The organism is Candidatus Thiothrix sulfatifontis (assembly GCA_022828425.1).
In the GTDB taxonomy this organism is placed as follows: Bacteria; Pseudomonadota; Gammaproteobacteria; order Thiotrichales; family Thiotrichaceae; genus Thiothrix; species Thiothrix sulfatifontis.
This window is the reverse complement of sequence record CP094685.1, coordinates 2,525,635-2,583,305: the sequence shown is the minus strand read 5'-3', so window position 1 is coordinate 2,583,305 and position 57,671 is coordinate 2,525,635. Positions and strand designations below refer to the sequence as shown.

Annotated in this window: 52 protein-coding genes (2 of these 52 only partly in view); 23 read left to right on the top strand and 29 right to left on the bottom strand. The window is 52.2% G+C overall.

The features are described 5' to 3' along the window. A protein-coding gene (locus L3K52_12860; GenBank protein ID UOG91087.1) for a DEAD/DEAH box helicase family protein crosses the window boundary here: on the bottom strand, nt 1-2,832 show its 5' portion. It extends 708 nt beyond the left edge of the window; the window shows 2,832 of its 3,540 coding nt (coding positions 1-2,832); its start codon is at nt 2,830-2,832; the stop codon falls past the left edge of the window. Nucleotides 2,833-2,989: 157 nt separating this feature from the next. On the opposite strand from L3K52_12860, the gene L3K52_12855 reads away from it, so the two are divergent. The 3 genes from L3K52_12855 (at nt 2,990) to L3K52_12845 (ending at nt 3,951) form a co-directional block, all read left to right on the top strand. Next, entirely contained in the window at nt 2,990-3,316 is a 327-nt protein-coding gene (locus tag L3K52_12855) for a UPF0175 family protein (protein UOG91086.1), read from the top strand. Continuing rightward, complete coding sequence (locus L3K52_12850; GenBank protein UOG91085.1) at nt 3,313-3,501, top strand: hypothetical protein; 189 nt, start codon at nt 3,313-3,315, stop codon at nt 3,499-3,501. The genes L3K52_12855 and L3K52_12850 overlap by 4 nt, the downstream gene beginning before the upstream one ends. A gap of 210 nt (nt 3,502-3,711) precedes the next feature. Continuing rightward, nucleotides 3,712-3,951, top strand: coding sequence for a DUF433 domain-containing protein (locus tag L3K52_12845; GenBank protein ID UOG91084.1), 240 nt, complete (start codon nt 3,712-3,714; stop codon nt 3,949-3,951). 24 nt (nt 3,952-3,975) lie between these two features. Here the strand turns inward: L3K52_12845 and L3K52_12840 are convergent, their stop codons facing one another. Both L3K52_12840 and L3K52_12835 read right to left on the bottom strand, forming a co-directional pair. After that, entirely contained in the window at nt 3,976-5,136 is a 1,161-nt protein-coding gene (locus L3K52_12840; GenBank protein UOG91083.1) for a restriction endonuclease subunit S, read from the bottom strand. Next, nucleotides 5,133-6,647 carry a type I restriction-modification system subunit M gene (locus L3K52_12835; protein UOG91082.1) on the bottom strand — a complete coding sequence of 505 codons (1,515 nt, stop codon included), beginning with the start codon at nt 6,645-6,647 and terminating at the stop codon, nt 5,133-5,135. The genes L3K52_12840 and L3K52_12835 overlap by 4 nt, the downstream gene beginning before the upstream one ends. A 149-nt stretch (nt 6,648-6,796) precedes the next feature. Between L3K52_12835 and L3K52_12830 the strand changes: the two genes are divergently transcribed. Further along, a complete protein-coding gene (locus L3K52_12830) occupies nt 6,797-7,921 on the top strand; it encodes a PDDEXK nuclease domain-containing protein (GenBank protein ID UOG91081.1) in 1,125 nt (374 codons plus the stop codon). A gap of 21 nt (nt 7,922-7,942) precedes the next feature. Here L3K52_12830 and L3K52_12825 read toward each other — a convergent pair whose 3' ends face one another. From L3K52_12825 to L3K52_12800, 6 genes are all read right to left on the bottom strand, one after another. Further along, nucleotides 7,943-9,832, bottom strand: a complete 1,890-nt coding sequence (locus L3K52_12825) for a propionyl-CoA synthetase (GenBank protein ID UOG91080.1) — start codon at nt 9,830-9,832, stop codon at nt 7,943-7,945. Between the two features lie 21 nt (nt 9,833-9,853). Beyond that, nucleotides 9,854-11,032 carry a 2-methylaconitate cis-trans isomerase PrpF gene (gene prpF, locus L3K52_12820; protein UOG91079.1) on the bottom strand — a complete coding sequence of 393 codons (1,179 nt, stop codon included), beginning with the start codon at nt 11,030-11,032 and terminating at the stop codon, nt 9,854-9,856. Nucleotides 11,033-11,160: 128 nt separating this feature from the next. Beyond that, nucleotides 11,161-13,761, bottom strand: coding sequence for a Fe/S-dependent 2-methylisocitrate dehydratase AcnD (gene acnD, locus L3K52_12815; protein ID UOG91078.1), 2,601 nt, complete (start codon nt 13,759-13,761; stop codon nt 11,161-11,163). Nucleotides 13,762-13,770: 9 nt separating this feature from the next. After that, on the bottom strand, nt 13,771-14,919 hold the full coding sequence (gene prpC / locus L3K52_12810; GenBank protein ID UOG91077.1) for a 2-methylcitrate synthase: 1,149 nt from the start codon (nt 14,917-14,919) through the stop codon (nt 13,771-13,773). Between the two features lie 14 nt (nt 14,920-14,933). After that, nucleotides 14,934-15,830, bottom strand: a complete 897-nt coding sequence (gene prpB, locus L3K52_12805) for a methylisocitrate lyase (GenBank protein UOG91076.1) — start codon at nt 15,828-15,830, stop codon at nt 14,934-14,936. Beyond that, on the bottom strand, nt 15,778-16,497 hold the full coding sequence (locus L3K52_12800) for a GntR family transcriptional regulator (protein ID UOG91075.1): 720 nt from the start codon (nt 16,495-16,497) through the stop codon (nt 15,778-15,780). The genes prpB and L3K52_12800 overlap by 53 nt, the downstream gene beginning before the upstream one ends. 214 nt (nt 16,498-16,711) lie before the next feature. Here L3K52_12800 and galU point away from each other — a divergent pair, with 214 nt between their 5' ends. Both galU and recD read left to right on the top strand, forming a co-directional pair. Then, complete coding sequence (galU, locus tag L3K52_12795; GenBank protein ID UOG91074.1) at nt 16,712-17,617, top strand: UTP--glucose-1-phosphate uridylyltransferase GalU; 906 nt, start codon at nt 16,712-16,714, stop codon at nt 17,615-17,617. Then, nucleotides 17,617-19,164 carry an exodeoxyribonuclease V subunit alpha gene (gene recD, locus L3K52_12790; GenBank protein ID UOG91073.1) on the top strand — a complete coding sequence of 516 codons (1,548 nt, stop codon included), beginning with the start codon at nt 17,617-17,619 and terminating at the stop codon, nt 19,162-19,164. Before galU ends, recD begins: the two co-directional genes overlap by 1 nt. Here recD and L3K52_12785 read toward each other — a convergent pair. The 3 genes from L3K52_12785 to L3K52_12775 all read right to left on the bottom strand — a co-directional run bounded on the left by L3K52_12785 (nt 19,161) and on the right by L3K52_12775 (nt 23,060). Continuing rightward, a complete protein-coding gene (locus tag L3K52_12785; protein UOG91072.1) occupies nt 19,161-20,906 on the bottom strand; it encodes a SulP family inorganic anion transporter in 1,746 nt (581 codons plus the stop codon). The genes recD and L3K52_12785 overlap by 4 nt on opposite strands. Nucleotides 20,907-21,069: 163 nt before the next feature. Further along, nucleotides 21,070-22,851, bottom strand: a complete 1,782-nt coding sequence (gene sulP / locus L3K52_12780) for a sulfate permease (protein ID UOG91071.1) — start codon at nt 22,849-22,851, stop codon at nt 21,070-21,072. Between the two features lie 5 nt (nt 22,852-22,856). Continuing rightward, nucleotides 22,857-23,060 (bottom strand): hypothetical protein, encoded by a 204-nt coding sequence (locus L3K52_12775; GenBank protein ID UOG91070.1) that lies wholly within the window; start codon nt 23,058-23,060, stop codon nt 22,857-22,859. Nucleotides 23,061-23,397: 337 nt separating this feature from the next. Between L3K52_12775 and L3K52_12770 the strand changes: the two genes are divergently transcribed. Then, nucleotides 23,398-24,042: a hypothetical protein gene (locus L3K52_12770; GenBank protein ID UOG91069.1), complete on the top strand. Its 645-nt coding sequence runs from the start codon at nt 23,398-23,400 to the stop codon at nt 24,040-24,042. Between the two features lie 44 nt (nt 24,043-24,086). Here L3K52_12770 and L3K52_12765 read toward each other — a convergent pair whose 3' ends face one another. Beyond that, the gene (locus L3K52_12765; protein UOG91068.1) at nt 24,087-24,722 is read right to left on the bottom strand and encodes a carbonic anhydrase; all 636 of its coding nucleotides are present in this window, start codon (nt 24,720-24,722) and stop codon (nt 24,087-24,089) included. Between the two features lie 125 nt (nt 24,723-24,847). On the opposite strand from L3K52_12765, the gene L3K52_12760 reads away from it, so the two are divergent. Together L3K52_12760 and L3K52_12755 are read left to right on the top strand one after the other, a co-directional pair. Then, complete coding sequence (locus tag L3K52_12760) at nt 24,848-26,314, top strand: HAMP domain-containing histidine kinase (GenBank protein ID UOG91067.1); 1,467 nt, start codon at nt 24,848-24,850, stop codon at nt 26,312-26,314. Then, on the top strand, nt 26,311-27,675 hold the full coding sequence (locus L3K52_12755; protein ID UOG91066.1) for a sigma-54 dependent transcriptional regulator: 1,365 nt from the start codon (nt 26,311-26,313) through the stop codon (nt 27,673-27,675). The genes L3K52_12760 and L3K52_12755 overlap by 4 nt, the downstream gene beginning before the upstream one ends. 3 nt (nt 27,676-27,678) lie before the next feature. Here L3K52_12755 and plsY read toward each other — a convergent pair whose 3' ends face one another. Then, complete coding sequence (gene plsY, locus L3K52_12750; protein UOG91065.1) at nt 27,679-28,296, bottom strand: glycerol-3-phosphate 1-O-acyltransferase PlsY; 618 nt, start codon at nt 28,294-28,296, stop codon at nt 27,679-27,681. Between the two features lie 165 nt (nt 28,297-28,461). Between plsY and L3K52_12745 the strand changes: the two genes are divergently transcribed. From L3K52_12745 to L3K52_12700, 10 genes are all read left to right on the top strand, one after another. Continuing rightward, nucleotides 28,462-29,532: a hypothetical protein gene (locus L3K52_12745; protein UOG91064.1), complete on the top strand. Its 1,071-nt coding sequence runs from the start codon at nt 28,462-28,464 to the stop codon at nt 29,530-29,532. A gap of 6 nt (nt 29,533-29,538) precedes the next feature. Next, nucleotides 29,539-30,297: a pimeloyl-ACP methyl ester esterase BioH gene (gene bioH, locus L3K52_12740; protein ID UOG91063.1), complete on the top strand. Its 759-nt coding sequence runs from the start codon at nt 29,539-29,541 to the stop codon at nt 30,295-30,297. Between the two features lie 144 nt (nt 30,298-30,441). Continuing rightward, the gene (locus L3K52_12735; protein ID UOG91062.1) at nt 30,442-30,780 is read left to right on the top strand and encodes a hypothetical protein; all 339 of its coding nucleotides are present in this window, start codon (nt 30,442-30,444) and stop codon (nt 30,778-30,780) included. A gap of 67 nt (nt 30,781-30,847) precedes the next feature. Then, nucleotides 30,848-32,080 (top strand): hypothetical protein, encoded by a 1,233-nt coding sequence (locus L3K52_12730; protein UOG91061.1) that lies wholly within the window; start codon nt 30,848-30,850, stop codon nt 32,078-32,080. Nucleotides 32,081-32,141: 61 nt separating this feature from the next. Continuing rightward, nucleotides 32,142-33,011 (top strand): malonyl-ACP O-methyltransferase BioC, encoded by an 870-nt coding sequence (gene bioC / locus L3K52_12725; GenBank protein ID UOG91060.1) that lies wholly within the window; start codon nt 32,142-32,144, stop codon nt 33,009-33,011. Then, a complete protein-coding gene (locus tag L3K52_12720) occupies nt 33,008-33,250 on the top strand; it encodes a CDGSH iron-sulfur domain-containing protein (GenBank protein UOG91059.1) in 243 nt (80 codons plus the stop codon). Before bioC ends, L3K52_12720 begins: the two co-directional genes overlap by 4 nt. Nucleotides 33,251-33,306: 56 nt before the next feature. Beyond that, a complete protein-coding gene (locus tag L3K52_12715; protein UOG91058.1) occupies nt 33,307-33,756 on the top strand; it encodes a hypothetical protein in 450 nt (149 codons plus the stop codon). After that, nucleotides 33,743-34,615: a DUF4743 domain-containing protein gene (locus L3K52_12710; GenBank protein UOG91057.1), complete on the top strand. Its 873-nt coding sequence runs from the start codon at nt 33,743-33,745 to the stop codon at nt 34,613-34,615. The genes L3K52_12715 and L3K52_12710 overlap by 14 nt, the downstream gene beginning before the upstream one ends. Then, nucleotides 34,612-37,227, top strand: coding sequence for an aminopeptidase N (gene pepN, locus L3K52_12705; protein ID UOG91056.1), 2,616 nt, complete (start codon nt 34,612-34,614; stop codon nt 37,225-37,227). The genes L3K52_12710 and pepN overlap by 4 nt, the downstream gene beginning before the upstream one ends. Before the next feature lie 37 nt (nt 37,228-37,264). Continuing rightward, entirely contained in the window at nt 37,265-37,714 is a 450-nt protein-coding gene (locus L3K52_12700; protein UOG91055.1) for a hypothetical protein, read from the top strand. Between the two features lie 94 nt (nt 37,715-37,808). Here the strand turns inward: L3K52_12700 and L3K52_12695 are convergent, their stop codons facing one another. From L3K52_12695 to trxB, 3 genes are read right to left on the bottom strand one after another with little or no spacing between them, the layout of a single operon-like run. Next, on the bottom strand, nt 37,809-38,465 hold the full coding sequence (locus tag L3K52_12695; protein UOG91054.1) for a DUF480 domain-containing protein: 657 nt from the start codon (nt 38,463-38,465) through the stop codon (nt 37,809-37,811). 23 nt (nt 38,466-38,488) lie between these two features. After that, a complete protein-coding gene (aat, locus tag L3K52_12690) occupies nt 38,489-39,244 on the bottom strand; it encodes a leucyl/phenylalanyl-tRNA--protein transferase (protein UOG91053.1) in 756 nt (251 codons plus the stop codon). 9 nt (nt 39,245-39,253) lie between these two features. Beyond that, a complete protein-coding gene (gene trxB / locus L3K52_12685) occupies nt 39,254-40,216 on the bottom strand; it encodes a thioredoxin-disulfide reductase (GenBank protein UOG91052.1) in 963 nt (320 codons plus the stop codon). A 179-nt stretch (nt 40,217-40,395) separates the two neighbouring features. Between trxB and L3K52_12680 the strand changes: the two genes are divergently transcribed. From L3K52_12680 to L3K52_12670, 3 genes are read left to right on the top strand one after another with little or no spacing between them, the layout of a single operon-like run. Further along, nucleotides 40,396-42,858 carry a DNA translocase FtsK 4TM domain-containing protein gene (locus L3K52_12680; GenBank protein ID UOG94006.1) on the top strand — a complete coding sequence of 821 codons (2,463 nt, stop codon included), beginning with the start codon at nt 40,396-40,398 and terminating at the stop codon, nt 42,856-42,858. A gap of 14 nt (nt 42,859-42,872) precedes the next feature. Further along, nucleotides 42,873-43,511, top strand: a complete 639-nt coding sequence (lolA, locus tag L3K52_12675; GenBank protein UOG91051.1) for an outer membrane lipoprotein chaperone LolA — start codon at nt 42,873-42,875, stop codon at nt 43,509-43,511. Nucleotides 43,512-43,528: 17 nt separating this feature from the next. Next, a complete protein-coding gene (locus L3K52_12670; protein UOG91050.1) occupies nt 43,529-44,800 on the top strand; it encodes a replication-associated recombination protein A in 1,272 nt (423 codons plus the stop codon). On the opposite strand, the gene L3K52_12665 is transcribed toward L3K52_12670, so the two are convergent. From L3K52_12665 to L3K52_12620, 10 genes are all read right to left on the bottom strand, one after another. Beyond that, nucleotides 44,797-44,985 carry a hypothetical protein gene (locus tag L3K52_12665; protein ID UOG91049.1) on the bottom strand — a complete coding sequence of 63 codons (189 nt, stop codon included), beginning with the start codon at nt 44,983-44,985 and terminating at the stop codon, nt 44,797-44,799. The genes L3K52_12670 and L3K52_12665 overlap by 4 nt on opposite strands. A gap of 45 nt (nt 44,986-45,030) precedes the next feature. Continuing rightward, nucleotides 45,031-45,324, bottom strand: a complete 294-nt coding sequence (locus L3K52_12660; GenBank protein ID UOG91048.1) for a UPF0175 family protein — start codon at nt 45,322-45,324, stop codon at nt 45,031-45,033. A 78-nt stretch (nt 45,325-45,402) separates the two neighbouring features. Further along, nucleotides 45,403-46,503 carry a hypothetical protein gene (locus L3K52_12655; protein ID UOG91047.1) on the bottom strand — a complete coding sequence of 367 codons (1,101 nt, stop codon included), beginning with the start codon at nt 46,501-46,503 and terminating at the stop codon, nt 45,403-45,405. A gap of 347 nt (nt 46,504-46,850) precedes the next feature. Next, nucleotides 46,851-48,110, bottom strand: coding sequence for a ParA family protein (locus L3K52_12650; GenBank protein ID UOG91046.1), 1,260 nt, complete (start codon nt 48,108-48,110; stop codon nt 46,851-46,853). Further along, entirely contained in the window at nt 48,107-48,523 is a 417-nt protein-coding gene (locus tag L3K52_12645; protein ID UOG91045.1) for a hypothetical protein, read from the bottom strand. Before L3K52_12645 ends, L3K52_12650 begins: the two co-directional genes overlap by 4 nt. Nucleotides 48,524-48,562: 39 nt before the next feature. Beyond that, nucleotides 48,563-51,412 carry a valine--tRNA ligase gene (locus L3K52_12640; GenBank protein ID UOG91044.1) on the bottom strand — a complete coding sequence of 950 codons (2,850 nt, stop codon included), beginning with the start codon at nt 51,410-51,412 and terminating at the stop codon, nt 48,563-48,565. A gap of 99 nt (nt 51,413-51,511) precedes the next feature. Further along, the gene (locus L3K52_12635) at nt 51,512-51,850 is read right to left on the bottom strand and encodes a hypothetical protein (protein ID UOG91043.1); all 339 of its coding nucleotides are present in this window, start codon (nt 51,848-51,850) and stop codon (nt 51,512-51,514) included. A gap of 15 nt (nt 51,851-51,865) precedes the next feature. Beyond that, nucleotides 51,866-52,294, bottom strand: a complete 429-nt coding sequence (locus L3K52_12630; protein ID UOG91042.1) for a DNA polymerase III subunit chi — start codon at nt 52,292-52,294, stop codon at nt 51,866-51,868. After that, nucleotides 52,291-53,778, bottom strand: a complete 1,488-nt coding sequence (locus tag L3K52_12625) for a leucyl aminopeptidase (protein ID UOG91041.1) — start codon at nt 53,776-53,778, stop codon at nt 52,291-52,293. Before L3K52_12625 ends, L3K52_12630 begins: the two co-directional genes overlap by 4 nt. 50 nt (nt 53,779-53,828) lie before the next feature. Then, nucleotides 53,829-54,554 (bottom strand): class I SAM-dependent methyltransferase, encoded by a 726-nt coding sequence (locus L3K52_12620; protein UOG91040.1) that lies wholly within the window; start codon nt 54,552-54,554, stop codon nt 53,829-53,831. 73 nt (nt 54,555-54,627) lie between these two features. Between L3K52_12620 and L3K52_12615 the strand changes: the two genes are divergently transcribed. After that, complete coding sequence (locus L3K52_12615) at nt 54,628-55,005, top strand: YchJ family protein (GenBank protein ID UOG91039.1); 378 nt, start codon at nt 54,628-54,630, stop codon at nt 55,003-55,005. On the opposite strand, the gene secF is transcribed toward L3K52_12615, so the two are convergent. Both secF and secD read right to left on the bottom strand, forming a co-directional pair. Further along, complete coding sequence (gene secF, locus L3K52_12610; protein UOG91038.1) at nt 55,002-55,952, bottom strand: protein translocase subunit SecF; 951 nt, start codon at nt 55,950-55,952, stop codon at nt 55,002-55,004. The genes L3K52_12615 and secF overlap by 4 nt on opposite strands. A gap of 12 nt (nt 55,953-55,964) precedes the next feature. Continuing rightward, nucleotides 55,965-57,671: the 3' portion of a protein translocase subunit SecD gene (gene secD / locus L3K52_12605; GenBank protein ID UOG91037.1), read on the bottom strand. It continues 147 nt past the right edge of the window; only the last 1,707 of its 1,854 coding nucleotides appear in the window; the start codon falls outside the window, past its right edge; the stop codon is at nt 55,965-55,967.

The window sequence follows — 57,671 nt, the reverse complement described above, 5'->3', positions numbered from 1 at the left end:
ATTGGTTTTTTCTTCCAGTCGTGCGGCAATGTCCAACACTTTGCGGCGATGGGTTTCAAAGGTTCGGGCATCGCCTTGCAGCAGGGCGACTTGCATCCGCAATACGTTGAGATCGAACATGCGTGATTCAACGTCATCGGCTTCTGGCTGGAAAGGTAACTGCGCCAGTTGTTGGTGCAAGGTTTGGCAATCTTCCTCGCTGAGTTTGTCCCAATTGGCACGTTCCTGAAAACGCTCTACCGCACGGGTATGTTGGCGCACGATGAAATTATCGCGGTTCATGGCAGCAACGGCATTGAATAGCCCATTTTTCAAGGTATTGAGCAGCGAGGTGTTCCCTTCGGCGATGTTCCCTTCGACTCCGCTCAGGGAACGACCCTTCTCCGTTGGCTGAGCGTAGTCGAAGCCAACTTCAGAACCAGCCGCAGCCTGCAATGCCGCCAGCAATTGCACCCGCGTTTGAAACAGGCGTGAACCTAATGAAGCACTGGTCCCCGCTTCAATGCCTTGCGGTTTTTCGCGGAAGAAATCGAAATTGAAACAGAAATCAAAAATGCGGAAATCCTGTTTGTCTTCACCCGGCGCGAATACATCCGGGCATAGGCGCGTACCACGTCCGATCATTTGCCAGAATTTAATGCGTGAGTAAACGGGTTTGAAAAACACCAGATTCAGCACTTCCGGCACATCAATCCCGGTGTCGAGCATATCCACCGAAATGGCAATGTGCGGGGCTTTATCTACCACCGAGAAATCGTCAATCAGGCTTTGGGCGTATTTCACTTCATTGTCGATAATGCGGGCAAAATGGCCTGCGTGTTCGGGGTAGTGGTGATTGAAGCGTGACTCAATGAATTGCGCGTGTTTGTGGGAACGGGCAAAAATAATGGTCTTACCGAGACGATCACCGCCTGCGACTTTATGCCCATGCTCCATCAGGTGTTTGAGTACCTTGTCGGCGGTGTCGATATTGAATAGCCACTGATTAATGGCGGTGGCATTCACTTTTTTGGGCATACGCTCACTGCCATCCGCATTATCGCCCCAGTCGGTGCTCTCCCATTCTTCTTTTTCTTCATCTGACAGCGAGTCGTAATCAATGCCGTCACGCGGGAAACGCAGATTCACTTGTTCCACTTTGGGGCGCACTAAAAACTCGTCCCGTATCGCCTTTTCCAGTTCATACGCATCAGTCGGCACACCCGGTTCCAACTCGAACAGTTCATAGGTATTTTTATCCACCTGTTCACGCGGGGTGGCGGTCAAACCGACCAGCAGGCTATCGAAGTAGCTGAAAATGGAACGGTATTTCTGATACACCGAGCGGTGGGCTTCGTCGATGATAATCAGGTCGAAATAGCCCACCCCGAAACGTGCCTCGCCACTCTTGCCTTGGGTTTCGTTAATCAGCCCCATCATGGTGGGGTAGGTGCAAACGTACACGCGCCCTTCGGTGTCTTTTTCTGTGACCAGATTGACAGGGCTGGAATCGGGCAAGTGCTTTTTGAAGGCATTGGCGGTCTGTTTCACCAGTGATACGCGGTCTGCCAGAAACAGCACACGTTTGATCCAGTTGGCACGTTGTAACGCGTCGACCAGCGCAATCGCGGTGCGGGTTTTGCCTGTGCCGGTTGCCATGACCAGCAAGGCTTTACGGCGTGACTGGGAAAATTGTTTACAGATGCTACCAATGGCGCGTTTTTGGTAATAACGCCCGGCAATTTCTGCATTCACCAGCTTGGTATCGAGTGGCTGGCGGTTGCTGCGGCGTAAGATCAGGCTGCTCAGAGCAGCTTTATTGTAGAAACCACTGACCTGACGCGGCGGGTATTGGGTGTCATCCCATAGCCATGTGTCATAACCGTTGGTGTAGTAAATGATCGGGCGTTGACCGTGCATTTGCTCCAAACAATCGGCGTAGAGCTTGGCTTGCTGTTGCCCTTTTGCAGGGTCAGCGGTGGTGCGTTTGGCTTCAATCACTGCCAAAGGTTTGCCGTCGTCACCCCACAATACATAGTCAGCGTAGCCTAAGCCTTGATTCCCTTCGGCTACGCTCAGGGAACGGGTTGTGCCTGCTGGCAGGTAACGGTCTTCGCGTTGGCTGAGCGTAGTCGAAGCCATACCTACCACTTTATATTCACGGTCGCGCTTTTGGTTTAGCGACCATCCGGCGCGGTGAATTTCCACGTCGATCAGGTAAGTGCGGGTTTCGGCTTCGGAATAGTCGTGGGTATCGGTTTGTTGCGCGGCTTGTTGGTGCAGGTCGGCGAGTTGCTGGCGCAGGGTTTGCAGCTCTTGATTGAGCGCATCGGCGGCTTGCTGTTGTTTGAGGGCTTTTTCACTTTCGGTGGCAAGCTGTTTTTCCAGTGCTTCGAGTTGCTTGCGTGGCACAACCGCATCGGGGGAAAGGGGGCGCGGGACGAGTGCATCATCCCAGTCGATGCTGGGCGGTAGGGGGCGCGTGTAGTTGCGGGTCAGCCAGTAGGCGATATGGTGCAATTCTTTGACCATTTGCAGCGCGTCGAGTGGGCGGACGGGCGCGGGGTTATGCACGGCTTGGTTGCCAATGCGTTGGATTGCCTTTGCTTTGTGAAAGAGTTGCTGTGGAAGTAGGTTTTGAAAATCCGGCTCGTGTAACAGGCTATTGAGCGAGTGGTCGTAGGGCATCCGCAGGGTGTTGTCGTAGCGGTAAAGCCAATGCACAGCGGCTTCGAGGGCGAAACGCGCATGGAAACAGGCGGCGCGTGGGTCGCCGTGGATGTGGCTTTCGGCTTTTTGTGCCGCTTGTTTGAAGTCTTGAAACTGATTCGGCAGAAAGGCGAAGTTGCTCATGTGATAGCCCTGACAGCAAGCAAAATGAATGATGGGCAGATAATACCACTTATTCGCTTAGATGAAAGATTGCTCTGAGGGAGCCAGCACTGTTTTGGGTTGGCAAGATTCGGATGTGCTACCATAATGGGTAACATAAAAACGGGAGTTATCAGCCATGCAAACCTTTTCCATCCGTGACTTGCGTGAAAAGAGTGGGGAGTTAAGCCGCGAAGCGGAAGCGGGGCGAGCTTCTTTGATTACCAAACGTGGTGAACCCATTTTGGTGGCTTTGCCCTTTACCGCCGCGCTACTGGATAGCGGCATTAAAGTTGCGTTAGCGGAATACCTGTTCAAGGAAGGTATCCTCTCTTTAGGCAAAGCAGCCAAAATTGCCGGAATGCCTTATGTATTGTTCAGTGAACACCTGAGCCGTATGGGTATTGCTGTGGTTGATTATCCGCCAGAAGAATTGGAAGATGAATTGCGGGTTGCGAGCCTATGAGCCTATTGATCGTTGCGGATACGGGGCCGCTGGTGATTCTTGCCAAACTCAATCATTTACCGCTATTGCATCAGCTTTACACGGAAATACGCATCGTATTGTGGGCTTTGCTGCCCAGTACGCACATTATTGCTCAAAGCAAAGCAGGCGGGGCTGATCCCAGAAATCAGCAGCCTGTTGGATAATATGCTCGCACACGATTACCGCCTTGCGCCTGCGTTGATTCAGCAGGCGAAACTATTGGCGGACGAAGGTTAGTTTTTGGTTGGCTTCGACTGCCTTCGACTCCGCTCAGCCAACGGGCGCGACTCCGTAGCCTGAGCGTAATCGAAGGGAACATTGCGTTATCCTCGCTTGTGTTACAATCTGGGTATCAGATAGCAGGAGTACAGAATATGACACTGGAAAACGTTCGTTACCTTTACGGCAGGGTAAGCATTGACCCTGATGTGTGCAATGGCAAGCCAACCATCCGTGGCAAGCGGATTACGGTACATACCATATTGGACTACTTGAGTGCAGGGGAAAGCGTCAGCGAGATTTTGCGCCAGCATCCATCCTTGGAAGCTGAGGATATTCCCGCGTGCCTTGCAATTGGCTTCGACTACGCTCAGCCAACGGGCGCGACTCCGTAGCCTGAGCGGAGTCGAAGGCGGTGGTCACAGTTCGCCGTTGAATGCGCGTTGTTGGAGTGAGGCGAAGAGGGTATCTAGTTCGGTTAAATGTGCTTGTAACCGCTCTTTTTGTGCTTCGATGGATTCGACTATTTCTGCGAATTTTTCCTGTTTATCCAATGGGGGAAGTGGTAAAGGTAGGTTCTTCAATTTGACACCGGTAAGGTGAGGAATTGTTGCTGAGTTCGCGAAAGAATCAAATCCTCCATTTTTTGCCATACTCCAAAAATATCGCTGGATGTATTCAGGTGTGGTTAGTGACTTATTAACTCTAACTCGATGCAGTGCCTTTTGGAAAAAAATCTCTTTACCTTCTTGTCGCCATATTGCAGCACGACCTACCTCTCCGCCTTCACAAATCAATAAATCTCCATTGCAAAGGCTGAATTCTTCTCGATCTAATTTATTAAAATTCATGCAGCGTAGTTCACTTAGCTCAATCTTCCCCCATTGAACATTAAAATTAGCTAAATAAGGATATTGTTCATCACTGGACTCTTTCCCTTTATCGAGCATTTTTCCTAGTCGACTTTGAGTAACATCCTCAATTTTGACAACATCCCACCCCTTCGGATTCTCCACCGGATCGCCAAACATTTCCAAAAACGTCGATTGCAGCAGCAAATCCAGTTCCGCAATGGACTGGCGGCGTTGAGTACGCAAAGCATCGGCAGCATCGAGAATAGCGGCGATGCGTTTTTGTTCGGGGAGAGGCGGGAGCGGGATTTCAATTTTATATACTTCTGAGGGTCTTGCTCTTAGTAGCGAACCACCAACGCCTGAAACAGTACTCATGAAAAGTTTATGGAAAGGGTCGGAAATAAGAAAGTATTTCAAGTATTGAGGAAATACATTATCACTTCTAAATTGTATCCATTCCCCGGATGCTATTTGACGATAGCCAAGTGACTCTCCAACTACCCAGCTTCTACGGATATGAGGGACAATTCTTGATAATAAGACATCATTAGGCTCAACACACTTTTTTGCAGACCCTATTTCTTTTCCTTTACATACTTCTGCTTTGCCAGTGTCAAATGCTGGAATGCTAAATAGCTCAAATGTTTCATCTGGAAATTTTTCTGGATTTACAGAACCACCTCGTTTTACAGACAAATCTTCTAAAGGAACACTATGCAACTTCATCCGATTAGCTCCCTCAGTGTCTTTTGACCCTTGGTAATTTCTTCTTCGAGTTTTGCCAAGCGTTCGAGTATTATTTTCGGCGCGTCATACGTGACTTTTTCGTGTTTCACTTCTTTGTAGCGGTTGATCGACAGGTCGTAGTCATTCGCGGCGATTTCTGCCTTGGGAACGAAGAAACTTTTATCGGTGCGCAGACGCAATGCTTCCCCCGTTCCCTGAGCGGAGTCGAAGGGAACATTCTTCCACCGCTGTAAAATATCCGGCAAATCGGACTTGTCCGGCTGCGGATTGCGCTTGTCATCCAGCGAGAACCCATCCGCCTGCATATCGTAAAACCAAACCTTATCCGTGCCGCCTTTGTTGGTTTTGGTAAAGAATAAAATCGCGGTCGAGACCCCCGCATACGGCTTAAACACTCCCGACGGCATCGACACAATCCCATCCAGCTTGTGCTTTTCCACAATCATTTCCCGCAATGCCTTATGCGCATTACTCGAACCAAACAGCACGCCATCCGGCACAATCACCGCCGCCCGCCCGCCGGTTTGCAACAGCCGCAAAAACAACGCAATAAACAGCAATTCGGTCTTTTTGGTTTTCACCATCCGCTGTAAATCTTTCGCAGTGGATTCATAATCCAGACTGCCCGCAAACGGCGGATTCGCCAGAATCAACGAATAAGTTTCGCTGTCATCGCCTTCATTGTCGCCGCGTTCCGCCAGTGAATCCTTATAACGAATATCCGGGTTATCCACCCCATGCAGCAGCATATTCATGCTACCAATCCGCAACATGGTGTTATCAAAATCAAAGCCGAAAAAGGTGTCTTCGATGTAACGTTTGGTGCTGTTCGCATCGCGGTAAATCTCAGTGCGGTGATGCGCTTGCATATATTCCGCCGCCGCTACCAGAAATCCCGCCGTCCCACACGCTGGGTCACAAATCGCATCTTGTGGCGTAGGCGCGGTCATATCCACCATCAGCTTGATGATATGGCGCGGGGTGCGGAACTGCCCGTTTTGCCCCGCACTGGCAATTTTGCCCAGCATGTATTCGTACAAATCGCCTTTGGTATCGGCATCACTCATGTCGATGCTATCAAGCTGATCCACCACGTTCGACAACACACGCGGTGATGGCATGGTAAACATGGCATCCTTCATGTGCTGGCTGTAGGTGTTTTGCGTGGCTTCTGCATCCGCCGTGTTCTGCCCCAGCGTTTTGATGAAAGGAAACACCTGATCGCGCACGGTGGCGAACATCACATCAGCATTCATGTCTTTGAAACGCGACCAGCGCAACGCGGCTTGTTCCTCACTGAAAATCGGATTTTCCAGCGGTTTGCGGGTACGGTTAGCCTGTTTTTCCTTGAGGGTGTGCAACTCATCCAGCCGCTTGATAAACAGCAGGTAGGTAAGTTGTTCAATCACCACCAGCGGGTTGGAAATACCGCCTGACCACATCGTGTCCCAGATTTTGTCGATTTTGGATTTGAGTTCGCCCGTGATCATAGGGTAAGCATCCTTGTTGGCCTGTGCCGAAATGAAGAGAGGGTGCGGATTATAGCGTGTTCCCTGCGGCTACGCTCCGGCAACTTTACGGAAAGGTCGGTGAGCCGTGTATACTCTTCCAGTAACCAGTAACACAATGGATGCTTAAAATGGACAAAAAAAATCACGCCATGCCAACGGAAACAACCCCCGACACCGACTTAATGGCGCGTATCCGTGACATCTGGGAAGCTTCTCGCCAACAAGCCATCCGTTCCGTCAACTCGGCTCATGTGTGCGCCAACTGGCTAATCGGTAAACAGATTGTCGAAGCCGAACAAGGCGGCGAACAGCGGGCAACCTATGGCAAAGCCCTGTTGAAATCCCTCTCCCAACAACTGACAGACGAATACGGCAGCGGATTTTCGGTGAGTGCCTTGCAATACATGCGGGCATTTTTTCTCGCTTACCCCACCCTCATGGAGATTCAACACGCAGCGCGTGTTATTTCTGTGGGAGTCACAACACCCGTTCAGGAGGCGGATTGGCAACCGGGAAAACTCCACACCGGGCTGTCATGGACGCACTACCGCATCTTACTGAAAATTGAGCGACAAGAAGCCCGCCAGTTTTACGAAATTGAAACCATCCGTAACGGCTGGTCAGCGCGGCAACTGGAACGTCAAATCAGCTCCCTACTGTTCGACCGCCTGCTGAAAAGCCGTGACAAAGAAGGAGTCATGCAACTGGCGAATCAAGGTTTGCTGGCTACCCGTCCACTCGATGTGATCAAAGACCCGTATGTGCTGGAATTCCTCGACTTGCCCGAAGCCTCCCAATGGCAGGAAAGCCAATTGGAGCAAGCCCTATTGTCGCAATTGCAGGATTTCTTGCTGGAACTGGGCAGTGGTTTTGCTTTTGTCGGGCGGCAAGTACGCCTAACGCTGGATGGCGACCATTTCTACCCCGATATGGTGTTTTACCACGTCAAACTGAAATGTTACGTCGTTATTGACCTGAAACTGGGCAAGTTAAATCACGCAGACCTAGGGCAGATGCAGCTCTACGTGAATTATTATGACCATGACATTGCCAATGCCGATGACAACCCCACGATTGGCTTGATTCTATGCAGCGAGAAAAATGATGCCGTGGTGCGCTATGTATTGGGTGATCATAACCAGCAAATTTTCGCCAGTCGCTATCAACTGCATCTGCCCACGGAAGAACAGTTGCAGCAAGAGTTACGCCGTGAATTGGATAAGTTGGCTTTGCCAAAGCCACCTCTGAAATGACAGAGGCGGCTTTTTAAGTTATCAGGCGATCACACCCTTCTCCCGCAACAACGCCTCAATCTCCGGCATAATCGTCACGTCATCAATGGTGGAAGGCACCACATACGGCTGTCCATTCACCATCTGGCGCAAGCTCTTGCGCAAGGTTTTGCCCGAACGGGTTTTCGGCAAACGCTTCACAATGTGCGTTTCTTTGTAGCAAGCAATTGCGCCAATCGCACTGCGGATCATCTGCGTCAGTTCCTTCGACAAGGTTTCCTCGTCGATGTCCGCACCCGTTTTCAGCACCACCAGACCCATTGGCAATTGCCCTTTCAGGTCATCATCGCGTGCAATAACCGCGCACTCGGCAACAGACGGATGCCCACCCACGACTTCTTCCATCTCGCCAGTAGACAGACGATGCCCCGCCACGTTCATCACGTCATCCACACGACCCATGACGAATACATAGCCATCTTCGTCAATGTAGCCACCGTCGCCGCTGGCATAATAACCATCAAAGGTTTGCAGATAGCTCTGTTTGAACTTCTCCACATCGCCCCAAATCATTGCCAAACAGCTCGGTGGCAATGGCAATTTCAGCGCAATGTAACCCTGTTCATTTCTGCCCAACACCTGCCCGTTTTCGTCCAGAATCTGTACGTTGAAACCGGGGGTCGGCATGGTAGAAGAACCCAGCTTGACTGGCATTGGCTCAACACCTTGCAGGTTGGCAGTAATGCCCCAACCCGTTTCAGTTTGCCACCAATGGTCAATCACGGGCTTGCCGGTTTTTTCCATCATCCACTCTTGGGTCGGTGGATCAAGGCGTTCACCCGCCGAGAAGATGGTCAGCAAGCTGCTGGTATCGTATTGCTTGATCAGCTCCGCATTCGGGTCATCTTTCTTGATGGCACGGAACGCGGTCGGGGCAGAGAACAAGCCTTTCACACCGTATTCTTCGGTAATGCGCCAGAATGCACCCGCATCCGGGGTCATGACTGGCTTGCCTTCGTACACAATCGTGGTGCAACCGCGCAGCAACGGCGCGTACACAATGTACGAGTGACCCACTACCCAGCCCACGTCAGACGCAGCCCAGAACACATCGCCGGGGTTCATGTTGTAAATCGCCTGCATACTGTAGTTCAGCGCGACCGCATGACCACCATTCTCACGCACCACGCCCTTAGGCTTGCCAGTCGTGCCAGACGTGTAGAGGATGTACAGCGGGTCAGTGCCTTTCACGGGGACGCAATCCGCCGGAGTAGCCGTTGCCATCAACGCATCCCATTCGTAGTCACGCCCTGCAATCAGCGGAGAAGTGGCTTGCGGACGTTGGAAAATAATGCAGCTTTGCGGCTTGTGTGCAGACAAATCAATCGCTTTGTCGAGCAGTGGTTTGTACTCAATTACGCGCTTGATTTCGATCCCGCAAGAGGCAGAAATCATCACTTTCGGTTGCGCGTCTTCGATCCGCTGTGCTAATTCCGGTGCAGCAAACCCACCAAACACCACGGAATGGATGGCACCCAAACGCGCCGTTGCCAACATGCTGATGACCGCTTCAGGGATCATCGGCATGTAAATGATAACGCGGTCGCCTTTTTCCACGCCCAAACCTGCCAACATACCCGCCGCTTTAGCGACTGCATCGCGCAATTCGGTATAGGTGTAGGTTTTCTTGGTATCAGTAACCGGTGAGTCGTAAATGATCGCCACTTGATCGCCACGCCCGTTTTCAACGTGGTAATCCAGCGCCATGTACGCGGTGTTCATTTCACCATCGGCAAACCAATGGAAAATGCCGTGTTCGTCTTGCGACAGGATTTTCTCAGGGGCTTTGAACCACTTCAGATTATCGGCTTTCTCTTTCCAGAAACCTTCTGGATCGTTCATCGAGCGGTCGTATTCTGCTTGGTAACTCATTGTAATCTCCTCCTCTCAAACTTAAAAACTATCGCCCGGAATGCGTACCCAGCCTTCCATCAACACCCGCGCACTGCGGCTCATTACGACTTTTTCCACTTTCCAGTCACCGTTGGTTGCGTTAGCGGCTGCGCCCACTTTCAACGTACCGGAAGGGTGTCCGAAGGTCACAACACTGCGATCACCACCGCCCGCAGCGAGGTTGACCAATGTGCCGGGAATCGCCGCTGCCGTGCCAATCGCCACCGCAGCCGTACCCATCATCGCGTGGTGCAATTTGCCCATCGACAAGGCGCGAACGTTCAAATCAATGTCAGTCGCCTTGATCTGCTTGCCACTGGATGACACGTAAGCTTCTGGTTTGCCCACAAACGCGACTTTAGGCGTGTGCTGACGACCTGCCGCTTCCGCCACGTCCGTAATCAAGCCCATTTTCACCGCACCGTAAGCACGGATGGTTTCAAACATCGCCAGTGCTTTTGGGTCGCCGTTGATGGCTTCCTGCAATTCGCAGCCGGTGTAACCAATGTCTGCCGCGTTCAAAAACACCGTCGGGATACCGGCATTGATCATGGTGGCTTGGAATGTGCCAACACCCGGCACGTCCAGTTCATCCACCAGATTGCCAGTGGGGAACATCGCGTCAGTGGCATCCACCGGGCTGATGAATTCCACCTGCACTTCAGCCGCCGGGAAGGTCACGCCATCCAGCTCGAAATCGCCGGTTTCCTGCACTTCGCCATTGGTCATTGGCACGTTAGCGATAATGGTTTTCTGGATGTTTTTCTGCCAGATGCGTACCACGGCAATGCCGTTTTGCGGGACGCGTTCGGCATCCACCAAGCCATTATTGATGGCGAAAGAGCCAACCGCTGCGGTTAAATTGCCGCAGTTGCCGCTCCAGTCCACGAACGCTTTGTCGATGGCAACCTGCCCAAACAGGTAATCCACGTCATGGTCGGGCTGTTCGCTTTTCGCCAGAATCACGGTTTTGCTGGTGCTGGAAGTCGCGCCGCCCATGCCGTCGGTTTGCTTGCCGTAAGGGTCGGGACTGCCGATCACGCGCAACAGGATTGCGTCACGCGCTGCACCCGGTACTTGTGCCACTTCCGGTAAGTCGGTCAGGTTGAAAAACACACCCTTGGATGTGCCGCCACGCATGTACGTAGCGGGGATTTTGATTTGTGGGACGTGGGACATAATTATCCTTTCCTGTTAATCGTTTTCCCTCACCCCAACCCCTCTCCCAGAGGTAGAGGGGCTAAGAGAAGAGGTCATTATCTTGCTCCCCCTCTACCTCTGGGAGAGGGGGCTGGGGGTGAGGGTCTTTACGCCGCTCCTTCCAAAAAATCCTGCGCAAAACGTTGCAACACACCGCCCGCGTTGTACACGCGAACTTCCGCTGCGGTATCCAGACGGCAAGTCACAGGAATTCGCACGGTTTCGCCGTTTCTGCGGTGCATGACCACGGTTAGCGTTGCACGCGGGGAAATCTCACCTTCCACGTCATAGCTTTCTGTGCCGTCGATGGCGTAAGTCTTGCGCGTTTCGCCCGCTTTGAATTCCAGCGGTAATACGCCCATACCGACCAAGTTGGTACGGTGGATGCGCTCGAAACCTTCGGCAACGATGGCTTCAACACCTGCCAAACGAACGCCCTTAGCCGCCCAGTCACGGCTTGAACCTTGACCGTAGTCCGCGCCCGCGATAATGATCAGTGGTTGCTTGCGTTCCATGTAGGTTTCGATGGCTTCCCACATCCGCATGACTTGGCCTTCTGGCTCCACACGCGCTAAGGAACCTTGCTTGACTTGACCATCCACGACTGCCATTTCATTGATCAGCTTGGGGTTGGCGAAGGTAGCGCGTTGTGCGGTCAAGTGGTCGCCACGGTGGGTGGCGTAAGAGTTGAAGTCTTCTTCCGGCAAGCCCATTTTGTGCAGGTATTCACCCGCCGCACTGTTCAGCATGATCGCATTGGACGGCGACAAGTGGTCAGTGGTGATATTGTCGGGCAATACAGCCAGCGGCAGCATTCCTTTCAAGGTGCGTTCACCTGCCAATGCACCTTCCCAATACGGAGGGCGGCGGATGTAGGTGGACATGGGTCGCCAGTCGTACAACGGGCTTTTCGCCTGTTCGATCACACCCAAATCAAACATGGGTATGTAGATTTGCTTGAACTGTTCAGGCTTAACGCTGGCAGCAACGATGGCGTCGATTTCTTCGTCAGCAGGCCAGATGTCTTTGAGCGTGATGGGGTTGCCATCTTTGTCCGTACCCAGCACATCTTTTTCGATGTCGAAACGGATTGTGCCTGCAATCGCGTAAGCCACCACCAACGGTGGGGATGCGAGGAACGCTTGCTTGGCATACGGGTGGATACGACCATCGAAGTTACGGTTGCCCGACAATACAGCGGTCGCGTACAAGTCGCGGTCGATGATTTCTTGTTGGATAACCGGATCGAGTGCGCCCGACATACCGTTACAGGTGGTGCAAGCGAAACCGACGATACCGAAGCCCAGTTGTTCCAGTTCCGTCAGTAAACCCGCTTCTTTCAGGTACAGCTCGGCAACTTTAGAACCGGGTGCGAAGGAGGTTTTGACCCACGGTTTGCGTACCAGACCCAGCTTGTTGGCATTGCGTGCCAGCAAAGCGGCGGCAACCACGTTGCGCGGGTTGGAGGTGTTGGTGCAAGACGTAATCGCGGCAATGATGACCGCGCCATCCGGCATTTTGCCTTCAGCTTCTTCGGCTTGTGCTGCTGCCAGATTCACCGCAATACCACGTTCCGCCAAGTCAGACGTTGGCAAGCGACGGTGCGGGTTGGAAGGCCCCGCCATGTTACGCACCACGGTAGACAGGTCGAATTCCAGTACACGCGGGTATTTTGCGTTCACCAGTGCGTCTGCCCACAAGCCTGTGGTTTTGGCGTAGTTTTCAACCAGTGCGACTTGCTCAGGTTCGCGCCCGGTCAGTTTCAGGTAGTCGATGGTTTGTTCGTCGATGTAGAACATGCCCGCCGACGCGCCGAATTCTGGGGTCATATTGGAAATGGTGGCACGGTCGCCGATGGTGAGGTTTTTCGCCCCTTCGCCGAAGAATTCCAGCCAAGCCGACACCACCCGTTCTTTGCGCAGGAATTCGGTGATCGCCAGCACGATGTCGGTGGCGGTGATGCCCGCTTGACGTTTGCCAGTCAGTTTCACGCCGATAATGTCCGGCAGGCGCATCATGGAAGGCAGACCCAACATGACGGTTTCGGCTTCCAGACCACCGACACCGATGGCGATAACGCCGAGTGCGTCAACGTGTGGGGTGTGCGAGTCAGTGCCGACGCAGGTATCCGGGAATGCAACGCCGTCACGCGCTTGAATCACCGGAGACATTTTCTCCAAGTTGATCTGGTGCATGATGCCATTGCCTGCGGGGATTACGTCCACGTTTTTGAAGGCAGTTTTCGTCCACTCGATGAAGTGGAAACGGTCTTCGTTGCGGCGGTCTTCGATGGCGCGGTTTTTGGCGAACGCATCGGGGTCGAAACCACCGCATTCGACTGCCAGCGAGTGGTCAACAATTAATTGCGTGGGTACGACGGGGTTTACTTTCGCAGGGTCGCCGCCTTGGTCGGCGATTGCGTCACGCAGGCCTGCTAAGTCTACCAGTGCGGTTTGACCGAGGATGTCGTGGCAGACGACGCGGGCGGGATACCACGGGAAATCGAGGTCTTGTTTGCCTTCGATGAGCTGCTTGAGTGAGTCAGTCAGCATGTCGGGTTCGCAACGGCGTACCAGTTGTTCTGCCAATACACGCGATGTGTACGGCAGGGTTTCGTAGCTGCCCGGTTGAATGGCTTCGATGGCGGCGCGGGTGTCGAAATAATCGAGGTTCGTGCCGCATAATGGTTTACGGTATTCGGTGTTCATAGTTATCTCTTAATCCCGCTCTGCCAACGGCGCAAACACCAGATTTTCTGGCCCCACATAATTCGCACTAGGCCGAATGATCTTGCCGTCTTCGCGCTGTTCAATGACATGCGCACCCCAGCCCGTCACGCGGGAAATCACGAAAATCGGCGTAAACATATCGGTCGGCACGCCCATTTGCCCGTAGGAAACCGCCGAGAACCAGTCCAGATTCGGGAACATTTTTTTCAATTCCCACATCGTGCTTTCCAGCCGTGCGGCGATGTCGAACATTTTCATGTCACCATTTTCTTGTGCCAGCCCTTTGGCGACACGCTTGATGACTTCGTTGCGCGGGTCAGCAATGGTGTATACCGGATGCCCAAAACCGATGACGATTTCCTTGCGGGCAACGCGCTCGCGAATGTCGGCTTCGGCTGCGTCGGCACTGTTGTAGCGAGTTTGGATGCGTTGTGCTTCTTCGTTTGCGCCGCCGTGTTTGGGGCCACGCAATGCGCCGATTGCACCCGTGATGCAGGAATACATATCGGAATTTGTGCCAGCAATGACGCGGGCGGCGAAAGTGGAGGCGTTGAATTCGTGCTCTGCGTACAGAATCAGCGAGGTGTGCATTGCCCGTACCCACGATTCGCTAGGCGTTTCGCCGTGCAGCAGGTGCAGGAAATGCCCGCCGACGGTTTCGTCGTCGGTTTCGACTTCGATCACTTTGCCGTTGATGGCGTAGTGATACCAGTACAGCAGCATTGAACCGAAACTTGCCATCATACGGTCGATAATATTGCGGGCATCGGCGGCAGGGTGATGTTCTTTTTCTGGCATACATGCGCCGAGCACGGAACAGCCAGTACGCATCACATCCATCGGGTGGGTGGAGGGTGGCAGTGCTTCGAGGGCTTGTTTGACAGGCATCGGCAAGCCGCGCAGTGATTTCAGCTTGCGCTTGTACGCTTTTAGTTCAGACGCATTTGGCAGTTTGCCATGCACGATCAGGTGGGCAATTTCCTCAAACTCGGCTTGTTCGGCGAAGTCGAGGATGTCATAGCCACGGTAGTGCAGGTCATTGCCGGTGCGACCAACAGTACAGATGGCGGTATTGCCTGCGGCAGTGCCGGACAGGGCGACGGATTTTTTTGCTTTAGGTAAAATTTGCTCTGACATACTCTCTATTCTCCTTATTCCGCGCCTTTTTCGGCAAACAATTGATCCAGTTTCTGCTCGAAAGCGTGGTAGCCGATGGTGTCGTACAGTTCCATGCGGGTCTGCATGGTGTCGATCACGTTCTGTTGCGAACCGTCTTGCAGCAGGTGGGTGTAAACGTTTTCAGCGGCTTTGCACATGGCGCGGAAGGCGCTCAGTGGGTATAGCACCAGTTGCACGCCAACCGCCGCCAGTTCCGCCGTGGTGTACAGCGGTGTTGCGCCGAATTCGGTGATGTTTGCCAATACGGGCACTTTAATCACCTTGGTAAATTCCGCGTACTGTTCGAGCTTGTTCATGGCTTCGGGGAAGATCATGTCTGCACCGGCTTCCACACACGCCATGGCGCGGTCGATAGCGGATTGCATCCCTTCCACCGCGAGTGCATCGGTACGCGCCATGATCACAAAGCTGGCATCGGTACGTGCATCAACGGCGGATTTCACGCGATCGACCATTTCTTGCAGCGAAACAATCGCTTTATTGGGGCGATGACCGCAACGCTTTTGCATTACTTGGTCTTCGATATGGAAACCAGCTACGCCTGCTTGGATCATTTCGCGAGTAGCGCGGGCAATGTTGAAGGTGCCGCCCCAACCAGTGTCGATGTCAACTAGCAGTGGTGCAGAAGTCACGGCAGTAATGCGTTTGGCATCTTCCAACACGTCGTGCAGGGTGGTAATGCCTAGGTCGGGAATGCCTAATGAGGAGGCAGCGACACCACCGCCGGACAGGTACAGGGCTTTGTGCCCGACCTTTTCCGCAATGATGGCACTGTTAGCAGTGACTGCCCCGACGACTTGCAGGGGGGCATTGTCTTTAACTGCCTGACGCAGTTTTTGACCGGGTGATAAGTTTTGGTTTGCTGTCATGTTCCTCATCCATCATTTGACTAATACTTTTCCATGCACCGCTGATATGGCGACGCATGAGAATTTCCGCCAATTCGCCGTCACGCGCCGTTAGCGCATCGACGATATGGCGGTGCTGTTGCAGGGCAGGGCGAGTGCGTGCGGAAAGTCGGCTGGTGCGGTAACGGCACATGCGCAACAATTGGTACAACTCACCTGCCAGCAGGTCGATCAACATCTGGTTACGGCTCCCCAGCGCGATCTGGTAATGAAAGTCGAAATCGCCTTCGCTTTGGACGTAAATCTGCCCATCGGTGGCTTCGATTTGCTCGGCGTGTTTTTCGAGCAATAGCCGTAACGTTTCAATTTCCGCGTCCGTCATGCGCAACGCAGCGGTGCGGCAAGCCATGCCTTCGAGGGCTTCGCGCACGGCGTACAAATCAGCCATCATGTCGCGATCAAGCATCACGACACGCGCTCCGGCATGTGGTATACGTTTAACTAGGCGCATTCCTTCGAGTTGGCGTAAGGCTTCGCGTAAGGGGCCGCGCCCGATGCCGTAACGTTCTGCCAACTCTGCTTCGTTTAATTTTTGTCCTTGAAGGAGTTCACCCGTGATAATGGCTTGCGTTAATTTCGTCGAAGCCACATCCGCCAGTGTTCCTTCCGGTGTGTGTAGTGCTAACATGGTGTTGTTCTCGGTGATTGTTGACAATCTTTTTGTAAATACTAACATAATAGGTGAAAAAGTGAAGTTTTTATTTGTTTTTGTAGACAAAGCGTTGAAGTCACGCCGCCGCTAGTGTATTGGTCGTCAGGTAATAATTTTTGACATTGCATCGCCAGAAGAGTGATAAAATAATGATAGTTATAATTGATAGATTTCAAAGGAAACCTTGTTCATGAATAAACATAAAGTCCGCAAGGCGGTGATTCCGGTTGCTGGTCTGGGTACGCGCATGTTGCCCGCCACCAAAGCGATCCCGAAAGAAATGCTGCCGATTGTTGACAAACCCTTGATCCAATACGTGGTGAATGAATGCGTGGCGGCGGGTATTAAGGAAATCGTGCTGGTGACGCATTCCAGTAAAAATTCCATCGAAAACCATTTCGACACCAGTTTCGAGCTGGAAACCATGCTGGAAAAACGCGTCAAGCGTCAGTTGTTGGATGAAGTGCGTTCGATTTGCCCGCGTGATGTCACGATTATGCACGTCCGCCAAGGGCAGGCGAAAGGCTTGGGGCACGCGATTATGTGTGCGCATCCGATTGTGGGGAATGAGCCGTGTGCGGTGGTCTTGCCGGATGTGCTGATTGATGACGCAGCCAGTGATTTGAGCAAGGATAACTTGTCGGCGATGCTGGAGCTTTACGATGAAACCGGCTACAGCCAAATCATGGTTGAACCTGTGCCGATGGACAAAGTATCGTCTTACGGTATCGTTGATATTAACGGACACACGCTCGCACAAGGCGAGTCGGTGGCGATGAATGCGATTGTCGAAAAGCCTGAAATCAAGGAATCGCCTTCCAATTTGGCGGTGGTCGGGCGTTATGTGTTGTCGCCGCACATTTGGGGCTGGCTGAAGCGCACGCCGCTGGGCGCTGGGGATGAAATTCAGCTCACCGATACCATCGGCTTATTGATGCGTGAATACCAAGTCAATGCTTTTCACATTACCGGCAAAAGCCACGATTGCGGTTCTAAAATGGGTTACATGATGGCGAATATTGAATACGCCTCACGTCACACAGAAATTGGTAAGCGTTTCAATGCCTTCCTGAAAGAGCACGTGAAAGCGCTGTAATGCTGTTAGCGCCCTCTGTTTCCCATCCGCTGGATGAACAGCTTGCCAGTTTGCTGAAACGGCTGGATGGTGGTTCTTCCAGCACGCGAGACCTGGCAACGCTGGTGCGGCAAGTGAGTGCGCATACCCGTGAGGGCGTGATTGCTGTGCCGCGTGCGGCGTTGCCGGATGTGGATTGGGGAACCTTGCAGAACTCTCCTGTCGTCGGGCGGGAGGGGGATTACAAACCCTTGATTTTAAGCGATACCCATGTCTGGCTGTATCGCTATTGGCACTATGAACAGCGGCTGACGGAATGCATTCAAACCCGGAGGCGTGATAATTCGCTGCTGATTATTTCCGGGGGGCCGGGAACCGGCAAAACCACCACCGTGACGCGCATTCTGGCGGATTTTATCGCCAGTGGCGTGTCACCGACGCGGATTTTGCTGGCAGCACCGACGGGCAAGGCAGCGATGCGAATGCAGGAGTCGATTCGTCACACCCGTCAGCGCGAACAGATTACGTGCGCAATGCCGGAGCAATCCAGCACTTTGCACCGTTTGCTGGGGTTCATTCCCAATCGCGTCGGATTTCGGCACGGGGTGCATAACCCTTTGGCAGCCGATGCGGTGATTGTGGATGAAGCGTCGATGATCGACATTTCCTTAATGACGCATTTGTTTGAAGCCGTGCCGCCGTCAGCCAAGCTGATTTTGCTGGGCGATAAAGATCAATTGGCGTCGGTGGAAACCGGGTCGATTTTCCGCGATTTGTGCAGTGGGGGGGCGTTAGCCGCGCAGATGACGCTGTTGCAAACCAGCTACCGCTTCAGCGCGGCGGATGGCGTGGGGCAATTGGCGCAGGCGATTCGTGAAGCGGATGAAGCGCGGTTGTTGGCGGTGTTGGCTTCCGCCGATTTTGCCGACGTGACTTTGGATGAATCACAAGCAGGCTTGGATGCGGCATGGTTGCGGCATGGTTGGCAGGATTATATCGCAGCGGTCAAAACCGGCGCGGTCGAGGCAATTTTCAATACGTTTAATGCATTGCGCATCCTGACTCCGTTGCGGCAAGGGCGGCAGGGGGTGGAAACCCTCAACGGCTGGGTCGATGGCGTGATGCAGCGAGTATTGCCTGTTCACACGGGGGCGCAACGCCCCTGGTACGTGGGACGGCCGGTCATGGTGACGCAAAACGATTACCGTCAGAATTTGTTCAACGGCGATATTGGGATTGCCCTGCCGGATGCCAACGGTGATTTGCGGGTGTGGTTTCCGACGGGTGAGGCGGGGAATTACCGCGCAATTGCGCCGATCCGTTTGCCTGCGCATGAAACCGCGTGGGCAATGACGATTCACAAGAGCCAAGGCTCGGAATTTACGCGGGTGTTGTTGGTCTTGCCGGAAATGGATGATTTGCCGTTGCTGGGGCGCGAATTGCTGTATACGGCAGTGACGCGGGCGAAGCAGGGGATTCACATTCTCGCCAGCCGTGCCATGTTGGGTAAGGCGTTACGCACGGTAACGCCACCGTCGTCACAGTTGCAGGAACGCTTGCAGGCTTAAACCGTTTTTGCGCCCGGTAACTTCGCACATTCGCGGAAAATACGCTTGTCGCAAGTCGCACAAATGCTGTAATCCAGCCGCTTGGTCAGCGATTGCAAGGCAGCTTCTTTGCTGGAAAACACATTGCCTGCGCCGAAATCTTCGACGAAATCAATTCTATCCATAAAATCGTAGACTTTGCTTTTCGCGCCTTGCAAATACAAACCGCCACCGATGGATTTCAAGCGTTTGGCTTCCTGAATCAGCATTTCTGCCCCGGCAAGGTCGATGAAGTTGATGCTTTCCCCCACGATCAGGACATGCTTAATGTGTTGGCGTTCGGCAATGCAAGCCAGTTCGCGCTGTACTTTGTCGAGTGAACCAAAATAGATCGACATATCCACCCGCACCAATTTCAATTGCGGGCATTCTTTCAGCCCGTATTCGCTGACTTCAGCAAACTTGTGGCGCGGTTCGGCGGGGTTCGGGGCTAAATCCACAATGTTTGGCATCGACGTGCGCATCAGGAAAATGATCAACGACAGCAACACGCCCATGTAAATGGCGAATTCCAGCTCCATGAACAGTGTGGCGAAAAACGTGGTGGCAAGGATCGAAGTTTCAGTCCTGCTGCTGTGCAAAATGTGCTTGATATGGTGAAAGTCGATCAGGTTGTAGGCGACCAACATAATGATGCCGCCCATTGCTGCGACCGGCAAATACGCCGCTAACGGTGCAACCAGCAACACGATGATTGCCAGTAAAATCGCTGCAAATACCGCCGACAACGGCGTTCTTGCCCCGGCAGAATAGTTAATCCCCGAACGGGTAAACGAGCCAGAACCGGCGTAGCTGGATAAGAAACTGCCTGCAATATTCGACAAACCTTGCCCAACGAATTCCTGATTGCCATCCAGACGTTGCTGGGATTTGGTAGCAATCGAGCGGGCAATCGACACCGCCTCAATCAGCCCCAGCAAGGCGACAGCGAATGCGCCGGATGCGAGTTGTTTCAACGAGGCTAAGGAAAAGTCGGGCATCGAGAATGGCGGCAATTGCCCTTTGATTTCACCCACGTAAGTAAGACCGTGTGCCGCACCACCGATGGCGATACTGGCAAGACTGCCCATAATCATGCCAAATAACAGGTGCGGCATTTTGGGTAAGTAACGTTTCAGCAACAGGGCTGACAGCATGGTGAAACCGGCAATTGCCAGAATGTACAGGTTGGTTTCACCAATACCAATGCCCACATCTGCCCACGTATGCAGGAACGATTCGCCTTTGGGAATGGGGATGCCGGTCACGTATTTGATTTGGCTGGTGGCAATCAGAATCGCTGCCCCAGCCGTAAAACCGATCACCACGGTATGCGATACAAAGTTCACCAACATACCCAAGCGCATCAAGCCGAACACCAACTGGTAAACCCCTGCGAGGAAGGTCAGCGTCAACACCATTTGAATAAATTGTTCCGACCCCGGTTCGGCATAACGGCTGATGGTGGAAAATACTACCAAGGAAATCGCAGTGGTGGGGCCGGATACCAGATGCAAGGATGAGCCAAACAAGCCCGCAATAATCGGTGTGACCATTGCCGTGTACAAACCGTATTCCGGCGGCAAGCCTGCAATCGCCGCAAACGCGACCCCTTGTGGCAACACCACGACTGCGCCAGTTAAGCCCGCCAAGAAATCGGCTTTCAGTGATTCGCGATTGACTAAGCCCAGCCAGACGAGAAAGGGGAAGAAAAATTGTTTCATGCGCTCACTCTGTGCATACCCGAAATAAGCCGAACATGTTACAGCATTAGTGAGTGCTAATTAATTGCGTGAAATCATTATGGGGTAAAGTCGCAGTAAATACTGCCTCGTGTTTCAGTCTGCAACTTGAGTGTTGCAAACTGAAACAGTGATCTGGGCAACCTTATGACTTGGCGTGAGTCACCACCGTACCAGAACATTCTTTGAACAAGTGAGTGGTACAACCTTCACACAGGCTTTTATCCAGCTTTTGGTAAATCGCGTGGATTGCGGCGGACTTGGACTGGAACACATTGCGTGCGCCTTCCTTGTCAAAACATTCGCAGGCTTCCAGCGCATCCCACAACCCTTCCTTGACATTGATCAGGTACAAATTGCCGTCATCGGCTTGCCGTTGTTTGGCTTCCTTGTACAGCGCGTGACTGCCCTGCAAATCGGCAAAGTTGATGCCTTCGCAAATCACGGCAAGGTGTTTTTGCTGTGGGTGTTCTACGCGGATTTTGCCGAACGTTTCCTCCATGTGATTCACCGAACCAAAAAACAGCGAACCTTCAACCCCCACAAAGCGCACTTGCTGGCATTGGGGTAAATCCGGGTCAGTGGAAAAGGCATGGTTGGGCAAATTCTTATCAGGCGTGCGGGTCAGGATGCGCGGTTTGGAAACTTTTTCCAGATACAACACCAAGGACAGCATCACGCCGAGGAAGATGGCAAATTCCAAATCAAGGAACAGCGCACTAAAGAACGTGACGGCTAATACCACCGTTTCGCGTTTCGAGAAGTTGATAATCTCACGGATTTCATGCCAGTCGATCAAGCCCCACGCGACTAAGAACAGCACGCCAGCCATTGCTGCTTTGGGTAAATACGCGGCGTAAGGCGCAACCAGCACCACCACAAATATCAGCAATAATCCTGCAAATACTGCCGCCATCGGGGTTTTCGCGCCGGATTCGTAGTTGACACCTGTGCGGTTAAATGAGCCGGTCGAAACGTAGCCGGAGAAAAATGCCCCGGCAAGATTGGATAAACCTTGCCCAATAAATTCCTGATTGCCGTTGATGCTGTAGCCGCCGCGTGCCGCCATTGCCCGCCCAATGGATACCGCTTCGGTCAAGGCAAACAGCGTGACTGCCAAGGCAGCAGGAGCCAGCATTTTAATATTTTCCAGCGTCAACACCGGCGCAGATAAAGGCGGGAAAGAATCCGGCAATGCACCAACCGTCGCGATATGCGTAATATCTGTGCCTAACCACGCATTCAAGCCAACACTGAGCAAGCTACCCACCAGAATAGCCACCACCATGTAAGGCACACGTTTCAACCAGCGTTTAGTCGCCATGCCACTGAGCAGGGTGACGACAGCAATCAAGACCGCATAGGCGTTAATGCCGTCCAGATGTTGCGTAAACCGGAATAACAGTTCGGTCAAATTCCCGCCGTTATCCATGTCCACCCCGAAAAAATACTTCAATTGCTTGGCTGCAATCAAAATAGCCGCGCCAGCAGTGAAGCCGACCACCACGGCGTGCGAAATGAAATTGACCAACGCGCCCATGCGTGCCAGCCCTAGTACCAGTTCAAACACCCCCACCATGAACGTCAGGGTCAAGGCCAGCGTGACATAATCCGGGCTACCGGGGATGGCATGGATGGATAATGCCGAAAACAACACCACCGAAGCCGCCGTGGTTGGCCCCGATACCAGATGGCGCGAGGAACCAAACAGCGCGGCAATAATCGCGGGGATCATGCCCGCATACAAACCGTATTGCGGCGGCATCCCCGCGATGGTGGCAAACGCCACCCCTTGCGGCAGTACCACGATAGCCCCGGTCAAACCGGCAATGAAATCAGCCCGCAGGTCACGCCCATTAATTTTAGGCAACCAGTTGAGGAATGGCAGCAGCCATGTCCAGTAGGAGGGAAGTGCTTGAACGCTCATGATACTCACTTGGCGTGTAAGGCCATATCAGAGAAGGTTGAAGTGGCTGTGTTGTTGGCGGTAGCTTGCGCCTCTTGTTTTTCGCGTTCAATTTCTGTCAGTACCCGTTGCAGGTTGGCTTTTTTCTCTTGTGTCGTCAGCAATTCGCCTTCGTATTGCATCGCCAGCCCGTTGAGGATGGTTTTCAGTGCAGCCGATAAATGGTTCATGAGAAGGGTTTCCTTGGTTAAGAATAGTATTTTCCAGTTCTATAGCAAGCGGCGTGCCAGCCTTTTGATGATGTTTAACTAACTGTTATTTAACGATAAACCTGAAATCTGCTGAGTGATACCGCCGTGCCTGCTGTTACAGTTTGCAACGGGGTTTTGATGGATTTTTATAAGTCATTGTATTTAAGCGTTATTATTTGCAAAGCTGCTGGTGTTGCATAGTGAAACACTCAGTTTCAGTCTGAAACGCCATAGCTCTTCCTTTCGGGCAGGCTGTATACCCCTAATTTTATTGATAGTATAGCGGCGTGATTTTTACCAGATAAGGAGAGTTTGCATGATGATGAAACAAGGTTTATGGGCAATGTGCTTACTGAGTGGCATGAGTTTTGTGGTAGGTAATGTTGCGCTGGCGGAATCCAGTACGCCACTCACTGCTCCCGTCGCGCCGGTTGCGCCCACCGCACCTCTTGCCCCAATAGCACCCATTGCAACGCCTGCACCTGTGGTTGCCCCGATTACTGAGCAGGATGTGCAAGCCGCACAACAAGCGTGGGGTGATGGCATTGTCACGATTGGCAAAACCTATCAGGAAAAAGGCGATTATCAAGCGATAACCAGCAAACTCCTCGACCAACTGTACACGTTTAGTGATGGCACAGTATTGTTCAAGCCCACCAAAGCGGCTGAAGACCAGTTTCGTGAAACCAAGGATGAAGCCCTGTCGTATTTCGTCAAAGGCAAAGAAACCGAAGACCACGGCTTTGCCCTGCAACCCTGGTCAAAAGTACGTTTTGAAAACGATGCGATCGCGATCAACCAAGACACCGCAGAAGCGATGGGCAATTATTACTTCACCGATGCCGCCACCGGCAAAGAAACCAAGGTGGAATATACCTTTGGTTACAAACGTGACAAAGCGGACGGGCATCTGAAAATCTTCCTGCATCACTCTTCATTGCCTTACCACCCCGAACATTAAAAGCAGCGGTGGGAAACGGGATGCAAAACCACGTTTCCCACACGTTACGGCACGTCAAAAAACTCGACTTTACCCGTCTCTAACGAATATTCCGCACTCACCACCAGCAAACCTTCATTCGCAATCAGGTTTTCCAGAATTTCCGAACCGTGGCGCAAATGACTGGTGGCAGCACGAATATTGGCGCGTACTGCGTGTTTCATCAGGGCTTCGGGATCATCGCGCAACGGCGTTTCCATTAAGGTGGCAACGGCGGGGGCAATGCGTTCGACGATAGAGCGTTGGTTGCGGGACGGACTTTGCAAGTTATGGCGCAATTCGTCGATAGTGGCAGCCACTGCCCCACATTGCGTATGCCCCAGCACCACCACCAGCCGCGTGTTGTATTGGGTGGCGGCAAATTCCACGCTGCCGATTTGTGAAGGCGCGACAATATTCCCCGCGACCCGAATCACAAACAGCGAGCCGAAACCTTGGTCGAACACCAATTCCGCCGGAACCCGCGAATCCGAACAGCCCAGAATAATCGCAAACGGGTTTTGTCCCTCGGTCAGGCTGGCGCGTTGCGTGTGGCTTAATAAAGTATCCAGACTGCGCACATTGTTGGCAAAACGTTGATTGCCTTCTTGTAAACGGGCGAGTGCTTCCGCCCCGCTCAAGTTGCTTTGTTTATTTGGCATGATCATTTTCCCTAAAACACGAATGTTTGATAGTAAAGAGTACGCATCCGGTTTTCAAAGGATTGCGTGACAGAAGTCTTTCATGTTACACAATGCAACACCCCGTTTCAGATTGAAATAGTGCCATGATCAGTATTCACCGTAAAATTACTTTCGCGTTCTCCTCCCTCGCTGTCTTGGTGGTTGGGGTAGCAGCCTTGGCGTTTCTGGACTTGCTGTTTCTGGAACGTCAAGTTGAGCAGGGTATCACCATCACCACGTTGGAAACCGCGATACAGGACATGCGTCGCGAGGAAAAAAATCTGTTTCTCTACCAAGATGCGAGTGCGGGTCAGGCAGCGGATACCTTTGCGGCGACCGCCTTGCAAACCTTGCAGACTTCCCCGCAGACACTTGCAGAAGTGGGTAATGTGATGCAAATTTCGCAATTGCAGACGATTTTACAAACCTACCGCCAGTTATTAGCCAACCATCTGCAACGTTTGCCTGCTGATAGCACGCTGGAAAGCAGCATCCGTGCGCAAGGCCATTTGGCTTCGCAATTGGCGGAATCACTCACCCTGCAAGAACGCAGCTTGTTAAACACCGCCATTGCGGATGCGAAATGGGCGCAAGTATTGGGGGTGGGAATTTTGTCCGTGCTGCTGGTGCTGATTGCCTGGTTGCTGGATCGTTCCGTGATTACCCCGATGAAACGTCTGATGGCAGATTTAACCCCGATTGCGGAAGGGCATTTCGAGCGGCTGGATGTCCGCGCTCGCAGCACCGAAATGGTCAGTTTGCGCGAAGCCTTTAACCGTTTATTGGACGAACTTGAAGCCCGCCGCCGCCGCCTGATTCAGTCCGAAAAACTCGCCGCGTTGGGGGTGTTGGTCTCCGGTGTGGCGCATGAACTCAACAATCCGTTATCCAATATTTCCTCATCCAGCCAATTGTTGCTGGAAGAACTCGACAGTGCCGAGCCAGACACCTTGCGCGAATGGGCGCACACCATCGACAGCGAAACCGAACGCGCCCGCCGCATTGTCGATGCGCTGCAAGATTTCGGGCGCAGGCAAGAGCCGCATCTGGAAACGGTCAACCTTGCCGACTTGCTGGAACGCACCCTGTTGTTATTGCGCGGGCATTTGCGCAAAGCCGGAGCGACAGTCGAAAACCACGTGCCACTGGATTTAACCCTGCTCGCTGATGCGCAACGTTTGCAGCAAGTGTTCATCAACCTGTTGCGCAATGCGGCGGAAAGCGGCACGAACCTGACGCTGCATATTCGCGCTCAGGGATGCAGCTTGTCGGGTACGCCGTTACCGCCGGATGCCACGGTGGTAGGGGAACTCGGTTGTCAGGTGCGCCAACGCCAACCCATGATCGAAATCAGTATTGAAGACAATGGCGCGGGGATTCCGGCGGCAGTATTGCCACGGGTGTTTGAGCCGTTTTACACCACTCGCGCTCCCGGTCAGGGCATGGGGCTGGGGCTGTATATTGTGCAGGAAATTATTCAGGAACATGACGGTTGCATCGCTATTGCCAGCCAGCCGGGGCAAGGCACGCGGGTGGTGCTACGCTTGCCATGTGGAGGACATTACCCGTGAAAGAACGCATTCTAATCATCGACGATGAACCCATTGCAGTACGCAATCTGGCCTATGCCTTGCGCAAAAACGGCTACGAAGTGACCACCCGCGAAAGCGGCACGGGCGGTTTGGAAGCCTTGCAAACCCAAACGTTCGAGCTGATTCTGACCGATTTGCGCATGGAACGGGTGGATGGCATGACGATTCTCAAGCGTGCGTTGGAAACCGACCCTGACATGGCGGTGGTGTTAATTACCGCGCATGGCACGCTGGATTCGGCGGTGGAAGCAATGAAAGCGGGCGCGTTTCACTACGTTGCCAAACCGTTCCGTTTGGATGAAGTGCGTAGCATTGTGGCAAACGCGCTGCAACTGGTGCAGCTCAAGCGCGAAAACCGCCGCTTGCGGGCGCAGGTGAGTAACGGTTTGCATACCCATGCCGGATTGGTGACGCAAAATCCCGCGATGTTGCGCTTGCTCGATACGGCGCAACAGGTGGCGGCAACCGATACTACCTTGCTGATTAATGGGCAAAGCGGTACGGGCAAGGAATTGCTGGCGCGTTACCTGCATCAGCACAGCCGTCGCAGCCAAGGCGCATTCGTCGGGGTGAATTGCGGCGCATTGCAGGAAGATTTGCTGGCAAATGAATTGTTCGGGCATGAAAAAGGCGCGTATACCGGCGCGGGCGAGGCACGGGCGGGTTTGATCGAAGCCGCCAACGGTGGCACGTTGTTTCTGGATGAAATCGGCGAAATGTCGCTGGCAATGCAGGTGAAATTGCTGCGCGTGGTGCAAGAGCGCGAAGTGCAACGCTTGGGGGCGCAAACCGCCGTGCCAGTGGATGTGCGTTTGATTACCGCAACCCACCGCGATTTACGTGCGGAAGTGGCGGCAGGGCGTTTCCGGCAGGATTTGTATTTCCGGCTGGACGTGGTGGGGCTGCATTTGCCGAGCTTGGTGGAACGGCGCGACGATATTCCCTTGCTGGCGTTCTTTTTCTTGCGCAAACACGCGCTGCGCATGGGGCGCGAGGTGGAAAATATTGCTCCGGCGGCTATGTCGGTGTTGTTGGGGTATCATTACCCCGGCAATGTGCGCGAGCTGGAAAACCTGATTGAGCGCGGCGTGGCGTTGGCGCGTGGCAATGAATTGACGCTGGCGGAATTGCCTGCGGCTTTGGCGGCGCAAGCGATTCATGCTTTGCCGGAAGCCCCGACGGAATTGCCGTCGCTGGTGCAGCGCGAGGAGGAATACATCCGCTACGTGCTGGAACATTGTGATGGCAACCGCACCAAGGCGGCGCAGATTCTGGGGATTGACCGCGTGTCGTTGTGGCGTAAGCTGAAAAAATACGGTCTTGTTGACGGTGAGGAGTAAGGCTTACTCTTCGTCTGTTACCGATTCTGCGCCTTCTTTGGACTGAATCTTGTCTTCCTTGCCTGATAGCAGGTTGCGGATATTGGATTCGTGCCGCCAGAAAATCATGATCGCTATGAAGGTTACGCCCAGCGTCAGCCAGCCATTACCGTCACTCAATACCCAAAAGTAAATAGGTGAGAGTGCGGTAGCAATCAGCGCGGCGAGTGAGGAAATTTTGAAGCCTTTCGCCATGACCAACCAGGTTGCGACGAAGGCTATGCCGCCCCAGACATACACTCCGAGGAATACGCCGATAGCGGTGGCAACGCCTTTACCGCCTTTGAAACCGTAGAATACCGGGTATAAATGCCCCAAAAACGCGGCAATACCGATCAAGATTAACCCCGTCTCATCCACGCCCAAGGCTTTGCCGATTAAGACCGGAATCAAGCCTTTTAAACCATCACCGAGCAAGGTAATCGCAGCGGCTTTTTTACCGCCGTGGCGCAAGACATTGGTTGCGCCGGGGTTGTTGGAACCCACCGTGCGCGGGTCAGGTAAGCCCATCAGTTTGCAGGTAATGATGGCGGCAGAAATGGAACCGAGCAGGTAAGCGAGTGCAATCAGCAAATAGACCATGGTGAAGATCCGTGTAACGTTGTTATGTAAAGTCGCAATGCTATCAGATAAGCAGGGGGGCATACAGTCAGCATCCGCCGTGTTTCCTCCTGATTGTCTCGTTGCCCATCTATGCTAAAGTAGCCAACTTTTAATACCAGACGATTTGCGCAGGGGGAAAGAGAAATGAGTGACCAACAGAAAATAGCGGATAGCCCGACAACTGATATACCTAACAAGGCTGAAGACGCTTTGGATATGACGCTGGAGCAGATTCAGGAAGAAGCCCGCCAGCAAGCGGCACAGCAGCAGCTCATTATGCAGCAATTGTCGGGGGACATTGAGGCGACTTTTGAGCGCATCCAGCAAAGCATTCAGGATCGGGAACAGGTTCAGTACAACGTTACCCATGAATTGCTGGACAGTATTCGTGCCCGCTTCGCTGCTTACGATGAACAGCGTGAACACATTCTGCAAAACATGACTCAGCGCGAACACGCGCAAAACGTCGTGACGCAGGAATTGCTGGAAAGCATTAGCAAGCGCTTTACCTTGCAGGAAGAGCAGCGCGAAAATATCTTGCAAGGCTTGCGTGGTGCGTTTGAACAGATTCAGCAGGACAATCAAGAGCGCGACTCACACCACGATGAAATGTTGGATACACTGGCGCAGCGGATGCGGGATATGTATCAGGAAATGCAGAACAGCAGCCAGATGCGTGACCAAAGCCAAGAAAAAATGCTGCAATCGCTGACGGGGCATCTAAAACTGATGCAAGAAGAAATGCGTCAGGAACAACACGAACACGAAGCCCGCATTGAAACCGAACGCCAACGCCAAGAACGCAATTTCCGCCGCGCCCGTTGGATGAGTGTACCGGGCATCGTGCTGGCGGGTTTGGCGGCTATGTATATGTTGCATGTGGTGAATGTCATGGAAAAAGCGATGAGTTCCATGAGCAGTAATATGACCAGCATTACTGTCACAATGGCCAATATGTCCACGCAAATGCAGGACATCACCGGCTACACCCAAACCATGTCTGCCTCTGTTTCCAGTATGCAGCCGATGGCGGCGGATGTGCGTGATATGAGCGGCAATATGGCGGTGATGACCCAAAACGTACAGGGTATGCAGAACAGTACTCAGCAATTGAACCAGAACGTTGCTTACTTAGGTCAGGATGTTAACCGCTTGAGCGGTGAGGTTGCGCCTACCATGAAAGGAATGCGGGCGTTCATGCCGTGGGAGTGGTGAGAATCATTGAAGCTAAATATTATTGAGTATTCGGGGCAGGGCAAACCGTTAGTTCTGCTCCACGGCTGGGGGATGAACAGCCACGTCTGGCAACCACTATTGCCGAGCTTGGCGCAATATGCCCAAGTCATTTGCATTGACCTACCGGGGCATGGCGCAAACAACCATTTGTCGCTGGGAACATTGGAGGAAGCGGTGGCACAACTTGCCCCGCACATTCCGCAAGATGCGATCGTCATGGGTTGGTCACTCGGCGGACTCATTGCCCAAGGGTTGGCGCACGCTTTGCCCGATCGGATTGCCGCGCTAATCTTGATTGCCAGCACACCTAAATTCGTCGCAGAAAATGATTGGGCGCACGGTGTATCCCCCGACCTGTTGGCGCTGTTTGGCAGAAGCTTGCAAACCGATTACCTCGGTACGGTGAAACGCTTTTTCGCGCTGCAATTTCTTAGCACCAAAACTGATACTCGCGTGGTGAATGCTTTGCGCGAGCGTATTATGGAACATCCCGCCAGCATTACCGCGCTGGAACAGGGTTTAACCATCCTGCAAACCGCCGACTTTTCGCAAACGCCCGTGACCCAGCCCGCACTGTGGATGCTGGGTAGGCTCGACAAGCTGATACCCGCTTCTCTCGCTGACGCATTGCCGGAAATGGGTTATCGGCACATTGCAGTGTTGGGCAGTGCAGCGCATGTACCTTTCGTGACCCACCCTGAGCTTTTCATGGAACATATCGAGGCATTTCTGAGTGGGCTTTAATCCCCAATTTGTTGAAAACCAATCAAAGAGTGATGATGGTCACGTCTAAAAAATATTAGAAGCATTAATCTTGAGCATATTACCATTGGCAAAAAGATAGAATCTTCCTGTTCATTAAATTAATCTATCACAGGGATTAAGATCGTGAAAATTCCAAAAAGCTACTGGTATTACTGGCACACCGGCAATAAATTTGTAGCTGTCATCAGTATGATCTTAAGTGCGGCAGTCACAGGGTTAGTCTTAGCCCTCTCTATCGGGTTCTCAATGTGGGGAATAATTCTTGCTGTATTGCTCGATTCGATAGGATTTTTGGTGGTTTTAATCTATGTTGCCTTGCGTGGTTATCTCCCCAGCCTAGTGTTGGAACAATGCGATGCATTCATTTTATATCAATTTGTCGTCCCACTTTGCATCGCATTTTTGGTCGGGAGACTGATAACATTTTGGGTGGCAAAACTTAAGTGGTTTGCAATAGCCTAATAAATGAGTAATCTTGCGCTCCGCATAACGCAAGAGAACGTTAGGATTAATTTTTTGAGGAAGCATCGTGATCTCAGAATTAGCAGGTTTTGTATTAAGCCGTTCCATTCCAGACAATTTGATGCTTGGGGTACTCGCCGGTGTAAATAAAGTTTACGGAGGTGTGGTTCGTAATGAACAAGGTCAAATTTTAGCGCATCTTGTCAATAGCACCACGCCTAGCAACATTTTATCAGCCTTCACTTCGCCGCTGAACACGCTTCTTTCGGGTGTTAATACCTATCAACTGCATCGTATCGGCGGGGATGTTGGTATTATCGGTGCTGAAGTTGGTCGCATAGGTACGGATGTTGGTGTTATCGGCGCTGAAGTTGGTCGTATGAGTGCGAATGTGGGTATTATCGGCACTGAAGTTGGTCATATAAGCACTAATGTCACCCAATTGCTTCAGTTGGCGCAAGCGTCCATGTTGCTGTCAGGTTTGACATTGGCTGTTAGCTCTGCCGGATTTATGTTTTTAAGCAATAAAATCAATAAAATTGATGAAAAATTACAACAAGTAGCCTCTGATGTGAAATACATCAAGTCGTTTCTTGAGCTACAAGAAAGATCTAGGTTAATCGCAGCACTAAAAGTCATCAGAGAATTAAATAAAGTAGAAGACCATGCCGCTAGGCTTCAGATGTTAATCAGTAGCAGGCAGACGATCGGGGAAATTCACGAAAAATATAAAATGTTACTGACAGACAGTAGCAATGAATATTCTTTCATGGCAGCCGAAGAGTACTTCACCATTACAGCCATTGGGCATTCGTTGTGTTCCGCAGAACTGGATATGTACGATCAAGCGCTGAACGATTTGCATGATGCACAAAATACATGGCAAAGTTCGTCCAGAGCGTTCGTTAAAAATCATGTCATTAACGATAATGCACAGCGGTTTCTGACAAAAGATTACGTCCAGCATATCAATTCCGCAGAAGTCATTGAGTGGGTTGATTTTGCTGAATCTTCCTCAGCGGGCATAAGTATTCTCGATCACTTGCGAGGACAGCCGCAGAAAAGAAGTTTCCGATGGTCTAAGCTCAAGGGTGTAGACACTGAAGAGAAGTTAAACCTTGAGGTTTCACGGAAAATTATTGCTAGAAATAAAATACTCCAAGGCTATATTGATCAACTTAAATACCTGTCACAAATAAGGCAAAAGCCATCCACTGTTCAAAATTTTATGGATAGTATCCCTTGTGATAACAGCGTTGAAGGCTGCCATATATTTATCGCCGATGCTTATGCTAACTGATTAGGCATTCTCGCTCTTACCCACCCGGAGACTTTCATGGAACATAGCGGGGCATTGCTGGATGCGCTCTGATACTAACCCCCATTTGCTGGATAAGCGCAAAACCCGCCGAGGCTTTGAACGCGCCGCGCACACTTACGATGCCAACGCAGTCTTGCAACGTGAAATCGGCGAGCGTCTGCTGGAACGTTTGGATTTCATCAAAATGCAGCCGGAAACCGTCCTCGACCTCGGTTGCGGCACGGGTGCAATCAGCGAACATTTACTCAAGCGTTACAAAAAAGCTCGCATTATCGGCATCGATCTCGCTGTCAATATGGTGCAAAAAACCCGGCAACGCGGCGGTTGGTTTCGCAAGCCGCAAGGCGTGTGCGCCGATGCCAATCACTTGCCATTCCAGCCGCAATGCGCGGATATGTTGCTATCCAACCTGATGCTGCAATGGTGTAACGACTTGCCCGCCGTATTCGGCGAATGGGTGCAAGTGCTGAAACCGAACGGTTTATTGATGTTTGCCACCTTCGGCCCGGATACCTTGAAAGAATTACGCGCCAGTTGGGGCAGGGTGGATGGTTTCACCCACGCCAGCCAATTTGTGGATATGCACGACGTGGGTGACGCACTGTTGCAGGCCGGTTTTCGCGATCCGGTAGTGGATATGGAAACCATCACGCTGACCTATACCGATGTGCGCGGCTTGCTGCACGATCTGAAAAGCATTGGCGCAAACAATGCCACGCACGGGCGCAATCACGGCTTGACCGGCAAAGCACACCTACAGGCGTTTCTGCAAGCCTACGAATACTTTCGTCAGGAAAACGGGCTTTACCCCGCCACCTACGAAGTGGTGTATGGTCACGCTTGGGCACCAACCCTGTTGCCCAGTAAACTGCCTGAAAAATTCATTCCGATTATGAGGAGTAAGTCATGAGTGACCCCGTTATTGCGCAGAAAAAACCGTGTTTAGTGGAACTGGAAGCTGATAAAAGCTATTGGTGGTGTACCTGCGGGCGTTCGGCTAATCAGCCATTTTGCGACGGTTCGCACAAGGGGACGGATTTTACCCCAATGGAATTTACCGTGCCGGAAAGCAAAAAGTACGGGTTATGTGCGTGCAAGTATACACAGAATGTGCCGTTCTGTGATGCCACGCATCGTAATTTGCCATAAGCCGCTAAACCGTGTGCTAAGCTTGCGCCAATTTACCCGCTATGTGGCGCATAACAATGAAAAAAACCTATACCATCCAGTCTGTTACCCATAATGCTATTTCGCCGCAAAGAGGCTCGATGGTATGGCAATTGCTCGATGCTGACGACGGACGCTTACGCAAAGTCAACGGCGTGACCACGTTGGATAATGCCGGGCTGGTTGATTCGGTGCGTTCGATTTACGCCCGCGAAATCCCGCTGGTTGACGAATTATTGCTGCACGATACAGGCGACAGTTTTACCATTGACTTTAGCGAGTTCAACCAACAGCAAGGCTACGTCGAACGCGACATGTACCTCGATATGCAAAACTGCGAACAATTGTCCAATTTGTCACGGCGCACTTGGCGAGTCATTGCGGTAGCGGTGCTGCTGGTTGTACTCTGGTTAAGCTGGATGTTGAATACCAGCATGACGAAATTTGCCGAACAACAACCGCTGATACATAAACATGAGCTACCTTGAGCGTATTCGTGCCTGCAACAATTTTGAATCCACCCATTACCGCGAACTGCTGATTGACGACAACGTGTACGGGCAAGTGCAACCCGACTTTGCGGAACACTTGGCACACTGGTCAGATATTTTCAGCGTCACGGATACGCAGGTGGTGCTTAATCCTGAACTGACCGATTACGCCACGCGCACCGCTGCGGTTGCGCCGGTGTTGTGGGCATTGCATCAACAGGGCGTGATTGATACCTGGGTTGCCGAAGCTTACCCGATCACGCACAGCTTTGGTGGTCATGCCGAGTTGGAAATCGAACGTGCTGCCACCAATTTTTTTGGGGTGAAAACCTTTGGCATCCACGTCAACGGTTTGGTGAAAACCGCTCAGGGCATTGAGGTTTGGGTCGGTACGCGCTCACTGGATAAACCCTTTTGGCCGGGCAAGCTCGATCAAATGGTGGCAGGCGGGCAACCCGTCGGCTTGGGTTTGCTGGAAAATGTCATTAAAGAATCGCAGGAAGAAGCCAATATTCCCGCCGAGCTTGCCCAACAAGCACTGGCGATTCGAACGATTCCGTATCGGCAGGAAGGCTGGCGTGGTTTGGATAATTCCACGATTTATGTGTATGACTTGTGGTTGCCGGAAGATTTTGTGCCGGAAAATACCGATGGCGAAGTGATTGCGTTTGAACGGATGCCATTAGTAGAGATTGCGCGGCTGACCGAAACCACCACAGAATTCAAAGACAACTGCAATTTGGTTAATATTGATCTTTTATTGCGCATGGGGATGATTTCACCGCAACATCCTGAATATGCTACTATTCTCAATGTGTTATACACTGCTAGTCATTCAAAAGAGACAAAAAAATGAGAGAAGGTCAACCTAAAACGGTTTATTTACAAGACTATACCGCGCCTAGCTACCGTGTGGATGCGTTGTCGTTAGTCTTTGAATTGGGCGAAACATCTACCCGCGTCACCAGTGTGGCAAATTACCGCCGTGAAACGGGCGTTGCAGCGCATACGCCCTTGGAACTTTATGGCGAAGCGCTGGAATTGCTGGAAATCCGCTTGAATGGTTTGCCGCTGCAAGCCAGTGATTATCAGGTCACGGATACCGGCATGAGCATTTACAATGTGTCGGCACTGTGTACGCTGGAAATCGTGACGCGCATTTACCCGCAGAAAAATACCTCGTTGGAAGGTTTGTACCAGTCCAGCGGCAATTTCTGCACGCAATGCGAAGCGCAAGGTTTCCGCAAAATTACCTATTACCCCGATCGCCCGGATGTGATGACGGTGTTCACCACGCAAATTTTGGCGGATAAGCAGAAATATCCGGTGCTGCTGTCCAACGGCAATCTGACTGGCAGCGGCGAGTTGGCGGATGGTCGGCATTGGGCGCGTTGGGAAGATCCGTTTCACAAACCCGCGTATTTATTCGCGCTGGTGGCGGGCGATTTGCAGCACGTGGAAGACCATTACACCACGAGTTCTGGGCGCGATGTCACTTTGCGCATCTATACCGAAGCGCACAATATCGACAAATGCGACCACGCGATGCAGTCGCTGAAACGGGCGATGCACTGGGATGAACAGCGTTTCGGCTTGGAATACGACCTCGATATTTACATGATCGTGGCGGTCGATGACTTCAATATGGGCGCAATGGAAAACAAGGGCTTGAACGTATTCAACTCCAAGTTGGTGTTTGCCAGCCCTGCCACCGCGACGGATATGGATTATGTCAGCATTGAAGCGGTGATCGGGCATGAGTATTTCCATAACTGGACCGGCAATCGCGTGACTTGCCGCGATTGGTTCCAATTGTCGCTGAAGGAAGGTTTGACGGTATTCCGTGATCAGGAATTCACCTCTGACCTGCATTCGCGTCCGGTGAAACGCATTGAGGACGTGCGTTTATTGCGTACCAATCAATTTGCGGAAGATGCCAGCCCGATGGCACACCCGATTCGTCCCGCATCTTACATGGAAATCAATAACTTCTACACCGTGACCGTTTATGAAAAAGGTGCGGAAGTGGTTCGCATGTACCAGACTTTGCTGGGGCGTGACGGTTTCCGCAAGGGCATGGATGTGTATTTTCAGCGCCATGACGGGCAAGCGGTGGCGACCGAAAACTTTCTCGCGGCAATGGCGGATGCCAATGGTGTTGATTTGAGCCAGTTTCAGCGTTGGTATGATCAGGCGGGAACGCCACAGGTCGCGGTGACGATGGATTACGCTGCTGCCGCGCAAACGTGTACGTTGCACTTGAGCCAGTTTTGCCCCGCGACGCCGGAAGCGGCGGAGAAATTGCCGTTTTTGATTCCGGTAGCTGTCGGTTTACTGGGTAGCAATGGACAGGACTTGATCGGCACACAAGTGTTACGCCTGACGGATGCTGAACAGTCGTTTACGTTTGAGCAAGTAGCGGAATGCCCCGTGCCTTCGTTGTTGCGTGGTTTTTCTGCCCCGGTGCGCTTGAGCTACCCGTACACCACCGCCGAACTGGTGTTTTTGATGAAACATGACAGTGATGCCTTCAACCGTTGGGATGCTGGGCAACGCTTGGCGATGCAAACCATTCTGAGCTTACTGGATGCGCAGCAACAGCAAGCTGCTTTTGGGTTGGAACACGAATTCATCAGCGCGTATCAGGCGATTCTCACCGATAACACCTTGGATCATGCCTTGCGTGCCGAAGCCATGACGTTACCGTCCGAGGCGGACATCGCAGAAGTGGCACGCCCTTCCGACCCCGAAGCGATTCATACCGTGCGCGAATTCATCCACGCGACCTTGGCGAAAGCCTTGCGGTTGGATTTGGAAGCGCTGTATGCCGATTTGCACGCGCAAGGGCAGGGCGATTATTCCCCGGATGCGGTGAGCATTGGGCGGCGCAGCTTGAAAAATGTCTGTTTGGCGTATTTGGGGCGCATTCAGGATGACGGTATTTACGATACCTGCCTCCAGCAATACCGCAATGCGGGCAATATGACCGACGCAATGGCGGCATTGGCGGTACTCAGCAAAATCGACTGCCCGCAACGTGAAGAGGCGCTGCAACATTTCCACGACCGTTGGCAACATGATCCGCTGGTGATGGATAAATGGTTCGGCTTGCAAGCTACCTCGTCGTTACCGGGTACGCTGCAACAAGTGCAAACACTGATGCAACATGCGCTGTTCGACATCCGCAACCCTAACAAAGTCCGTGCCTTGGTGGGCAGTTTTGCAATGCGCAACCCGCTGCATTTCCACGCACAAGATGGCAGCGGCTACACCTTTCTCACCGAGCGCGTCTTGGAATTGGATGCGATGAACCCGCAAATCGCCTCACGCATGGTGCGCCCGCTAATGAACTGGCGGCAATACGAGCCGACCCGCAGCGCCGCCATGAAAGCCCAATTGGAGCAGATTAAAGCGCACAGCGGTTTGTCGGGGGATGTGTATGAAATCGTGAGCAAGAGTCTGGTATGATGCAGCGACCGTTCATCAATGATAGAGAGGGCATGGAATGAAACTAAACGTATTGAAAGCGCTGGGCTTAGCAGCACTGATCACCACTGGTGGTAGTGCGCTGGCAGACGAAGTATGGAACAGCAACGTTGGGCGTATTGTGTATGCCGATGAAATCGGGCCAACTGCTGTATTTGCTTATGGTCCTGCGGAAGATCCGGGTGTGGTATACATTTTAGGCTTGGCGAAAGTGTACGAAAACCGTGGAACCTATGACGGTTACTGGGCAAAAAAGAAAGCCAAGGTGGAATGCACCACGGAACGCCCCGGTATTTTCGGTGAAATGACCCGTTATTGGGGGCGCTACGAGATCAAGTTCCTCGATAAAAGTTTCCCTTCACGTTGGGAAGCCCAGTGGAGCTATTGCGATGGCGACGTCGAGAAAGTGAAGATCGAAGCCACGCCAGCCGTGGGCGAAGCCGCTGTGCCTGCTCCTGAGAAAAAATAAGGAATGTGCACGAAATAACTTTTCAAAGAGGGCGTATGCAATACGCCCTTACAAGGGTTTTCGTAGGGGCGTATTGCATACGCCCCATTTTTTGTCAGTACAATTGTGTTTCTAAGGCGGCGAGGCGTTTTTCTAATTCTGCCACCCGTGCTTCTAATTGTGCGTAATGGTCTTGGCGGGGACTGCTGTGGTGGGTGGCAGTGCCAGGGCTGGCGGCTTCGGTGGTGTGCAATTCATCCAGCGTTTCGGTGCCAAGGGCATGAAAATAGCGGTCTTCGCGCCGTCCGCCACCCGCAGGCAAACGCACCGCTAAAGGCTTGTCGAGTGCCATCCACGCTTCCAAAATCTCGCGGATTTCGTCGGTGCTGGCAAAATCTGCCATGCGTTCGGTGCGGGTTTTGATTTCGTTCAAGGTTTGGGGGCGGCGCAGTAATAATACGCACAGCACCGCTTGTTGTTGGCGATTCAGTTTGAGTTTGCGCTCAACTTTGTGCTCTACCCGTTGGGCGCGTTCGCTGTATTGGATGTTAGTCCAGCCACCTTCGACCAGCACTTTGGCGGTATGTCCGACCACGCCTTCGGTCAAATTCATCACGGGATCGCGGCTGCTTTTTTGGTTGCACGCCACCGCTAGAGAGTTAAAAGTGAGCGGATAGCTGGCAGGAGTGGTGAGTTGTTTTTCCATTAAGCTGCCAAGAATGCGTAGTTCTTCGGCACTAAACGGTGGTCGGGGTTGTTCGTCATCAAACATAATGCGTAGCCCTGTGGTGTGAATTAACGGGGATCGGTTTCCGTTTGCCAGCGCGATAAATCGACGCTGTTGTCCGCCAACCAATAGCGCGGTGGCGGAACGTGTAAATTAGCGTGCAAAATTTTCAAGTAATCAGCGCGTGAAATATTTTCCGCGCCCATGCTCATTAAGTGCGGATTTTCGATTTGGCAATCAATTACCGCAAAGCCCCAGTGCTGCACATGCCAAGCCAGCGCCACCATTGCGATTTTGGAGGTATCCGGTTCACGGCTGAACATGGATTCGCCGCTGAATACCCCGCCAGTGGTCACACCGTACAGGCCGCCAACCAGTTCACCCGCCGGATTCCACACTTCCACCGAATGCGCGATGTCATGCGCGTGTAACATGCAATACGCGGTGTGCATTTCGTGCGTAATCCAAGTTTCAGCTGTGTAAGAGCGCGGCGCGGCACAGGCTTCTACCACGTCGGAGAAGCAGGTATCAAAGCTGATGCGATAACCTTTGTTGCGTAACGATTTACGCAAACTGCGGGTCATGCGGATTTTGTGCGGAAACAACACCGTGCGCGGGTCGGGCGACCACCAGTAGATCGGTTCACGCGGCCCAAACCAAGGGAAGATCCCCGCCCGGTAAGCATTTTTCAGGCGGGCAATGCTTAAATCGCCGCCGACTGCCAGCAAGCCGTTGGGTTCTTCCCACGCCATTTCCACGGGTGGGAAAGGTTCTTCCGACCAAGTGGGATTGAGTAAGGTGAGGCTGAGTGATCGTGGTAGCACGCCGTTCCTTTAGTGAGTTTTTGCCAATTGATCCAAGTATTTTTCCGCATCCAATGCTGCCATGCAGCCCGTACCGGCGGAGGTGATGGCTTGGCGGTAAACGTGATCCATGACGTCACCGGCGGCAAATACGCCTTCGATGCTGGTTTGGGTGGCGTTGCCTTCCGAACCGCTTTTGACTTTGAGGTAGCCGCCACTCATCTCTAATTGCCCATCGAAAATGGCGGTATTGGGTTTGTGACCAATGGCAATGAAAATGCCGTGTACGGCGATGTCTTGGGTTGCGCCGCTGTTCACGTCTTTGACGCGCATCCCGGTGACGCCGGTTTTGTCGCCCAGCACTTCATCGAGAGTGGTGTTCCACAGGATTTTGACTTTGCCTTGTTCGACTTTTTCAAACAGGTGTTTTTGCAAGATTTTTTCAGAACGCAATTCGTCACGACGGTGCACTAACGTGACTTCGGAGGCGATATTTGCAAGGTAAAGCGCTTCTTCCACCGCCGTATTGCCACCGCCAATCACCGCGACTTTTTGATTGCGGTAGAAAAAGCCGTCACAGGTGGCGCAGGCCGATACGCCTTTGCCACTGAATTTTTGCTCAGATTCTAATCCTAAGTACATCGCTGACGCGCCAGTGGCTATAATCAAAGCGTCACAGGTGTATTGCCCGCTGTCGCCGTTCAGCGTAAAAGGACGGTTTTGCAGGTCGACGCTATTAATGTGGTCAAAAATGATTTCGGTATCGAAACGTTCAGCGTGTTTTTGCATCCGTTCCATCAACTGTGGCCCCATGACGCCAGCATCATCGCCCGGCCAGTTATCCACTTCGGTGGTGGTCATCAATTGCCCACCTTGCGCCATGCCGGTGATCAATACGGGGTTTAGGTTGGCGCGTGCGGCGTAAACGGCAGCGGTATAGCCCGCTGGCCCCGAACCGAGGATGAGTAAACGGCAATGTTTGGTTGTGTTCATGTATAATTCTCCTTCCGAATTGGGTAATCCTATGTGACATACCGTGTCGGGTAAAGTAGTAATCGGAAAAACAGGCCCTATAATCAGGGAATCAAACAAACAGGGATATTGGTTTGGCTAAGGTTATTCTCAATCAAAAAAAGCGTCTGGGTTTACAACAGGCAAGCGTGATTATTTTCATGGGTATCGCTGCCGTGATTTTGCTGGCGCTGCTTTCGTACAGCCCGCTTGACCCCGGCCCATTTCACTATAACACCCGTGTTGGCCCCTGTGACAATTTAGCCGGTTGTAAAGGGGCATGGCTGGCGGATTTTCTGTTGGGCTTATTGGGTTATTTGGCGTATGCCTTGCCCCTGGTACTGGTGGTCATGGGATTGACCGCATTCCGTATTGGCCCGCACATGAAAAATCCAAACAATCCCGTGGGAGGCATCAACGACATTATTACCAGCGGCGGTGCATTATTCGCATTGCTGTCGGGGGCGGGTTTGGCGCATTTGCTGTTTATGCCGCCGCCTGACGGTATTGGTGGCGGCATGTTGGGTCAGGTGGTCGCTCGATTATTAACGGGCACGGTATTGGGATTCTTCGGGTCGATTTTGCTGTTGTTCTCTTTGTTTTTAGGCAGTATTACGGTGGTAGCGGATATTTCTTGGGCGCAAGTGACTGAGAAAGTCGGCGATTGGATGTTGCAGGCATTCGATAAACTGCAAGGCATGGAACAAGCGGGTGCTAATGGTGAGGCGGATGCGGCAAATAAAAGTGGTGTGTTAGGGCGTTTTTCTGAGCTGTTAGACCGCAGCAAGGGATATTTGCAAGGCGGCTCCGGTGCCTTGGATAAAGCCAGTGGCTGGGTGAACCGCAATGTGGTAAAGCGTGGGGAACCCAATCTGGGTGATGGGGTTGATTTAACCGATATTCACGCGCCTTTCCGTGATGAAGCGCGTTTGGATGTGCCCGACTTCTCGAATTTCACGCGCGATAAGCAACCCGCTACTGCGGAAGTGGTGCCAGTCGACGTTACCGCCGCTGTCAGCGTTGCTGATGTTGATAAAATGCCACTTAAAGCCAACGCAGATGCAGGTAGCATTCGTGATGTGGCGGAAAGCTTGCCTCCGCTTAAAACGGGCAAGGGGCACGGTTTAATTTTGCCGCGCCTAACCCTGCTCAACCCGCCGCCGCGTGACCGTGTGACGCAGCCTAAAGAGCGCTTGAATGAGTTGGCAACCAAATTGGTGGAAGCCTTGGGGCATTATGGTGTGCCGGATGTGAAAGTGGTGGCGCGTGACCCTGGCCCGGTGATTACCCGTTTTGAGCTGGAATTGCCGGATGGCGTGAAAGCCTCGAAAATTTCCGGTTTGGCGTCGGATTTGGCACGGAATATGTGCGTATCCAGCGTGCGCGTGGTGGAAGTTATTCCGGGGCGGCCGACTATTGGGATCGAGATTCCCAATGACCGCCGGGATGTGGTGACCATGAGTGAAATGCTGGCATCGGCAGTTTACAAGAAAAACCCGTCGCCGTTGACCTTGGCTTTGGGCAAAGACATTGCTGGGCATCCCGTGGTGGCTGATTTGGGGCGAATGCCGCATTTGTTGGTCGCGGGGACAACGGGTTCAGGCAAATCGGTGTTCATTAATGCGGTGCTGATGAGCTTGCTTTACAAAGCGACACCCGCCGAAGTGCGCATGATTATGATTGACCCGAAAATGCTGGAATTGAGCAGTTACGAAGACATTCCGCATTTGCTTGCCCCGGTGGTGACGGACATGAAACACGCCGCCAACGCCTTGCGCTGGTGTGTGGCAGAAATGGAGCGCCGTTATTTGCTGATGTCGAAACTCAAGGTGCGCAATATTGCCGGTTTTAACGAGAAGATTATCGAGGCGCGTGCCAAAGGTGAGGTCATTCTTGATCCCTTGTTTGACCCGCTGAAATCGGTGGCGGGGCATCCGCAGCCCTTGGAAACCTTGCCTTATATCGTGGTGATTGTCGACGAATTCGCCGACATGATGATGGTGGTTGGCAAAAAAGTGGAAGAGCTGATTGCGCGGCTGGCACAGAAAGCGCGGGCATCCGGTATCCATCTGATTTTGGCGACGCAACGCCCGTCGGTGGATGTCATTACGGGTTTGATCAAGGCGAATATCCCGACGCGGATTGCGTTTCAAGTGTCGACCAAGATCGACTCGCGCACGATTTTGGATCAGGGCGGCGCGGAACAATTGCTCGGTTACGGTGATATGTTGTACATGCCACCGGGAACTTCACTGCCGCAACGGGTGCATGGCGCACTCGTCACTGACCGCGAAGTGGAAGATGTTGCCAACTACCTCAAGCTGCAAGGGGAACCGGATTACATTGATGAGGTCTTAGCTGATAACACGTCAACATCGGATGCCGTACCGGGATTAGAGCCGTTGACGGAACGGGAGGGCGAATCCGACCCGCTGTATGATGAAGCAGTGGCCGTAGTGATCGAATCTCGGCGTGCGTCGATTTCGTATCTGCAACGTCGCCTCAAGGTGGGTTATAACCGCGCGGCACGCATGATAGAAGACATGGAAAGCGCAGGTGTGGTCAGCCCGGTGTTGAGCAATGGCTCACGCGATGTATTGGTTGCCGCACCGCCAAAAGATTGAATAACATGAGGTTAATGATGAAAACAACGTTCACTAAAACACTGGCAGTACTGTTGGTGATGGGCTTAATGAGCAGCAGTGCATGGGCTGGCGGTCGTGAAAAACTTGACGATTTCTTTACCAAAATCGATACCATGCAGTCGGCTTTCACCCAGCAAGTGATTGATGAAAAAGGCGTGGTGCGTCAATCCTCCAGTGGTAACGTCTTTCTGTCGCGCCCCGGCAAATTCCGTTGGGAATACGCCGCGCCTGATAAGCACGAAATCGTGGCTGATGGCAAAAATGTGTGGATTTACGACGTGGAATTGGATCAAGTTACGGTCAAGCCGATGACGCAAGCCTTGTCTTCTGCGCCGGTCGGGATGCTGACTCAAAAGCAAGCCGTTGACAAACAATTCAATGTGCAGGAAATGGAGGCCGAAGGCAGCACCTTGGAATGGTTTCGTTTGACGCCTAAGAAACAAGATTCTGATTTCACTTCAATGGATTTGGGCATTAGTGCTACCGGCGTGGAAGAAATGATTTTGGGTGATAAATTCGGGCAACAAACCTACATTAAGTTCCAAGGCTTGCGTACCGATGTTGACATCGACAAGAGCCGTTTCAGTTTCACGCCACCTAAAGGGGCTGACGTGATTGGGAAAGCTTCCTGATTCCCTTAGCTGAACGAATGCGCCCGGCGACGCTCGATGAGTACGCCGGGCAGCTTCACTTGCTTGCCGTTGGCAAACCGCTGCGGCGAGCCATCGAAGAATCCCGCCCACACTCGATGCTGTTCTGGGGGCCTCCCGGAACCGGCAAAACCACACTCGCACGCTTAATCACCCATTATTGGAATGCAGAATTTCTTACCTTGTCAGCGGTATTGGCAGGGGTGAAGGAGATTCGTGCGGCGGTTGAGGTGGCACGGCAAAACCGGGCGCAATTCGGGCGTGCCACGGTGTTGTTTGTGGATGAAGTTCACCGTTTCAATAAAGCGCAGCAAGATGCGTTTTTGCCGCATATTGAAGATGGCACGTTATTGTTTATTGGCGCAACCACCGAAAATCCTTCCTTTGAATTGAATAATGCGCTGTTGTCGCGGGTGCGTACTTACGTGTTGCGTTCCCTGTTGCCGGATGATATTCAGCGGGTGTTGCAACGTGCGTTGCAGGACGGTGACAAAGGTTTGGGGGCGCTGCACGTGCAAGCCAGTGAAGGAGTGTTGGAGGCATTAGCTGCTGCTGCCGATGGCGATGCACGACGGGCGTTGAATTGGTTGGAAATTGCGGCAGATTTGGCGGAAGACACGCCTGAGGGGGCGCGGATTACGGCTGCTACTGTGCAGGAAGTGGTGGCGGAATCGTTGCGGCGTTTTGATAAGGGCGGTGATTTGTTTTACGAGCAGATTTCAGCTTTGCACAAGTCGGTGCGCGGCACTGACCCCGATGCGGCGTTGTATTGGTTGTGTCGGATGTTGGATGGCGGTTGTGACCCTTTGTACATTGCGCGGCGGGTGGTGCGCATGGCGAGTGAGGATATTGGCAATGCCGACCCGCGCAGTTTGCAGTTGGCACTGAATGCGTGGGACGCTTACGAGCGTTTAGGCAGCCCGGAAGGGGAGTTGATGCTGGCGCAAGCGGTGGTGTATTTGGCGTGTGCGCCGAAAAGCAATGCGGTGTACGCGGCTTACAAACTGGCGCGGGCGGATGCGCAACAGTCGGGTTCGCTGGATGTGCCGCTGCATTTGCGTAATGCGCCGACCAAGTTGATGAAGGCGCTGGATTATGGCAAAGATTACCGCTATGCCCACGATGAGCAGGATGCGTATGTGGCGGGGGAAAACTATTTCCCGGATGAGATGAAAGGGCGGCGTTATTATGAGCCGGTCGAGCGCGGGCTGGAGATTAAGATTCGGGAGAAGTTGGCGGGGTTGCGGCGGTCTCGGTCAAGCGGGGGTTAAGGGTAATCCGTCGGGTTCATGCTCTGGCGGAAACGCTGGATAGCTTGCCATATATCGGTAGATTCATTGGCAGCATCCACTTCACGTACAGAGACTTCAATGGTTTTTCCGCTGAAAAGCAGTTGCAAGGCTTGCAGGAAGTTTTCGTTCAAGTCAGCCGGATTGAGTTTGTATAAGGTGTACATGGCTGTTGCTCTTGTGGAGTGGGTACAGTAACGATTTTCCTCACATTACTGTATTCGTCGTAAATCTTCCAGTTCCGCATCCAGCTCTTCCGGTGCGAAATCAACCAGTGGGATGTTGTGCTGCTGGCATTCGGCGATGAAGGTAAAACGGTCAACACCTGCAAACTCGGATGCAGCACCCGCCGACAAACTTCCCTCTTGGAACATCATCAGCGCGGCATACAATTTGATGCGTTTGCCGAATTCTTCGGGGGATTGGTCGATAAGGTGTTGATCAGGAATGTCTAACGTGATTTGCATGGTGTGTTCCAGCATGAAGCAATGAGGTAAGCGTAGCATGTTCGCCCCAGAGCGTTTCAATAGGGATGGCGACAGCTTACCAGTCGTGCTAGTTTATGTGAGGGTAGTATGGGAACTTTAGTTTCGAGGTTTGATACCGCCTCTTCGACCTAAACCGAAACCTACGCGATAGAGATCAGGCATGTCAATGCGCCCATCCTTTTTTGTCTCAATCAGTCCCAAACGTTGTAGGTCATCACGAATGCCATCCCAGCCGCGTTCGACATGTTGAGCCGGTAATCTGTTGGTGTGGATTCTTTGGGGGCCTTCAGGAAATGCGTCTCGCCAACACGATACGATAGCCTCATATTCACAAGGGACATTCATGCCTTTCAAACTTGACAGCACGTCCCTGACCCAAGGGTAATCTTCAGCCACCTCGGATACCCGAATCTCAGATGCTTGTTGAATACCACGTTTGATACTTTCATAGTGCAGTACATATTCATATTGGGGGTATCGTTCATTGGAGTCCTCAGCCGCTTGGCGTATAGCGGCCAGAAATGAGCGCGGTGAAGTTTGCCCACGTCCATCTGCTAAATGGCTGACAGACCAAGTGTAAGGGACACCTCTCCGTTTATCCTTGCCCATCCAAGGACCTGCAAGTTTTTCAAAGGCTTGACGCTGAGTTTCGCTTTCCCGCTTCATTTCATCAGGTGGATACCAAACAGCATTTTTTGCGATTAAGCGTGAAATAGTGACAGATTCGCATAGCTCGCGCATATAATCACCAGATTGTCTAGGAGCATTAATTAGGCGTTGCCACAATAGTCCATGAAGATCATGTCTAGCCCAAGTTAATTCCAATTTGGTGGCAATGAGCTTGGAAGCATCAGGAAAGTTGAATACTGTTCGTTCAGCTTGGTCTTCACGCAAGAAAACCTTAGCATAGAGATTTGGAAAAGATTTTAGCCATAAAATGGTACGTAGTAAACCTCGTACTATGTCATCCATTTGTTGCCAGTCATTACTCGTTCGGTCTAACGCATCGAAAACAATCAACCCACGCCAAGTACGCTGCAATTGCATTAGGTGAGCTGCCTTTTCTGGTTCTTGTTTTAACCAAGTTACTGTATGTTCCCATGTGTCTTGAGGAATTGTGATTCCATTATTTTTGGCCACCCAACGCAAAATAGTGGAGCGCCATATATCGTAAGCTTCGATATTTTTATTAAGCATTGAAGCAAAACTGTCAGCATTTGGGTAATGCTCTATATTTTCACGATTGCCAAAGCCGATCTGAACATCAATACCTTCTAGTTCTGGTAGGGCTGATCCAATAACAGGACGTAGATTTTTCTGAAAGTAGGGCTGCTGTCCAAAAAGATTTGCCTACTCCACGACCTCCAACGACCACATGAGCATCTAAACGCAAAGCTTTTAAATGTGATGGAGGAATACATAGTGTTCCCATTTTGTGCCTTCGCCATAACTACTTGTTTCCAGTGAGGCTGCCAAAATAGCTTCTCGCAAAACAGTAACATTAGACATTAGTATGTCCCATACCTAAAACTCCTTCTATTCCCTCAATTAAAGTGCGCAAAGATACTATGGACTTCTTGACTATCAATCGTATTAAGCCGCCCATGCAAAGATCGTAATCCAGCTAAACTACGATGCCAACGTATCTCCCAAGGGTAATGTGGTGCTGAGCTATCAAGAGGTTCGGAGTGCCAGCATTCAACTGCGGTATCTCCGGGAGCAATTTCATCATAAAGTGATTCAGCAAAAATGTTGTAAGCATTGTCACGTAAACTTTCAAAATAAGAAATTCGGTCAATTTCTGGTGTTAGTGCTGCTACGATTTGTAATCGCTCGCGTATATCCAAAGCAACACCTGCCTGTAACCAGTATTTAAGCAGGATACGGTAGCCTGTCCACGTTTGACTACTTTCCAACGCGAAGAGCAATATTAGGTTAGCCCCCATATCTGTAATGCAACTGGATGCCACTTCATCAATGCCAGCACGGGCATCAAGCAAAATGACATCGGGCTTGAATCGTGTCTCCATTGTATTAATCAAGCGTTGTAACCGTGCAGACCAATCTTCTCGGGTGCCGTCTGGTCTGATCTTTGGCATCCATACACGTCCAAGCTTGGATACGTATTCACCCGGCTCAATACCATGAGCAGGTATCACGTAAATTTCACCGTCGTGAGATAACCCACTTGTAGCAACCATAGATTCAAATATAGTGTCGGAATTTTCCACTAAATCCTCTACCAACCAATCGCTAATGCCATATTTTGGCTGGCGTTCTGGTGGCAATAGTGCCGATGAAAGACCTGGTGATTCCAAATCAAGGTCAAATATAAGGACACGCTTACCAGCTTGCGCTAATGCCCACGCGGTAGAAGCTAAGGCTGTGGAACGTCCCACCCCTCCCTTAATTGAAAAAAAGACGACACGCCGTGCACCTTGAGTTTCAGGGGCGATTTTTGTCCAATTGCTTTCGGTTGCTAAGCGGTCCGTCAGCCACACGTTGCTGAAGCCTTCGAGCAGGAAAGTTGCAGCACCTCGGCAAGCAAAATCCATGTTTTCCTCATACAAAATCATTACATCGGCAGGATAAGCATGAGGAGGAAGCCTTTCTGCAAGTATAAAAGCTAGTTTATCCACCTGATCTTTTAGTACGAAATTTGATTCTATGGATTCTGGAATGATCAGTCGTATCCGACCATTCAGATCACGGTTAACTAATAGCCATCCCACGGAGTTGGTTATATCTTGGTGCTCCCTTAGTGTGGATGTTACTACAGGGAGAATTTGATCGAATGTTATCATTTTAAGTCTCCATTCATATCTGCTTGCTTAATCAAGTTATACACTTGGTTAGCACTAGTACGGCGCTCTTTTGTACTTGTCTCATTAAAATGACTCTGGTTTGCATAACGCTGAGAAACATCCCAATCATCGAAAAAGTTAGTATTTGGTAAATTATACTTGCCCCCATTCTGATGACCGCTGCGATAGCTTTCAAAACGTTGCCAAACTCCATTGGCATGTTTTCTGTCCACGTGCCTTGCCGGGCTTCCGTCAGCATCGACATGCATACCAAATGCCAACATTAACCGTTTTAATCCACATTCCGCCGATATACCGTACAAATGGTCAGCATTCGCCCAGCGTTGGTTTTTAAACAAATATTCTGCATCGTTCCAATGTCGTTTATGTGCATCCAAATAATCAGCTTGCATCACTTGTTCCTACATTCGTCGTATATAGCATGATTCTGATCACAACGCCCTTATCTTCTCCAACTGCCCCACCAACTGTCCCAACGCTGCCCGCTGCTCATCCGCCTGCTTGCGCGTCTGTTCCAGCACTGCTGCCGGAGCTTTGTCCGCAAACGCCGGATTATTCAGCCGACCTTCCAGCCCGCCGAGGTTCTTTTGCAGCTTCTCGATTTCCTTGCTCAGACGCGCAATTTCCGCGTCCTTGTCGATCAGCCCCGCCAGCGGGATGAGGATTTGCATCTCGCCGACCAGCGCCGTAGCCGATTCCGGCGCATCCGCCCCGGCTTCCAGCCACGTCACGTTGCCGACTTTCGCCAGCGTCCGCGCAAACGCTTCGCTGGTGGTGAACAGTGCCTTGTCGGTGTCGCTCCAGTTTTGCAGCAGCACATCCAGCACTTGCCCCGGCTTGATGTCCATTTCGGAGCGGATGCGGCGGATGCCCATGATGAAAGCTTTCACCCATTCGATTTCCGCCAGTGCTGCCTGATCAATCAGCGCAGTGTCGGCGACGGGGTAGGGTTGCAGCATGATGGAATCGCCGGATACGCCCGCCAAGCCTTTGATGTTCTGCCAGATTTCTTCGGTGATGAACGGCATGATCGGGTGCATCAGGCGCAACGCCGCTTCCAGCACGCGCACCAAGGTACGGCGCGTGCCACGTTTGGCGGCTTGGTTGTCGTTGGCTTTGCCCAAAATCGGCTTGGTCAGCTCCAGATACCAGTCGCAGTATTCGTGCCACGCAAATTCGTACATCGCTTTGGCGGCAAGGTCGAAGCGGTAGTTGTCGATGTGGTCGGCGACTTCCGCCTCGGTCTGTTGCAGCAAGGAAATGATCCAGCGATCCGCCGCCGACAATTCCACTGTCTCCGTGTTCCCTTCGGCTTCGCTCAGGGAACGGTCGCTGAGCGTAGCCGAAGCGTCGCACTGCATCAGCACGTAACGCGCCGCGTTCCACAGCTTGTTGCAGAAATTGCGGTAGCCTTCCAGCCGTTGCATGTCGAAACGGATGTCGCGTCCAGCGGTGGCGAACGAGGCAAACGTCATGCGCAGCGCATCCGTGCCGTGCGGGGTAATGCCGTCGGGGAATTGCTTGCGGGTGGCTTTGTCGATTTTGGCGGCGAGTTGCGGCTGCATCATGCCGCTGGTGCGCTTGGCAACCAGTGCTTCGAGGTCGATGCCGTCGATAATGTCGAGCGGGTCAAGCACGTTGCCCTTGGATTTGGACATTTTCTGCCCGTCCGCATCCTTCACCAGCCCGTGGATGTACACGTCGCGGAACGGCACGTCGCCCATGAATTTCTTGCCGAACATGATCATCCGCGCCACCCAGAAGAAGATGATGTCAAAGCCAGTCATCAACATCTGCGTGGGGTAGAAGGCTTTCAGGGCTTCGTCGTCCACATTCGGCCAGCCGAGCGTCGAAAACGGCCACAGTGCGGAGGAGAACCACGTATCGAGCACGTCCTCGTCCTGACGCAACGCGAAGTCGGCAGGCAGGCTGTATTTGCTGCGCACCTCATCTTCGGAACGCGCCACGTAGACATTGCCCGCGTCGTCATACCATGCCGGAATACGATGCCCCCACCACAATTGGCGCGAAATGCACCAGTCGTCGAGGTTGTTCATCCAGTGGTTGTAGGTGTTCACCCAGTTGCCCGGAATGAAGCGCACTTCGCCGCTCGCCACCACGTCAATCGCCGGTTGTGCAATCGCAGTTTTGCCGCCGGGTCGCCCGTCATCCAGCGTTTCGCGGGTCAAATCCACGTACCACTGATCGGTCAGGTACGGCTCAATCACCGTGCCGGAACGGTCGCCACGCGGAACCATCAGCTTGTGGTCTTCGATTTTATCCAGCAAGCCGAGCGCATCCATGTCCGCCACCATCTGTTTGCGGGCAGCGTAACGCTCCAAGCCTTGGTATTGTGCTGGTGCAACCTCATTGAGGCAGGCATCAACAGTGAAAATATTGATCAGCGGCAGGTTATGACGCTTGCCCACCTGATAGTCGTTGAAATCGTGCGCCGGGGTAATCTTCACACAACCCGTGCCTTTTTCCGGGTCAGCGTAATCGTCGCCGACCACCGGAATCAAGCGTCCCACCAGCGGCAGCACCACGTTTTTGCCAATCAAATGCTGGTAACGCTCGTCTTTCGGGTTCACCGCCACGGCGGAGTCACCCAGCATGGTTTCCGGGCGCGTAGTGGCAACGATCAGGAATTCGTCGGTGGCATTGCCCGCCGCATCCGCCAGCGGGTAGCGGAAGTGCCACATATTGCCGTTTTCTTCTTCGGACACAACTTCAAGGTCGGAAACGGCGGTGTGCAGCACGGTATCCCAGTTCACCAAGCGTTTGCCGCGATAGATCAAGCCTTCTTCATGCAGGCGCACAAACACTTCGCGCACCGCTTCCGACAAGCCTTCGTCCATCGTAAAGCGTTCGCGTGACCAGTCAGGAGTCGTCCCCAAACGGCGCAATTGGCGGTTGATGGTATCGCCAGATTGCCCTTTCCACTCCCAGACTTTTTCGAGGAAAGCTTCACGCCCCAGATCGTGGCGGGTTACACCTTGCGCCAGCAATTGGCGTTCGACCACCATTTGCGTGGCGATGCCTGCGTGGTCAGTGCCGGGTTGGTAGAGGGTTTTGTCGCCCTTCATGCGGTGGTAGCGGATCAGGGTGTCGATCACCATCTGGTTGAAACCGTGCCCCATGTGCAGTGTGCCGGTGACGTTCGGCGGCGGGATCATGATGCAATACGGCTTGCCCTCGCCTTTGGGGGCGAAATAGCCGCTTTGTTCCCAGTGCTGATACCAGCGTTGTTCGATGTCTTGAGGTTGGTAGGTCTTGTCCATGTGCCGCTGCTTTTTGAAGTCGGAAAAGAGCGGCATTATAGCGGGTTTCTTACTCCCCCTCTACCGCTTGGCGGGAGAGGGGGTTGGGGGGTGAGGGTCTTATTTCAACAAAGTGGAAAGCTCGCGGATGAGGTCGTCACGGGCTTTATCAATGTGTTTTTCCACCGAAGGGTCGATGCGGGAGCCGTTGGCTTGTGTTGCTGCTTGTTGATGGCCTTCTGAGCGGATGGCGTGCGCCCGTGCTAAACCCGAATATTCGTCTTGTCCGGTAGCGGATTTGAGTTCGTCAATGCGTTCTTTAAGGCGTTGCTCAAATACCTGACGGCGTTGCTGGCGGGCGTAAGGGTTTTTCACTTGCTCGACAATCGCGGCGTCGCCTGCGCGTACCAGATCAGTAACGACGGGAATACGAATGGTTTTATCGAAGTCTTCGCGCATCATTATTCCGAGTTATTAAATCTTAAGTTGATGGTAATCCAGATTATAGCCCCGGTCACGGTAAAACTGGTAGCGTTTACGACCAGCGTGTAGTACCGCTTCTTCTTGATCTAACATTTCGGCTAAACGCTCAAAACGTGAGAAAAAAGTGGGTATTTCATTGGAAAGGTTAATGAGCAGCCCGCAATTTTCCATCGGTTCATGGTCGTGACCGATTAAAATGCGCACGTTTTGGTCTTTTGTGGGCGCAAGTGCGTGGGGAATGAAGGCGAGTTCGTTAAACGTCCACAACAATTCATCCAATTTGCTGCTGGTCGTCGGCGCATCGGTGTGAATGTAGGTGTGCAATTGTTGCTGATGCGCTTTCATGACCACCTTGCAGGCGAGTAATAACCGCGCCTGCAAGCTGTTGGTTTTTCCGACGTAAAAATCTATTTTGGTCATGCTTTGGCGCGATTAATCAGCAATTGACACAGCAGGGGAACAGGGCGACCCGTTGCGCCTTTGGCTGCGCCGCTTTTCCACGCAGTTCCGGCAATGTCGAGATGCGCCCAAGGGTAGCTTTCGGTGAAGCGTGACAAAAAGCACGCGGCAGTAATCGTGCCGCCCGGTGGCCCACCGATATTGGCAAGATCGGCGAAGTTGCTTTTGAGCTGATCGTGGTATTTTTCACCCATCGGCAAGCGCCACGCTTCGTCATTGGCTTGTTTGCCCGCCGCGAGCACTTCGTCGGCGAGTGCCTCGTTATTGCTCAGTAGACCGCTGATATGGTAGCCCAGAGCGGTAATGCACGCGCCGGTCAGTGTCGCAATGTCGACCACGGCAACCGGGTTAAAGCGTTCCACATAAGTCAGTGCATCGCACAGCACCAAGCGACCTTCGGCATCGGTGTTGAGGATTTCAATGGTTTTGCCCGACATACTGGTAACAATGTCGCCGGGTTTGCTGGCTTTACTGCCGGGCATATTTTCGGCGGCGGCAATCACGCCAATCACGTTCATGGGCAATTGCATGGCGACACACGCGGTCAATGTGCCGATCACGCTGGCAGCCCCGCTCATGTCGAATTTCATTTCATCCATCGCATTGCCGGGCTTGAGCGAAATGCCGCCAGTGTCAAAAGTAATGCCTTTGCCGACAAGCACAAACGGCGCATCGCCCGAATTACCGCCGTGGTATTGCAGGATGATCATTTTGCCGTCTTCGGCGCTGCCCTTGGAGACGGAAAGGAATGAACCCATGCCGAGGGCTTCCATATCGGCTTCTTCGAGGATATTGATGTCGACTTTATTGGAGGAATTCGCCAGTTCTTGCGCAATATCAGCCAGATACGTGGGGGTGCAAACATTACCTGGGCTATTGGCAAGGTCACGGCTGACGCACATTCCTTCGGCAATCGCATTGCCTTGCAACAGCGGGTTGGTGAATTCACCGGCAATCGTGTGCGCAACTGTCCAACTTTCTAACGCGGTGCGCGGCGCATCGTCTTTTTTGCTTTTGTAAGTGTTGAAGGTGTACAGCGTATCCGCCACCGCGATGACCGATTGGCGCACGGCGGCTTCAATGTATTCGCTGGCAATTTCGTCTGTCAGGAATGATACAGCATTGTTCACTTTGGCGGTTTTGAGCAGGTTAACCGCTGCTTGCGTCATCAGGGTTAAGGTTTCCAGCGTGAGTTTGTCTTTTTCGCCCATGCCGATTAGCAGCACCCGTTTAGCGGTGACGCCGGGCAGGTTGTAAAGCATACTGGTGCGGTTTTTATCGCCGGTAAAGTCGCCGAAATCCAAGTGTTGGCTGATCGCGCCCGCGCTGGCAGCATCAATTTGTGCCGCCGCTGCCGAGAGTTTGGCGTGTTTGTAAACACCTACCACGACGCAATCGGTGTGCAGTTCAGCGGCATTGGCGGAAGAGTCAAAATGGTAGTTCATATGTTGTCCTTATGTTGATTTTTACCGTTTTTGCCAGTGTACACGACGTTTTATAAAGTACAATAAGGCTTACGCAACACATCAAAACGGGCGGGGTTCTCAAATGCTGCGCCACCTGCGCCCACATGCGCGTTGAAACGGGCTTTCACGGTTTGATACAGCGCGTCATCCAATTGATGGTTGGTGTGCGTCACTTGAATAATGCGCTCGTCGAATTCGTTGAAATCGGCAAAACGTGATTCGGTGTGGCAGAAGATTTGTTCCACCAGTTCCAAAGTACCGGCGGCTACCGCATTATTTACGGCTTGGAAGGCCAATTCGCGTACCACTTTTTCGTCATGGAATAGGCGCAAGATTTCGTTGAATTCACCCGCATACACAGGTTCGGAAATCCAGGCCGTGCCGCCCGACTTGAGCACTCGCGCAATTTCTTGCAGGGATTGTGCCATTAGCGCGGGGGGAACGTGGTGCAGCGATTTGAACATGAATACGATGTCAATGCTGTTATCGGGTGCGTCGATGGCTTGTGCGCCGCCCAATTTGAAGGTGATGTTGTCTTGTTGTTGCGCGACATTGCGGGCGTGTTGGATTTGGTCGACTTCGGTGGCAATGATTTGCGCAGTGGGGAAGCGTTCCGCGATGCGGCGTGTCATTTGTGCTTTGCCGCAACCAAGTTCCAGCACGGTGGCATTGTCTAATGTTAAGTGCTGGGCGATTAAATCGAGTTCGTTGCAACGGATGGCCGCCGCAGTGGGATTCTGGAGTTGCATAAGCATGATAAAATAATGTGACAATGATTGAAGAACGTATTGTGGCATACACCCCGCTGACAATAAAACAGGAGCACCAATGAATAACTGCCCGTGTGGTTTGGAACAAACTTATAACCAGTGCTGCCGCCCGTATCATGAGGGCAAAGTCGCACCCACAGCGGAAACGCTAATGCGCTCGCGTTACAGTGCTTATGTGCTGCGTAATGGCGCGTACTTGCACCGCAGTTGGCACAGCAGCACACGTCCGAATAAAAAGACTTTGCTGCAATTACCGCCGCTGGATTGGTTGGGGTTGGAGATCGTGCGTACCGAGCAGGGCGAGGAACCGGATGATAGCGGCACAGTGGAATTCATTGCGCGTTACCGCGAAGGGGAGCAAACCGGCACGTTGCATGAAACGAGCCGGTTTGTGAAAGAGAGTGGGAAGTGGTTTTACGTGAACGGGGAGTATTAAACGATCGAACCGTCGGCGTTCATGCCTGCCATCTTTTCGCTTTCCTGCGGGATCATGTGTTCGCGCTTCAAGCCAAACAGCAACAGCAGCGGCGCGGCGACCAATACCGATGAGTAAATCCCGAACATAATCCCGATAGTCAGTGCCAAGGCGAAGTTATGCAAGGCTTCGCCACCGAACCACAACATCGCCGTTACCATTGTTTGCGTGGATAAATGGGTGATTATCGTCCGTGACATGGTGGTTGTGATCGCGCTGTCGATAATGTCCGGGATGGTCTCATCGCGCATCACCCGGATATTTTCACGAATCCGGTCAAATACAACGACCGATTCATTGACCGAGTAGCCAAGCACCGCCAAGACTGCCGCCAATACGGTTAAGTCGAACTGCCATTGGAAGAAAGCGAACAGCCCCAAGATAATCACCACGTCGTGCAAGTTTGCTACCGCCGCTGAGATCGCAAAGCGCCATTCAAACCGAAAGGCAAGGTAAATAATGATACCCGCTGCAACCAGCAACAATGCCAAACCGCCGTTGTCATACAGTTCCTGCCCGACTTGCCCGCCGACGAAATCGACTTTGCTGAGCGTCACATCGGGCGCTGCGGCTTTGAGTACCCCCAAGATTTGTTCGCTGACTTGAGCGCTGGAAACGCCTTCTTTCAGCGGCAAGCGGATGAGCACGTCTTGGGTTGAGCCGAAGTTTTGCACAGCAGCTTCAGCATAGCCGCTGGCTTTGATGGTTTCGCGGATAGCATCCAATGGCGCAGCTTCGGTGTAGCGCACTTCCATCACTGTACCGCCGGTGAAATCCACGCCCAAATTCAAGCCGTAAAAAGCCAAGGCAAATACAGCAAATAGGAATGTTGCCAGTGAAATCGCGGTGGTGAGTTTGCCATACCGCATGAACGGTATGTTTTTAGTGAAATGAAAAAACTCTAACATAATACAGCCCCCTTAAATGGCGATCTTTTCCAGATGTGTTTTAGAACCGTACCGGAGATTTACCATCGCACGGGAAACAGTAACGGCACTGAACATGGAGGTCAAAATACCCAAGCACAGTACCACCGCGAAACCTTTAATAGGCCCAGACCCCAGCAAGAACAGCGCAATCCCCGCAATCAAAGTGGTCAGGTTCGAGTCAAGGATGGTTCCCCAAGCACGGTCGTAACCTGCAAAAATGGCTTGCTGCGGCGCCACGCCTGCGCGTAACTCTTCACGGATACGCTCATTTATCAATACGTTTGCATCAATTGCCATGCCCAAGGTCAAGGCGATACCCGCTAAACCCGGCAGGGTGAGCGTTGCTTGCAATAAAGACAAGAGTGCGAATAGGAAAATACCATTGATTGCCAGCGCAATACTGGAAATAACACCAAACACGCGATAATAAACCACCATAAAGGCAACCACGGCGAGAAAGCCCCACATATTGGAGTTAAAGCCTTTCTCAATGTTTTCTTTACCCATGCTAGGGCCGACGGTGCGTTCCTCCACGATATAAACCGGCGCGGCTAGGGCACCTGCTCGCAGCAATAACGCTAGGTCACGCGCTTCTTTAGGTGAATCCAAGCCGGTGATCTGGAAACGTTTACCCAATTGCTCTTGAATACGGGCAACATTGATAACCTCTTGGGTGGTCTTGCTGGTTTTAACCGCTTGTCCCTCAACTTCTTTCGTCTCGACTTTGGTTTCGATGAAAACCACGCCCATGAGTTTTTGCACGTTTTCGCCAGTAACTTTGTTGAAACGGGTCGCGCCTTTGCCATCAAGGGTGATGTTTACCGCCGCACGGTTGTTATCGTCAAAACCCGACGACGCATCAATAATGTAATCGCCCGTTAGCATCACTTGGCGTTTGAGCAGAATAGGAGCACCGTTGCGCTCTTTGTAAAGCTGTGAACCAATGGGCGCGCGCCCGCTTTGTTGCGCTTGCGCCGGGTCGTTCTGCTCATCGACTAAACGGAATTCGAGGGTAGCCGTTGCACCTAAAATCTCTTTGGCGCGTGCGGTATCTTGTACGCCGGGGAGCTGTACCACGATGCGGTTAACGCCTTGTTGCTGGATGATGGGCTCGGAAACGCCCAACTCGTTCACCCGTTTGCGCAAGGTAATAATGTTTTGTTGCACCGCAAACTTTTGAATTTCCAGTAATGCTGTTGGCGGAATAGTCGCTTGCAGGTCGTTGGTGTCAGGCAGTGCAGTGAGTTGCAGGCTATTCTGGTATTCCTTAGCAAGTGCGGCACTGGCGGCATCGCGGCTGGCAGCGTCGCGGAATTTCGCCATTACGGTGTCACCTTCGCGGGCAATTCCCAGATATTTGATGTCTTGTTCGCGCAGGAAATCACGGAATTCGTCTTCGTAGCGGTCAATTTGCTTATCCAGTGCCGCTTTCATGTCCACTTCCATCAGGAAATGTACCCCGCCGCGCAAATCTAACCCTAAAAACATCGGGTTCGCATTCAAGGCGCGTAACCAGCTTGGCGTGGAGGGCGCAAGATTGAGCGCTACCACAAACTGATCGCCGAACGCTTCTTTCAAGGCTTCCGATGCTTTGAGTTGCACTTGGGTGTCTTCAAAGCGGAATAAGGCTTGTTGACCGTTGTTCTCACTGGCGCGAATGGTCAAACCTTTCGATTGCAACGCTTGCTCGAAACGCTG

Coding starts and splice junctions, on each gene's coding strand:
- L3K52_12855 (UOG91086.1), top strand. CDS start 2,990: ATGCAAACCTTTTCCATCCGTGACTTGCGTGAAAAGAGTGGGGAGTTA.
- L3K52_12850 (UOG91085.1), top strand. CDS start 3,313: ATGAGCCTATTGATCGTTGCGGATACGGGGCCGCTGGTGATTCTTGCC.
- L3K52_12845 (UOG91084.1), top strand. CDS start 3,712: ATGACACTGGAAAACGTTCGTTACCTTTACGGCAGGGTAAGCATTGAC.
- L3K52_12840 (UOG91083.1), bottom strand. CDS start 5,136: ATGAAGTTGCATAGTGTTCCTTTAGAAGATTTGTCTGTAAAACGAGGT.
- L3K52_12835 (UOG91082.1), bottom strand. CDS start 6,647: ATGATCACGGGCGAACTCAAATCCAAAATCGACAAAATCTGGGACACG.
- L3K52_12830 (UOG91081.1), top strand. CDS start 6,797: ATGGACAAAAAAAATCACGCCATGCCAACGGAAACAACCCCCGACACC.
- L3K52_12825 (UOG91080.1), bottom strand. CDS start 9,832: ATGAGTTACCAAGCAGAATACGACCGCTCGATGAACGATCCAGAAGGT.
- prpF (UOG91079.1), bottom strand. CDS start 11,032: ATGTCCCACGTCCCACAAATCAAAATCCCCGCTACGTACATGCGTGGC.
- acnD (UOG91078.1), bottom strand. CDS start 13,761: ATGAACACCGAATACCGTAAACCATTATGCGGCACGAACCTCGATTAT.
- prpC (UOG91077.1), bottom strand. CDS start 14,919: ATGTCAGAGCAAATTTTACCTAAAGCAAAAAAATCCGTCGCCCTGTCC.
- prpB (UOG91076.1), bottom strand. CDS start 15,830: ATGACAGCAAACCAAAACTTATCACCCGGTCAAAAACTGCGTCAGGCA.
- L3K52_12800 (UOG91075.1), bottom strand. CDS start 16,497: ATGTTAGCACTACACACACCGGAAGGAACACTGGCGGATGTGGCTTCG.
- galU (UOG91074.1), top strand. CDS start 16,712: ATGAATAAACATAAAGTCCGCAAGGCGGTGATTCCGGTTGCTGGTCTG.
- recD (UOG91073.1), top strand. CDS start 17,617: ATGCTGTTAGCGCCCTCTGTTTCCCATCCGCTGGATGAACAGCTTGCC.
- L3K52_12785 (UOG91072.1), bottom strand. CDS start 20,906: ATGAAACAATTTTTCTTCCCCTTTCTCGTCTGGCTGGGCTTAGTCAAT.
- sulP (UOG91071.1), bottom strand. CDS start 22,851: ATGAGCGTTCAAGCACTTCCCTCCTACTGGACATGGCTGCTGCCATTC.
- L3K52_12775 (UOG91070.1), bottom strand. CDS start 23,060: ATGAACCATTTATCGGCTGCACTGAAAACCATCCTCAACGGGCTGGCG.
- L3K52_12770 (UOG91069.1), top strand. CDS start 23,398: ATGATGATGAAACAAGGTTTATGGGCAATGTGCTTACTGAGTGGCATG.
- L3K52_12765 (UOG91068.1), bottom strand. CDS start 24,722: ATGCCAAATAAACAAAGCAACTTGAGCGGGGCGGAAGCACTCGCCCGT.
- L3K52_12760 (UOG91067.1), top strand. CDS start 24,848: ATGATCAGTATTCACCGTAAAATTACTTTCGCGTTCTCCTCCCTCGCT.
- plsY (UOG91065.1), bottom strand. CDS start 28,296: ATGGTCTATTTGCTGATTGCACTCGCTTACCTGCTCGGTTCCATTTCT.
- L3K52_12745 (UOG91064.1), top strand. CDS start 28,462: ATGAGTGACCAACAGAAAATAGCGGATAGCCCGACAACTGATATACCT.
- bioC (UOG91060.1), top strand. CDS start 32,142: ATGCGCTCTGATACTAACCCCCATTTGCTGGATAAGCGCAAAACCCGC.
- L3K52_12720 (UOG91059.1), top strand. CDS start 33,008: ATGAGTGACCCCGTTATTGCGCAGAAAAAACCGTGTTTAGTGGAACTG.
- L3K52_12715 (UOG91058.1), top strand. CDS start 33,307: ATGAAAAAAACCTATACCATCCAGTCTGTTACCCATAATGCTATTTCG.
- L3K52_12710 (UOG91057.1), top strand. CDS start 33,743: ATGAGCTACCTTGAGCGTATTCGTGCCTGCAACAATTTTGAATCCACC.
- pepN (UOG91056.1), top strand. CDS start 34,612: ATGAGAGAAGGTCAACCTAAAACGGTTTATTTACAAGACTATACCGCG.
- L3K52_12700 (UOG91055.1), top strand. CDS start 37,265: ATGAAACTAAACGTATTGAAAGCGCTGGGCTTAGCAGCACTGATCACC.
- L3K52_12695 (UOG91054.1), bottom strand. CDS start 38,465: ATGTTTGATGACGAACAACCCCGACCACCGTTTAGTGCCGAAGAACTA.
- trxB (UOG91052.1), bottom strand. CDS start 40,216: ATGAACACAACCAAACATTGCCGTTTACTCATCCTCGGTTCGGGGCCA.
- L3K52_12680 (UOG94006.1), top strand. CDS start 40,396: ATGGGTATCGCTGCCGTGATTTTGCTGGCGCTGCTTTCGTACAGCCCG.
- lolA (UOG91051.1), top strand. CDS start 42,873: ATGATGAAAACAACGTTCACTAAAACACTGGCAGTACTGTTGGTGATG.
- L3K52_12670 (UOG91050.1), top strand. CDS start 43,529: ATGCGCCCGGCGACGCTCGATGAGTACGCCGGGCAGCTTCACTTGCTT.
- L3K52_12665 (UOG91049.1), bottom strand. CDS start 44,985: ATGTACACCTTATACAAACTCAATCCGGCTGACTTGAACGAAAACTTC.
- L3K52_12660 (UOG91048.1), bottom strand. CDS start 45,324: ATGCTACGCTTACCTCATTGCTTCATGCTGGAACACACCATGCAAATC.
- L3K52_12655 (UOG91047.1), bottom strand. CDS start 46,503: ATGCTTAATAAAAATATCGAAGCTTACGATATATGGCGCTCCACTATT.
- L3K52_12650 (UOG91046.1), bottom strand. CDS start 48,110: ATGATAACATTCGATCAAATTCTCCCTGTAGTAACATCCACACTAAGG.
- L3K52_12645 (UOG91045.1), bottom strand. CDS start 48,523: ATGCAAGCTGATTATTTGGATGCACATAAACGACATTGGAACGATGCA.
- L3K52_12640 (UOG91044.1), bottom strand. CDS start 51,412: ATGGACAAGACCTACCAACCTCAAGACATCGAACAACGCTGGTATCAG.
- L3K52_12635 (UOG91043.1), bottom strand. CDS start 51,850: ATGCGCGAAGACTTCGATAAAACCATTCGTATTCCCGTCGTTACTGAT.
- L3K52_12630 (UOG91042.1), bottom strand. CDS start 52,294: ATGACCAAAATAGATTTTTACGTCGGAAAAACCAACAGCTTGCAGGCG.
- L3K52_12625 (UOG91041.1), bottom strand. CDS start 53,778: ATGAACTACCATTTTGACTCTTCCGCCAATGCCGCTGAACTGCACACC.
- L3K52_12620 (UOG91040.1), bottom strand. CDS start 54,554: ATGCTTATGCAACTCCAGAATCCCACTGCGGCGGCCATCCGTTGCAAC.
- L3K52_12615 (UOG91039.1), top strand. CDS start 54,628: ATGAATAACTGCCCGTGTGGTTTGGAACAAACTTATAACCAGTGCTGC.
- secF (UOG91038.1), bottom strand. CDS start 55,952: ATGTTAGAGTTTTTTCATTTCACTAAAAACATACCGTTCATGCGGTAT.